The organism is Propionibacterium cyclohexanicum, from assembly GCF_900111365.1.
Taxonomy (GTDB): domain Bacteria; phylum Actinomycetota; class Actinomycetes; order Propionibacteriales; family Propionibacteriaceae; genus Propionibacterium; species Propionibacterium cyclohexanicum.
The window spans coordinates 1-41,262 of record NZ_FOGZ01000026.1 but is presented as its reverse complement, the minus strand read 5'-3'; the positions used below and the strand labels follow the sequence as shown (position 1 = coordinate 41,262).

Sequence of the window (41,262 nt, the reverse complement as noted above, 5' to 3'; positions counted from 1 at the left end):
CCCTGGGCTTCCGCAACCTCACCAACTACATCGCCAGAAGCCTGCTCGAGACAGGCGGATTCAGACCCCAACTACACCCTCGATTGGGATGAGCCTCGAATACCTCCGCAGTCGCTGGGAGCTCGGACTACCCGATCGATATCGCGAACTTGTCTGACGTCTCACCGGATAGACGCTATTCACACGGCCTGCGACAGCGGCGAGAGCAGGGCAGTTCGAAGATCAAGACCATGGAAGCGGGTCAGTCCGCGGAGGCGTCATGGGACAGCTCCGACTGAATCTTGCGGATCGTCACGGCGAGCACTCCCGAGGCCAGGAGCCCGGCGCCCAGCGGCCTAGACGAGTTCTTCCCGAGCAGGGGCAGTCTCGACAGTGCTGCGCGAACGTCGGGCGTCTGCGGAGAGGCCATGGATCGATTCTCTCAGCACGCGCTGATCCTCGTTCACACGACGCGTGGCAGCTCAAATATCTGCGCTGGCGTTCGAGGAAAGCCGGGTCTTACGCAGAGCACGTTGAGTGCCCTACGGCTACGCTCGTGCGTCCTTGGCTTGCGTGTCGAGGATGAATCTGGCGGTCAGCGCTGTGGCGCGGTCTTCGTCATTGAGAAGTGACGTGAGAGTGTCTTTCGTTGCGTCTGGCGGAAGATCGTTCAGTGCGGCAACCAAGCGACGGCGGGTGTCGGGATCTGCGGTCTTCAGCGCCCTTGCCAGGGCAGCCACGACTCGATCGACCTGCCCGTAACGGAGGGCGAGTTCTGTGAGCGCGTCAGCGGCCTCGACGTCGTCCTGACCAGTGCTGATGAGCGCGATCAGTGCGCTGATGGAGCCCTTCTTACTGTGGTGCGCGCGGGCAATGATCGCGCGGTTTCGGATACGAAGATCCTCATGTTTCGTCAATCCCATGATGACCTGCCTCGCGGCGGGGGTGTCGAGTTTCACCAAAGCATCGAACGCGCGACGTCTCCGCTCGCTGTCCTGGGAGTCCAAGGCCTGGGCAAGAGCGGGGATCGCTGTATCCCCGCTTCGAGCGATAGCCCATTGCAGGGCACCGGCAGCGGCTTCAGCGTTCTCGCGCAGCATGGCCTCGACAAGTACGGGGACATCGCGCTGCTCTGGTTCGGCGATCTTCAGCGCCAATTGCTGTCGATGTGAAGGGCTGGGCGATTCCAATCCTCGGATGAGCCCGATAGTGCGCAAGACATCAGCCCACGTTTTCGGGGCGGTGGCCTGTACATCTTCCAGTCGCTGCACCAGCTCCTGCCCACGCGTGATCTGCTCTCGCGTGCGTTCGATGACGTCGTCGACCATCGCGGCGGGATCGAACGTCTGGTCGTCGATCGCCTCCGCGATCTGAGCAAGGCTCAATCCCAAAGAGCGCAAGCCCTCGACGTGGAACAGCCGACGCATATCGCTCTCGGAGTATTCCCGATATCCACCCGATGTTCGCTCCGAGGGAGATACCAAACCGATTCGGTCATAGTGGCGCAGCATCCGCGCACTGATGCCCGAACGCTGCGCCACCTCACCGATCAGCAATTACTACTCCTTCACCATGGGTGCTCCCAGAAGAGCAACAACCCGGTTCGCTTCCGCAATCGCGAGATCGAACCCCTCCGCTGGGTCAGCCATGATCGCCAGCGTCGCCACGGCATGCGCCTTCACCGCCTGGTCCTCGCTGTTGACCGCGTTTTCGATCACCGGCTCAGCAGCGGCTCCGAGGACGGCGAACGCGCGGCTGAGGCTACGTTGCGTCTCACGGTCTCCCCGCCCCAGCTCACCGGCCAGCTCCCGAGCCAACTCAGTCTCGTGACCGGCGGGGACGAGCCCGGCGGCGGTACGCCACGCCGCACGAGCCACCTCGACATTCTCGTCGTGAAGGAGATCTACGGTGATCGCGGCACATGTTGCCGGATCGCCGATCTTCGAGAGCGTGTGTAATGCCTGACTGCGCGCTTGAGCAGATGCGGAACGAAGCCGAGGCACAACCGCCTTCACCGTCAGCGCAGGATCATGCCTGGTCAGCGCCCACGTCAGCATGTCCCGGACAAAGAAGTCCGGCTCCACCTCGCACCGCTCCACAAGCACCTCGATGTATGAATTATCCGGCCGAGTACCGGCCGCCAGGGCAGCCTGCAAACGCGCCGATGTGCTGGTGACCGACAGGGCATCCCTCAGCCGGGTTCGTGGTGTGTTCGTTCCCATCTCAAGACCTCCTGAAGAAACTCCACACCTTGTCACCGTGACAATGTCAAGCAGTCGGAGGGATAGAGAGAATCATTGTCTGGACCCTGACCTTCGCACAGTGATAAGCCGTGGAGCCGAGAAGGAGGAGGGCTCCGCCGCCGACGGTCTCCCGCCTGGTTGTTCGCCTCGGGCAGCAACGATCGCTGCTGATGGGGCTCGCCTGAATCGCTACGAGCAGTGCTGATCTTGGCTCAAGACTAACGGCTGAACGCTCAACAGCCACAGGGCGGCGTCATCGATAATCCTGTCTTGACAAATGTCGTCTTGAGCTGCCACGCCTCTTGCAGGTGACGTTGAAACGGACCGGTCGCGCGGCGACAGAGGCCCTCGTTTGCACGACGCGTGGCAATGATTCACGCGATGCGGTCGGACTCGGTGTTCCAGTCGAGATCGCCGAGGATGTAGCGGTCGAGCGTCGGGCCGGCGGTGCTCGCGACTTGGCTGATTGAGAGTTCCGCGAGCGGAGGCACTTTCAGGACATAGCGGCCGATGACGAGCCCCAACAGTTGCGACCCCGCCAGCGACACCCGCGCCTCGGCCTGGTCGGAATCGAGTTGCGGCGCCAGGCGACCGATGAGCTCCTCGCTCACAAACCGAAGGAAGATCCGCCGGGATTCTTCGTGGGTGCCCAACCCCCGGGCGAGCCCAATGAACGCCGGCCCTACGCGAGGATCCTCCAGCGCGGTGAGCACTGCCAGCAGGTAGCGGGTACCCGGCGAACCCTCTCCTGAGGTTGAGCGCTCCGCGAGGAGATTGGGAAGACCGCGGGAGCGGAAGGTCTCGGCTATCGCAGTGCTGAAGAGGTTCTCCTTGGTGCCGAAATAGTAGTGCACGAGCTTCGCGTCCACACCCGCCACTTCAGCGATCTTGCGGATCGTCGTCGTCTGGTACCCGTGCTCTCCGAACTGGGCGGTCGCCGCTTCAAGAATCTGCTCCTTGCAGGCACCACCGTTCGATCTGGGGCCACGACGCGACACCGCTGGAGCGATCTTCTCCACTGCTGTCACTTCGTCACCCACTTGACCCACGTTCCCGAGAGTACCAGCGAGCCAGCCGATTTCATCGGCGAAAGAAATGCTCTATCCTGATTTCATCGAACAGTGAAATCGGGAGGTGGGGCGATGCGAGCCCTCATCGTGAAGGAGTTCAGAGAGCTGGCGCGTGATCGCCGCACGCTGGCGATGCTGGTCGTGCTGCCGGTGCTGTTGCTGGTGATCTTCGGGTATGCGGCGAACTTCTCCGTGGACCGGGTTTCGGTGATCGTCGTGGGTTCTGAGGCGAAGGCGCTCGCCGATGAGCTCGGCAGCTATGGCGTGGCCGTAGATGATCTTGAGATCGTTCGCATCGACCCGGCTCTTGGCGCATCGGATGCCGAGCGGCTGCTTCGGGATCGGGAGGCGGACGCGGTGATTGTCGCGGACGGCACCGACGATGCGGATGCCCCGCTGCCGGACCAGATGCGCGTGTACGTCGATGGAAGTGAGCTATTCACGGCTCAGGCTGCGAAGGGCGTGTTCGTAAAGCTGGCCGCGGAGGACGCGCAGGATCGGATCGCTCACGCACAGACGTCCCTCAATGAGGCGCTGGCCACCGCAAAGCAGGCGAAAGCCACGCTGGAGACGTTCAGCGAGGAACTGGCGGGGTTCCAGACAGCACTCCAGCAGGCGCTTGCGACCGGCGGGCCGATTCCTGCCGCCCCGACTCCGCCGGCGGGGCTATCGATGCCCGATCTTCCCGAGATCAGTGCGCCCTCGCTCAACCCGGATGAGGTGGTGACGGTGCTGTTCAACCTGGACTTGAAGACCTCGTGGGTGATGGTGCCGGGGCTCATCGGCCTGATCCTGCTGTTCATCGGCGCGCTCATCACCAGTATCGGCCTGGTCCGGGAACGCGAAACCGGCACTTTGGAACAACTCGCTGTGATGCCGCTTCGTCCCTCGGCGATCATCATCGGGAAGGTTGCCCCCTACTTCCTCCTCGCCCTCATCGACATGGCAGCTGTCACCGCGCTCGGAGTGTGGTTGTTCGAGGTCCCCTTTGCCGGGAGCCTGTGGCTGTTCAGCATCGCCGCGGTCGTGTTCCTGCTCGTCGTGCTCGGCATCGGGGTGCTGATTTCCTCCGTGTCGCAGAACACGGGGCAGGCGATCCAGATGGCGATCCTCTTCGTCGTCCCTCAGGTGCTGCTCTCGGGACTGATCTTTCCCCTCGATTCCATGCCTCTTGGGGTGCGCTGGATCGGCTACGTTCTCCCGCTGACCTGGTTCCGGGAGATTGCTCAGGGCGTCATGCTCCGCGGGGCGGGCCTCGGCAGTCTCTGGCTGCCCTTGGCGATCCTGACCGCCATGGCCGTCGTCGCGTTCGGGGCTTCGACCGCACGGATGCGGTACTCCCTGACGCATGGGGGTGCCCGCTGATGCTGCCCACCGGTATCCGCCTTGACAATGCCTCCGTTTTCTTCGGCAAACTCCCCGCGGTGGATGGCTTCACGGGTGCTTTCACCCCCGGCACCATCACCGCTCTCATCGGTGGTGATGGTGCCGGGAAGTCGACCCTGCTGAGGCTCCTCGCCGGTCGTCTCAGCCTTCACAGCGGCACCAGCGAAGGCCTGCCGGTCGACCGTCGCAAGATCGGCTATCAGCCCGCGGACTCGGGTGTGTGGCGAAACCTCTCGGTCGCGGAGAACATCGAGTTCGTCTCCCGCACTTATGGCCTCGATCCCGAACAGGCCCAGAAGCGCTCAGCGGAGCTGTTGGCACTTGCGGGCCTCGATCACGTGACCGGGCGTCTCGCCGGACGCTTGTCGGGCGGGATGCGGCAGAAGCTCGGCGTGGTACTCGCGACCCTGCACCGCCCTGGCTTGGTACTGCTGGATGAGCCCACCACAGGTGTTGATCCCATCAGCCGCGCCGAGCTGTGGAGCCTCATCGCTGGTGCCGCTGCAGACGGCGCGACCGTTGTGTTCGCCACGACCTACCTGGATGAAGCCGAACGCGCCAGCAGGCTCTTCCTCCTCGGCGACGGCAGGCTACTTGCTGCAGGCACCCCGGACGACATCATCGCGCACACGCCCGGCGTCATTTCGCAGGCGCCCGTCGCCCTCGACGCCGCCCGCCGCGAACTTGCCTCGGCACACGCATGGCGGCGAGGTGACACAGTGTTCCGATGGGAAGCGAGGCCCGGCGACGGCCAACCTGAGGGGTTCGAGACCGCGCCCGCAGACGTGGAGAACACGAGCATCGCGCTACTGCTCAACCAGAATGGTGAACAGGTTGCTTCTGCGAGCCTCACCGATCCACGAGTTCTCGGATCCCGCAGGACCGTGGATACACCGCTGGTTGAAGCCATCGATGTCGTACGCCGCTACGGTTCGTTCACTGCGCTGGGCGGGATCTGCCTCAACGTCCAGCCCGGTGAGGTCGTGGGCCTTCTTGGCGGCAATGGTGCGGGAAAGACGACGCTGATGCGCATCCTGCTCGGCCTGGAGACTCCCACAGCGGGCACCTCGACACTGTTCGGCGAGACGCCTTCGCTGGAAACCCGCCGCCGTATCGGCTATGTCGCCCAGGGGCTCGGCCTCTATCCCTCGTTGTCGGCCATCGAGAACCTGGAATTCTCCGCGTCCGTGCACGGTGTCGAAGTGAACGAGCACGTCCGCGAATTCGCCCACCCCTTCGGCCGAAACCCGATCTCGTCGTTGCCACTGGGCACGAAACGCCACCTGGCGTATCTTGCCGCTACGCTGCATCGTCCCGAGCTGCTGGTGCTGGACGAGCCGACCTCCGGCATGGACGCTCTCACTCGGGCCCGCCTGTGGCGCGACTTACGAGCCACAGCAGACGAAGGGGCGGGCATCCTCGTCACCACGCACTACATGCAGGAAGCCGGGCAGTGCGATCGCCTCGTCATCCTCACCGCAGGTGAGGTCACAGCGGAAGGCACGGTCTCAGAGATCACCTCAGCGCACACCTCCCTCACCGTCGCGGCCGAACACTGGCAGGAAGCGTTCACTCTGCTCCGCACGGCGGGCATCCCGGCACTCCTCGACGGGCGTACGCTCCGCATCCCAGGCGCAAACCACGACGAAATCCTCGCACTGCTCGCAGCATTGCGGGGAAAGCTCACCATTACCGAGGGCACCGCGACACTCGAAGAGACGATGATGCTCTCTGCACTGAATCGCGCTCCCTAGTGAATGACGAATCATGCCAGCGCTCTCTCTGAGGAGCGTCCCCTCCATATGAGCAAGGTGTGGGAGGAGGTGCGCACCCATTCTGTCAGGAGCTGTGAGCACCATGCCGAGCATCACCCAGCATGACGACCGTCACCCAGATCTCAGGATTGAGCACACGGGACAGAGGGGATCTCCTCACCGGCGAGGAACCTCGCGATCTCCTGCGCCGTCTCCACGATCGAGGCCCGGGAGCTTGAAGCTGAGACCATGCGGTTCTGAAACTCATGGAGTACGGGTGCGAGGAATACGAGGCTCTAGCCATGAACAGATGCCGTCGCCGAATCACGACTCTGGCGGCCCGCACTTCTCTGCGTTCCTGAATCGCGGACAGTCGCTCATGTCACGGCCCGCTCTCTGCTTCGCTGAGCGACGAGATGGCGCCCGATTCGCGGCCAGACCGGACAATGAGGAGCGACGAGAACACAGCGATGCGCGCAGCGGGCCAAGATCGAGCAGAAGCTCCTCCCCAGTCTCGGGGTGGGGCTGTGGCGGAACGGCCTCTCGTTGGCTGCGCGGCCATCTGTGCCGACACCGACGTCCAGGGGAAGCGCCTTGCGGACCAAACCTTCACCACGGGTATCGATAGCGAGGAAGCAACCCCCTGCTTTGCAGAGCCCTCCGCCGTCACAACAGGCCAGAACACCCATGTCAGGAGTTCGACTAATTCTGAAATTGTGGAGCATAGGGGACTCGAACCCCTGACCCCCTGCTTGCAAAGCAGGTGCTCTACCAACTGAGCTAATGCCCCGCGACGCGGCGCCTGCCCAGTGTAGCGGGTGAGAGGCGGCGCGTCGCTCGACCGTAGCGGCGCCTCGCCCACGCCACCCGCTCGATGAGCTCCAGCCTCGTCTCGCGTACACCTCCTCCCCGGCGCACACGCGTGCCGATTACCCTTGCCCCATGCAGACGCAGCGTCAGGTGATGAGTTATGCGCTCCAGCGCCGGGCGACGCTGGAAGCCATGCGCCGTCCCACTCGCCCCATGATGGAGTCCGACCCGTGTGACGCGGACCCTCTGCTCATCCGCTCTGCGCTGCATCACGGCTGGCCTGCCGGGCAAGAGTGCCCGGTCTGCGCCGGGGAACATCTCACGCTCCTCGCCTACGTCTTCGGGGACCAGCTGGGCCAGTACTCCGGACGCATCCGCCAGCCCTCCGAGCTGGAGGAGATGGAGCAGCAGTTCGGTGAGTTCAAGGTCTACGAGGTCGAGGTCTGCCCCGATTGCGGCTGGAACTTCATGATCCTGAGTTATCTCCTCGGGGATGGCCGCAAGCGCCGCCCGCCCCGTCACGAGCAGACAGTGGAGGACATCTATGGCTAAGCGCTACCGGCCGTCGAAACAGGTCACCGCGAAACGGGCGGCCGGAACCCGTGCGTCGAAGGGTCACCTCGCCGCACGCATTGTCACGATCCTCGCCATCGTGGTGGTCCTGGCGCTGCTCGTGACGGTGGTCGGCGGTTTCATCTACTACCGCAGCGTGAAGCTGCCCGACCCCAACAAGGATTTCACCTCGGAGACGACGACGCTGTACTACCGCGACGGCACGACCAAGCTCGGTGAGCTGTCGGTGCAGAACCGCACCGTGGTCGACTATTCCAAGATCTCGGAGAACATGAAGAACGCGGCGATCGCCGCAGAGGACCGTACCTTCTGGACGAACCGTGGTATCTCGCCGCGCGGCATCGGACGTTCCCTGGTGGCCATTGCACGCGGCGAGGACCTCCAGGGCGGCTCCACGATCACCCAGCAGTACATCAAGATCCGGTACCTCACCAGCGACCAGACCGTCACCCGTAAACTCCACGAGCTGGCCCTCGCGGTGAAGATCAGCACCGAGCTGAGCAAGGAGGAGATCCTTGCCGGATACCTCAACACCGTCTATTTCGGGCGCGGTGCCTACGGCGTCGAACGGGCAGCAGAGGTCTTCTTCAACACCACCGCCGACAAGCTCACCGTGCCCCAGGCCGCCCTGCTCGCCTCGATGATCAACAACCCTTCCGGGCTCGACCCGGCCAATGGCGACGCCGCCAAGCAGGCGCTCGTGGAGCGCTACGACTATGTCCTCGACGGGATGGCGCAGGCCGGGACCATCTCCCAGGCAGACCACGACGCCTCCTACGACAAGCTGCCCGATCTTGTCGCGGGCACCCAGTCCAACACCTACGGCGGCCCCAACGGATTCCTCATCTCGATGGTCGTCAAGGAGCTCAAGGACAACGGCCTCACGGACGCCCAGATCAACGGCGGCGGTCTCAAGGTGATCACCACCTTCGACCCGACCATGCAGGCCGCGGCCATCAAGACGGCCCAGGACTACACGGCCAAGACGATCGAGAGCGCACGGACCAGCCAGGACCCGAAGAGTCTGCATGCTGCCATCGCGTCCGTCGCCGTCGGCACCGGCGAGGTCTATGCGCTCTATGGCGGCCCCGACTACGTCACCTCGCAGCTCAACTGGGGCACGACCGCCCGCCCGGCGGCCTCCACCTTCAAGGCCTGGGCCCTCATCGCCGGACTCGAACAGGGTTATGGCCTGAACACCACGCTCACGGGCAACACCTTCACCCCCAAGGGGGACAACGTCCCGGTGCACAACGATGGTGATGTGAACTACGGGCGCGTCTCGCTGCTCAGGGCCACCTCCTACTCGATGAACACCGCGTTCACCGATCTGGTGACCCGGATGAACAACGGGCCCGCTGCCGTGGTCAAGGCCGCCAACGACGCAGGCGTGCCGACATCGGACGGCTGGGATCTCAACAACCGCATCGCACTCGGCACCGCCCAGGTGAGCCCGCTGTCCAATGCCACCGGCTTCGCCACCATTGCCAACGACGGCCAGCGCAACACCACCCATGTCGTCAAGGAGGTTCGCGACGCAACCGACAAGGTGATCTACCAGGGCAAGACGGACGCCACCGCGGCCATCGACCCCACCATCGCGCGCAATGCCCAGACTGCGCTGGAATCGGTGGTGACGAGTGGCACCGGACGATCGGCGCAGGCCCTCAACCGCGAGGTCATCGCGAAGACAGGAACGAAGGATGTCGGCGAGCAGACGACCGCCGCCTGGTTCGTCGGGGCCACGAAACAGATCTCCACGGCAGTGATGTATGTCGCAGGTGACGGGAACCAGGATCTCAATCCCTACTCGGCGTCCGGCGATTTCGACTCCAGCACCTACCCCGCCGATACCTGGCTGGACTACATGGAAACCGTCATGCAGGGCCTGCCGAAGGAGAGCTTCAGCGGCCTCAACACCGTGAAATCCTCGGCGTCTTCCGATGAGCAGGCCGCCGACGACGAGGCCTCGGCCGCCGCTCCGCGCACGAGCGTTCGCGCGCAGAATCTCCCGACCAGCGTTCCGATCCGGCCCACCGCCTTCACCCCTGCACCTGCTCCCTCGACGCCGGCGGCCCGGCAGACCCCCGCCGATCAACCCGTCCAGACTCCGCAGGCATCCGCCCAGACAGAGCAACCTGCCGATGGTGAGGGCGCTCAGAACCAGCAGGCCAGGACAGCCCCTCTGGCCCCGCAGCGATAGATGTCCGGAATCCAGCCCAGCGATGGAGGCGGCGCGCCAGTGAGCGTCATGGAGCATTTCTCGCAACGCATCGGCGGCCCGGTGGGTCGCCATGCGCGACCCTGGGGAATCTGGTTCGACCCGCTGCCCTGGGTGCTTGGCGTCGCGGCTCTCAACTGGATCATCCTCATGGCCCGCCAGCTGCCCTGCGAACAGCATGTCTACGGCCAGCCAGTCAATCCCTTCCTGCGGCTGTGCTATTCCGATATCCCGCTGATCTTCCAGGGCCGCGGCATCGCCACTGGCGCATCCGTCTACGGACAGGCGCAACTCGAGTACCCCGTGCTCACCGGATATGCGGTGATGATCGGCCGCTTCTTCACCAAGCTCTTGGGTGGTGAGCTCGGACCGGACGCCAGCGGCCAACAACAGCTCGACGCCAGCCACCTGTTCTTCGTGCTCACCGCCATCGGCCTGTTCTGCTGCTTCCTGACCCTGGTCATCAGTCATCTGCTCATGGGACGCGATGTCGCCAGCTCGACAGCCGGCGGCATCAAGGTGCGCAGCTTCGACGCGATGTTCCTTGCGGCGGCGCCGGTCGTGGCGGCCAGTGGGCTCGTGAACTGGGACATGCTTGCGGTGGCCCTCACCTCGGTGGGCGTGCTGCTGTGGGCCCGGCGCCGGCCGGTGGCTTCCGGAGTACTCATCGGACTTGCTTTCTCGGCGAAGTTCTATCCGATCTTCGCGATCGTCGCTCTCCTGCTGGTGTGTCTGCGCGCCGCGCGACTCGCGGCCTTCATGCGTTTCCTCGGTGCAGCCGTGCTGAGCTGGCTCGTCGTGAACCTGCCCGTGATGATCACCGCGCCGGCTGGCTGGGCGCACTTCTGGACGATGAACTTCACGCGCGGCGCCGACCTCGGTTCGCTGTGGTACGTGCTGGGCCTCATGGGCATGGGAATACCGGGCCTCAATGTGATCGTGGTGATCCTTATGATCGCGGGCTTTGCAGGGCTTGCCTGGCTCGTGCTCAACGCGCCCCGTCGGCCACGCCTCGGCCAGGTCGTCTTCCTGGCGCTGATCGTCTTCCTGATCTGCAACAAGGTGTATTCGCCGCAGTACGCCCTGTGGCTGCTGCCCTTCGTCGTGCTTGCCAGGCCCCGCGTATTCGATTGGGCGGTGTGGAGCATCGCCGAGGTGGCCTACTTCCTGGCCGTATGGGGTCTGCTGGAAGGCATCCTTGGCGTGGGCCAGAGCGCCAATGTGGTCTATTGGTTCGCAGTGCTGCTGCGTATCGGTGTGCAGCTGTGGCTGGCCTCGCGGGTGGTGCACGACATCCTCAACCCGTGGGATGACCCGGTGAGAACGCCTTTTGTGGACGACCCGGTGGGTGGGGTGCTCAATCACGCGCCCGACGCGCCGTGGATCGTGCGGGCCCTGGCGGATCCTGAGGAATGAACGACAGCGCCCGGCGCGACCACCTCGTGCTGACCGTCTGGCTCGCCACCCGGCTCGCTCTGGTGGTCACTGCCTTCGCCGTGATGCAGCGCACCGGCGCCTCGCTCGACACGGTGCTGTCGCGCTGGGACGTCCAGCACTACCTCGCCATCGCGCGCAACGGCTACGCCGATCCGCAGAACATGGCCTTCTTCCCCGGTATCCCGCTGCTCCTGCGCGCCGCGGGGGCAGCGGGCCTGTCCATGACTCTGAGCGGCGCGCTCCTCAGCAATCTCGCCGCGCTGCTCGCCGCCCTGGCGCTGGCGCGCCTGGGCGGGTCACTGGCCGGGTGCGCCTGGCTGCTCGCTCCGATGGCCGTCTTCACCTCCGTGCCCTATACCGAGGCCATCTTCTGTGCCCTGGCCTTCTGGTCCTGGCTGCTCGCCCGCCGGGGCCGCTGGCCGCTCTCCGCCGGGCTCGCCGCTGCCGCCTGCTGCGTGCGGGTCTCCGGTCTGTTCCTGGTGGCCGGGCTCGCGGTCCTCGCGCTGAGCGGGGGCGAACCCTCACCGGCCGGCGCGGAGACCGCAGTGCGCGAACCATCCTGGCGGGCCAGAGGGCGCAATCTGTGCTGGGCGCTCCTTGCGGGGCTCGTCGTACTCGGCTTCGTGATCTACCTGCACGCCCTCACCGGAAGCTGGCAGGCCTGGTTCGGCGCCCAGCGGGCCGGCTGGCAGCGGAGCTTTCTGCCTCCCTGGCAGGGATTGCAGAACACTTTGTTCGCCACCCATCCCCAGTCGTGGCCGAACGAGCCGAGCCGCGCCTGGATGTTCCGTTTCGAGATCGCCTCGGTCGCCATCGGCTATCTCACGGCGATCGGCTGCGCGATCCGGCGGGCCTGGGGGCAGGCCGTGTATGTGCTCGTGCAGGTGCTGGCGCTCAGCTGCACCACATGGTTCATCTCGGTGAACCGCGCCGTGTTGCTGTGGTTCCCGCTGTTCGTGGCGATCGGCTCGGTGGCCTCCCGGCGTGGGGGGAGCATGGGCCTGCGCGGTGGACGCGTGGTGGTCATCGCCGCCGGCGTGGCTGCCGGCCTCGCACTGCTGGTGTGGTGGGCGTCCCTGTTCTATGCCGGTCACTGGGCCAGCTGAGCCGGCCGGTCACTGGGCCAGCTGAGCCGCGGCTGCGGGCGGCTGCACGCACCGCCCCTGGGCAGCCATCGGGCTGGCGCCCGGCCCGGTTCGCCGGCCCTACCCTGATTCGACCCCCGATGTATCGGCGACGACAGTGCGATGCTACTTTGGAGATGTCTTGGTTGGGGGAAACCGGTGGAATCCGGTACGGTCGCGCCGCTGTGAAGCTCCTGTGGTCACCACAGGAGACGAGTTCAGACCTCCCACTCAGGATGATCCATCGGTTTGGGACGCGTAATCCCTTGAGGGAAGGTTCTCCAGATGTCGTCATATGCGGCTGTCCCGGCAAAGGCCGGCGCCGTCGACTGGGCCAAGGATTCAGCACTCGGCTGGATCATCTCCGCACTGGTCGTCGCCCTGCTCATCTACTACTTTGTCGGTGTCGATCAGGGTGCTTACTCGCTTTTCGGTAGCGATATGCACATTCACGAATTCGTGCACGACTCGCGCCACTTCCTCGGCTTCCCCTGCCACTGAGCCGCCTGTCCGCTCGCGGTTCGGCCGTCACCGGGTGATGGCCGAACCGGACCCTGGGGTGTGAGAAAGGCCTCATCGGACTCGCACCCGCACTCACTTCGCACAGTGTGCATTCGTTGTGCGCCCGGATGGAAGAACCATAACGGGCCCATCCGTCTCGAACTCCGAGTCCTCCTGCGAGGGCCGGAGTGCGTCCGGGCGCATCCGCAGACAAGGAAACAGAATGATCCAGTATTTGGACAACCGGAGGATTTTCCTCACGGGTGCGATTTCCGGCGCGCTCGCAGGCCTGGTGGCCTTCATCTTCGCCCGGATCTTCGCCGAACCGCAGATTCAGCTCGCCATTGACTATGAGGGCGCCCGCGACGAGGTACAGGAGGCGGTGGACAAGCTCAATGCCGCCGCCGGCATCAAGTTCCCCGAGCCCGGCCCCGATATCGAGATCTTCAGCCGGGGCATCCAGCGCAATATCGGCATCGCCGCCGGCATGGTGCTCATGGGGCTGGCCTTCGGCCTGCTCATCGCGATTGCCTTCCGGCTCATCCTCCAGCTCACCGAAGGCCGCCCACCGCTGTCGGGGCGGCTCACCCTGGTTCTCATCGGGCTGCTCGGCTGGGTGGTCGTCTTCGCCGTCCCGGCCCTCAAGTACCCGCCGAATCCGCCGGCCATCGGCCACTACTTCACGATCCACCAGCGAGGCAATCTCTACCTGCTCACTGTGCTGTCCTCGGTCGTCCTCGCGATCGGAGCTGCCTTCCTGGCGCGCCGGCTGGCGAAGACCATGAACGTGTGGACCGCCGTATTCATTGCCGGAGCCGGCTATCTTGCGGTCATCGGCATCATCTTCGCCTTGCTGCCCAACCTCGGGTCGCTGAGTCAGAACGTTCAGTACTTCGGCAGTTCGGTGACCTACGGAAGCGGCGACGCCGCCGTGACGATCCCCGTGACGACCGAGACGCCGCTGGCCTTGCGCGATCCCAGCGGGAACTACCTGTTCCCTGGTTTCCCGGCCGATGTTCTCTCTCGCTTCCGCCTCTACTCCTTCATCGCACAGGCGATCTTGTGGCTCGGTGCCTCGCTCATCATGGGGACCTGGCTCACCAGGGTCCCCAAGGGCGCCGTGAAGCACCAGAACGCCACCACTGCGGTCGGCGTCTGAGCGCGCTCCAGGGCAGGGCCGCTGGGGCCCGACCGGCCGGCGGCCCTGCCCACGAACGAGGACCGAGATCATGAGTCAGACAGTTCACCACACGCTTTCCGGCCGTTCGATGCGCCACGGCCGTGACCAGAAACCGGCGAAGGAGCCGATCAACCTGCTGAACAACCGGCTGCTGTCCGGCTTCCTGCGCAGCCGCTGGTACCCGGCTGTCTTCCAGGTGCCCATCCTCATCGGCACCGTCTTCGTCATCTACGACTTGATCGTCGGGCCAGCCGACGCCGACGAGAACTTCGGTGCCACCCTCATGTGGGTGCTGTGGTGGTCCGCTCTCCCGATCGCCCTGCTGCTGGTGGGCCGGTTGTGGTGCGCGGTCTGTCCCTTCGGCTTCCTCAGCGATCTCGTCCAGAAGCTCGTGGGCGCCCACCGCCGGGTGCCTGGCGCGCTGCGCCGCAATGCCATCTGGATCACGGTCGCCGTGTTCTTCGTCGTCACCTGGATCGAACACGTCTGGGGCCTGTCCGAATCACCGCGGGGCTCGGCCATACTGCTGCTCGCCGTGGCGGGGGCGGCCGTGGTCTTCGGCGCCCTGTACGAGCGGCGCACCTGGTGTCGCTATGTGTGCTTCGTGGGAGGACTGTCGAGCAACTACGCCCGGGCCGGCATGCTGGAGCTGCGGGGCACCCGGTCGGTGTGCTCCGGATGCGAGGTCGAGGCCTGCTACAAGGGGAGTGCCGCCGCAGCGGGCTGCCACATGTTCGAGTACCCGCGCGCCATGGACACCAGCTCGCAGTGTGACTACTGCGCCGGCTGCCTCAAGAACTGCCCCAACGACTCGATCCGGCTGTCACCGCGCATGCCGACCAGGGAATTGTGGACGGTGCGCCGGCCACGCGTCGAGGTGTCCTTCCTCGCCATCGCCATCGTCGGCATCGTGCTCCTGGAGAACCTCTCGATGTTGCCGCTGTGGGAGCAGATCACGGGCTGGATCGGTGAGCAGTTCGGCACCGAGAGCACGTACTTCACCTTTACCTTCGCCTTCGTGCCCACCGTTCTCGCTCCGATTGCGCTGCTCGCGCTGGCCTCCCGTGCGGCGGCCCAGGTCAACGGTCGTACCACGAGGCAGAACTTCGCCCAATTTGGCTATGCGTTCATCCCCTTCGGCATCGCGGTGCACATCGCCCACAGCCTCTTCCATCTGCTGGCCGAAGGCCGCGCGGTGATCTTCTCGTTCCAGGGCCTGTTCGGCCACGACCTCGCTGGGCGCTCCACCGCCGTCGTCGGTGCGCCCACGATCAAGGTCCTGCAGTACCTGCTCATCCTCGCCGGCACCGCCGGGGCCCTCTACACCGCCCACCGGCTGGCTCGAGGACGCACCGGCGACCGCAATCCCCGGGCCAGCTTCGTGGCGAATGCCGCGCCGATCCTGCTCATGGCCCTCGTCAATGCGGTGCTGTTCTCGATGCCGATGGCGATGGTCATGTAGCCGAGCCCAGACAGTGCAGAGCCGCCGCTGGGCAGGGATGTAGGCAGGGGGAACACGCGGGAATGAGCACCGGCGAACGCGAATGTGCAGCGGAGAAGGTGCCGAGGCGCGCGTGCCGGGGTTGGGGGGCCGGGACTGGGGGATCGGGTGCCGGTCTCGTTCAGTCGATGAGCTCGGAACAGCCCTCGGTGCGCGGATCCACCAGACCGATCGCCTGCATGAGCGCATACATCGTGGTGGGGCCCACGAAGACGAAGCCCTGCGCGCGGAGGTCCGTGGCCAGTGCCGCCGATTCTGCGGTGGCGGTCGGCGCGTCAGCGCCGGGCGGGCGCCGAGGGAGGGGATCCGGACGCCTGGACCAGATGAAGGCGGCGAGCCCACCGCGATCCCGCAGGTCCACGGTGGCCTTGGCATTCGTGATGGCCGCCCCGATCTTGCGCCGGTTGCGCACGATGCCCTGGTCGGCCATCAGCCGGTCCACATCGCGCGAACCGAAGCCGGCCACCGCATCCGGGTCGAAGCCCGCGAACGCCGAACGGAAGGCCGGGCGCTTGCGCAGGATCGTCGACCAGCTCAGCCCGGACTGGAAGGCTTCTAGGCACAGCCGCTCGTACAGGCCCTGTTCGGTGCGTACCGGGCGGCCCCACTCGGTGTCGAAGTACTCACGCAGCAGGGGATCGCATGCCGCCCACGGGGGGCGGACCCGCCCATCTTCGCACAGCACGAGACCCTCTGCGATCTGCTTCGCCGCGCTCGAGGCGTCCGAGGGGCTGCTCATGGCTGGCTGCGCAGATAGCGGCCGAAGTGCGGCACCGTGAAGGCCACCTTGCCGCGTTCCCCGGAGTAGACCAGCCCCTTCTTCATGAGCGCGTCGCGGGCTGGCGACAGGGACTGGGGCTTGCGGCCCAGCGCCTGCGCCACGTCGGTGCTGGACACCTCGCCGTCGTCCTCGCCGATATCGGCCATGGCGCACAGATACTCCCGCTCGGCCGGTGTTGCACGCTCGAAACGGCTGCCGAAGAAGCCCACGGCAAGCTCATTCGCGGCGCCAGGGGTGCCGATGCGGACGTCCTCGGCACTGATCGGGCTTGCCGCCGCCACATCCCAGACGGCTTTCCCATAGGCCTGGATGAAATAGGGATAGCCGCCGGTGGTCCGATACATCGCGTCGAGGGCGTCGGTGCTCCATTCGGCGTCCTCGTCGCGTGCCGGGCTCTGGAGGGCTTGGTCGGCGGCCTCGCGGTCGAGGCGGTCGATGCGCTGGTAGCTGAACAGGCGCTCGGAATAGCTCTTGGACGCCGAGAGCAGTGCTGGCAGGTGGGGCAGCCCGGCGCCAACCACGACGAGGGGCAGGCCCTGCTGGCTGATCTCGTGGCAGGCCGCGCACAGCGCCGAGACATCGGCCGTGGTCAGGTCCTGCATCTCATCGATGAAGACTGCGATACCCACGCCCATGTCGGCTGCCAGCCCGCCCAAGTCGCTGAACAGTTCCACGAGATCGATCTCGATGTCACCCGAGTCGGCACGGCCCTTGGTCGCTGGAGCGAGGATCCCGGGGTTCCAGCGGTCGGCCAGCTTGCTGCCGGGCTTGGCGTCGCGTTCTATGAACGCCCTGATGGTCCCCAGCGCCTGGTCGACGTCGGGATGACCGAGCTCGCGTACCGCCATGTGGAGTGCTGCCCCGAGGGGGCGCCGAAGGTGCTGCTCGGGCCTGGCCTCCAGCTTGCCGGTGCCCCAGTGGGCCCGCACGGCTTGGCCGCGCAGGGCATTGAGCAGCACGGTCTTGCCGACCCCGCGCAGCCCGGTGAGGATCAGCGAGCGCTCCGGACGCCCGTGCGCCACTCGCTCGATCACCACGTCGAAGTGGTGCAGCTGCTCCGAGCGTCCTGCCAGCTCCGGGGGGCGCTGACCGGCGCCGGGGGCATAGGGATTGCGGATCGGGTCCATGACAGCAGAGTATTCGAGAATCTAGTGAGATTCATAGATCCCGGAAGAGTTCCCTCTACTCCTCGCTCCACACCGTGGTGGCTTCCCGGCAGGCCGCGCCCCGGGGCCGCCGAGCAGCTCTCTCGACGCCCCGGGCCACCGGATCGTGCTCAGCGCGCAGATGCTCCTGCCTGCGTCAGGCTGTGGTGCCCGCCGAAGAAGCTGTCCCAGGGGATGTCGAGCTTTCCGTCGCGGACGACGAGATCGTAGAGGAAGCGCACGAGCGGGAAGTCGCTCGCGGCGACAACGCCCCGTTCGGTGAGCTTCTCCAGGGCCGCTCCGATCACCTTGATGGCCGCGACACCCTCCAGGGTGATGCCCCTCATGTGCACCTCGCGCACCTGCGAGAAGGGGATGCCGGCGCCAACGAGCCCCCCCGCCTTCACATTGCGTCCGCCCATGGAGGTGACGAACATGTCGCCAACGCCACCCAGGCCATCGGCGACCTTCGGGTCGCCGCCGAGCAGTTCGATGAACTGATGGATCTCCCGGGAACCCTCCGCGAACAGCGCGGCCGAGTAGTTGTACATGACGTACTTGGCGTCCAGCTGGTTGGTGGCGCTGAGGATTCCGTGGGCAAAGCCCTGGGCAAAGGCGAAGACATTCTTCGTGGCGGCGCCGACCTCGTGCGCGATGAATTCCGTGGAGGTCCATACGTGGTAGTAATCCGTGCGGTACAGATTCGCGAGATATTCGAGGGATTCGGGGTCCTCCCCATTGAATACCACGCAGCTGGGGCGCCTGATGGCCAGCTCGCCGGCAATGCAGGGGCCGACGATCGCTGACCAGGTCACCTGCTGGGAGAGCGGTCCGACGGCTCTTTGCAGCACGTGCGGGAGAATGTGGAGATCGCCATTGGCGTCTGCCTGAAGGCCCTTCGTGATGACCAGTACTTTCTGGCCTGGATGCAGGAATCTGGCCAGTTGCTCGCCTGCCCAGTCGATGCCGAACGAGTTCACCCCGACCATGACCACATCGGCGCCGGCGATCTGGTCGCCCGCCTCACCGAAATAGTAGGGCTTGACTCCGGCGTCGAGCTCGACGCCGAGCACCGGGTGTACGCGCGTCTGCTTGACGGACGCGATGATCTCGTCGTCGAGATGCGTGCCGATGAGTCGGACCTCATGACCATTGTCACGCGCCGGATTGGTGAGCGCCGAGGCCATGACTCCGGCGCCGAGGACTGCGATTATTGCCATTGTTCTCTTCCTTGGGAATGTGTGGCGGACAGTGGCGCGGGTCGGGCGCCGGATTCTTCTTCATGGGTCTTGGGGGGCTCGCTCAGCAGAGCCTTCGCGATGGCGCTGTCGACGATGAGGGTGGTGCACAGTCCGGAGAGCACCACGGCCCTCGTGCACTCGGCCTTCTCGACCCCGGCTGCCACCGCTATCGAGTTGGCGCAGCTGCGCACTGCGGACAGCGGGATGGACAGTGTTCGGTCGTCGAGCTCGGGAGCCGCGGGTGTGCCGGCCGGGGTGATGAAGTGGCTCATCACATCGCCCACCGCACCCGCCCGGCGCATCTCGTCCATCTGCTCCACGGACAGATATCCGGACTGGACCAGCACGGACTCCGGCCTCATGCTGCCGGGCGAGAAGAGCATGACGCGGCAGCTCTCCGCGGCCCTGAAGGTCGCGGCGACCGAACGGTCCGCGCGGAGCAGCTTGGCTGCCCAGGCATCCTCCAGAATCGTCGGCGCTTCGAGACGTCGTACTGTGCCACCGCCTGATTCGGCCATCACATGCAGGGAATTGCCGATGGGATTGCCTCGCACGAAGGAGGGGCCGCCGTTGGTCTGGATGACCTCGAGATCGCGCGCCCAGCCCTGTGGCAGATTGGCGGCCACTTCGGCGGTGGTCCGGCCCCAGCTCACCGCGATCTTGCGGATCGCCGGTCGGATGTTGCACAGCTGCTCGGCAGCCATCGAGCATACGGATTTCATGGTGGCAGCGGGGCTGTGCTGGCTCGGCAGGACCATGACCTCGCGCAAACCGAACTCGCGCCGCAGCTCGACTTCGAGTTCATGGCGCCTGGCCCGCGGATGATCAATGACAATACGAACCAGGCCGGTTTTCCGAGCTTCGTCGAGGAGGCGCCCGACGGTCCATCGGGTCACTCCGAGTTTGTCCGCGATTTCGGATTGGGTGCTGGCCTGGTAATAGTACAACTCGGCGGCGCGGAGCATTTGCTCCTCGTGGTTGTCAGTTGCACGCATCGTTGCCACTCCTGTCCTTCGGGGCCAACATAACGCGGTCCAACGCTGATCGCGGCTGCCCAGCCCAGTATTGCGCAGATGAGCGCAGATGAAACTTGCCTCCTCGCCACGGGTGTCCCAGGTGAGGAGTGAGTCGCTCGCGCACAGCGGTTAAAGGCCATGTGACTAGGTAGTGTGACGCGAGGGAGGGGTGCTGCACAGGTGTTGCTCATATGAGCAACGAATCCAGGTTGACGCTGCTCACCCCCTGTTCCTAGCCTGATGGACAGGTCCGTTGCCTCGATGCAGAGGCAACGCTTCATGGGGATCATCAGAGAGCATCGAAATGGATCAGCGAACCCTGGATTCAGTGAGCTGCCCTCGCGGGCCGGTGTGGTGCACATACCACGCCGGCCCGGATCGCTTCGACTTCGAATCGCAAAGATGGGATATCGATTGTGAAAGACACCAGTGGTGGGTCGGCCACCCAGATCAGGCTTCGGGACTATCTCCGCGATGAGCTGATTCTTCCGCAGCGAGAACTGACAGCGCAGCAGGAATTGTTCCGGTTCGTCAACGAAGTCGCACTCGAGAACGGGTACGTGAACGAACAGTTCCTGCCGAAGCTGATCGCCCGGGAGGAGAAGTATCCCACCGGACTGGAACTCGAGCAGGGCGCGGTGGCCATTCCGCACACGGATGCGGACACGATCGTCAAGGAGTTCGTGGCGGTCATCACCACAAAGGAGCCGATCGAGTTCCACCGAATGGATGATCCGGCCCATCTCGTGCGGCCGAGGCTGTTCTTCGTACTGGGTCTCAACCGGCCCCATGCCCAGGTCAAGATGCTTCAGCAACTGGCCGCGGTCATCCAGAACCATGAGTTGGTCACCCTTCTCGAGCAGGCGCCCACCCCCGAGGCGATCCGCGCCACACTCGAGTGATCACGACCCCACGTCAACAGAGCAGAACCAAGGAGTTTTCATGAACAGGGAATTGAAGGTGCTTGTGGCGTGCGGAGCAGGAATCGCCACCTCGACGGTCGTCATGCAGAAGCTGGAGGATTTGTTCAAGCAGAACAACATCCGTGTTTCGCTCATCCAGATCAAGATTTCTGAGGCGGCCGGCAGGCAGCAGGATGCCGACATGCTCGTGTCCACGAGTCTGCTTCCCACCGCCTACCGGATTCCGGCCGTTGTGGCGATGGGATATCTCACCGGGCTCGGTAAGGACAAGCTCGATGCCAAGATCATCGATACCGCCCGGGAGATCCTCGACAAGGAATAGCTCTCGGCGGCCCGGGCGTGCCACGGCGCGATCCGGGCGCTGACCGTGGGAGGGCCCGGGTGTGTCGCAAGGTCGCGACCACCGATTCCGGGCACATGGCGGGGCGCACCGCTGCGCTTCGCAACGCGCTTGCCAGGAATGCGTCGCCGATGAGGGCACCGGGCCGCCTGAGAGCTCCGGGGCGTGGCGACTTCACGAGCACGGCTTATGGCAAGCACGGCTCATGGCAAGCACAGCTTATGACGAGCACAGCTAATGAAGGGGTTGTGGAATGGAAACTCTCACCCACGCGGTTCAGTACTTCCTGAACCTTGGGCCGAGTGTGATGCTGCCGGTCTTCATCTTCATCATCGCACTCATCTTCCGGGTCCGCCCGGCGAAGGCATTGCGTTCCGGTGTCACGATCGGCATCGGAATGATCGGTATCAATCTGGTGCTGACACTGCTCAGCAACAACATCGGTCCCGCTGCGCAGGCGATGGTCCAGAGATTCGGGTTCCATCTGACCATCATTGACGTCGGCTGGCCAGGCGTGTCCTCTGGAGTGTGGGCCCAGCCGATCAGTGCGGCGGTGATTCCGCTCGCACTGGTGGTCAACGTGATCATGCTGCTTCTCAACTGGACGAAGACCATGAACGTCGACATCTGGAATTACTGGCACTTCGCCGCGGCCGCCGCAACCGGCTATCTGGTCACCGGAAACCTGTGGTTCGGGTTCGCCATGGCAATCATCTACGAGGTGGCCTGCCTGATCATCGCCGACCGGACGGCCCCCACGATGCAGGAGTACTACGGGCTCGAGGACGTCAGCTTCCCGACCGGCTCGGCCAACGCAATGGCCCTGCTGGGCATCCCGATCGGCTGGCTCATCGGGAAGATCCCCGGCATCAACCGGGTCAAGGCGGATCCGGAGACCATCCAGAAGCGCTTCGGCATCTTCGGTGAACCGTGGGTGATGGGTTTCGTCATCGGCGCCGCGCTGGCAGCTCTCGCGGGCTACGACGTCGGCAAGATTGCCCAGGTGGGAATGAACATGGCCGGTGTCATGTTCCTCATGCCGCGCATGGTCAAGCTCCTCATGGAGGGACTGATCCCGATCTCCGAGGGTGCGCAGGAGTTCTTGCAGAGCCGATTCAAGGGCCGCAAGATCTACATCGGCATGGACGCCGCGCTGTCCACCGGCTCGCCAGCCGCACTGTCGTCCGGGCTCCTGCTCGTTCCGATCACCCTGTTCCTGGCGGTGGTCCTGCCGGGAAACCGCGTCCTGCCGTTCGGTGACCTTGCGACCATCCCCTTCTTCGTCGCCCTCATCGTGCCCTCCCGCAAGGGGAATATCTTCACCACCGTGCTCACCGGCACCGTGGTGATGGCCGCGGCGCTGCTCATGGCCACCGATTTCGGGCCCGTTCTCACCCAGATGATGAGCGGGGTCGTCAACCCTCCCGGCGGAGTCACGCAGATGAGCAATCTCGACACTGGTGGCAATGTGCTCAACTGGGGGGTGCTCAAGCTCTCGCAGCTGTGGAATCTGGTCTTCCACTGATCGCAGGGATTCACCCGGGCTCGAGCGCGTGAGGCCCGAGCCGCTGGCCGGCGCCGGCGAAATCGATCCTGGTTTCCCGGCGCCGACGACGCATCCAGACGCATCCAAGACCCCTCGTCCCAGCTGCCATGGGGACTGTGCCGGTCGCGGCCGGGGTCTCAGCCCCTCTCGGCCGCGTCGAACACGCTCGCCACCTCGTCGAGGATCTCCTGCATGGCCCGCCGGGCCCTCTCGTGGTCTCCCTCGAAGACCGCCTGGGCCACCTCGGCGTGCAGCCTCAGCGCCTCGGGCTTGGGCTGGGATGGCATGAGCTGGAGCTCGGTTCGTCCCTGCAGGACGGTGGCCACCAGATCGCCGAGTGCGGCGAACAGCTCGTTGCCTCCCGACCCGAGGATGAGCCGGTGGAACTCGATGTCGAGAGTCATGAAATCGCGCAGCTGGCCGGCTTCGCCGGTGCGCCTCATGTCCGCCGCGATGGGCAGCAGCTGGGCGCGGACTCGCAAGGGCGCACGGCGTGCCGTCATCTCCGCGGCGGCCGGTTCGACAGCCATCCGCAACTGCGTGAGTGAGACCAGCTGTGCCTCGCGTTGGCTGGAGTGCAGCCGCCAGTCGATGAGCTCGGGGTCCAGCACATGCCAGGAATGTGCCGGTTGGGGTATCAGCCCGAGGCGGCGGCGTGAGGTGACCAGGCCCATCGCCTCCAGCCGCCGGGTGGATTCGCGAGCCACCGTGCGCGAGATCGTGAAGCGGGTCTGCAGCTCATCCAGTGTCCGGGCGCTGCCGGTGGCCCAGCGTCCGTCGATGATCTCGATCCCGAGCTCGCGCGCGATGGCTATGTGCATGGGCCTGCCGGCCTGCATCTCGCCCACCCGGGCCCCCTGTCCAGTAGCGTTGATGTCGAGGCCGAGCATATCGGGGCGTGAGTTGCCCGCCGGCGCGGAACACGGACGCGAGCGCACCACCGATTGATTGAGACTCTCTTTTAGACTTATAGTCATCCCATTGAGTTCCAAAGAGGCGGCTCAACCGAAAGGTCGATGATGACGAACACACATCTGGTGGTCATGGGTGTTGCCGGGTCCGGCAAGTCAACCCTTGCCGCCGCGCTCAGTGACAAGTTGGGCTGGATCTTCGCCGAGGGCGACGACTTCCACCCGAAGGCGAACGTCGCCAAGATGAGTGCGGGCCAGCCCCTCGACGACGCCGATCGCTGGCCATGGCTCGATCGGATCGTCGAGTGGACGACCGGCCAGGACGCTCAGGGACACTCCACGGTGGTGACCTGCTCGGCCCTCAAGAGGGCCTATCGCGACCATCTCGCCGCTGCCCCTGGCCGCACCGTCTTCCTCCATCTGGTCGGCTCTCCTGAACTGCTCGAGGAACGCATGGCCACCCGCTCGGGTCACTTCATGCCTACCTCGCTGCTGCCCTCCCAGTTCGCGACGCTCGAACCTCTCGAACTGGGCACCCATGGCGAACATGGCTTCACCATGGAGTCCGCGCTTCCGCTGGAGGAACAGGTCGCCAGGGTCTATCGCGTTGTCGGCCCGCTCGAGTCGACGATCTGAGGCCCGGACATGGATACCCAGCTGGTTCTTGCTGCCCTCGCGGGCATTGCCACGATCGTCCTGCTCATTGTCTGGCTGAAGGTGCACCCTTTCTTGTCCCTCATGGCCGGGTCGGCTGTCATGGCCATCTCGGCGGGCGTGCCCTATCACAATCTGTTCAAGAGCTTCACCACCGGAGTCGGCTCCACGCTGTCCGATGTGGGCCTGCTCATCGTGCTCGGCTCCATCATCGGCACCCTGCTGGTCTCCTCGGGAGGTGCCGACGTCATCGTCGACACGATCCTGGCCGGCACTTCCACCCAGCGTCTGCCATGGGCGATGGCCCTCATTGCGTTCGTCATCGGCATTCCGCTGTTCTTCGAGGTGGGGGTTGTCATGATCATCCCCGTCGTCATGTATGCCGCCCACCGCGCCAAGGTCCCGGTGATGATCGTCGCGATCCCGGCGCTCGCGGGGCTCTCGGTTCTGCACGGCCTCGTTCCGCCGCACCCCGGGCCGCTCATCGCGATCAGCGCTCTCAAGGCCAACCTGGGCATCACCCTCGGCCTGGGGCTGCTCGTCGCCCTCCCCGTGCTAGCCATCTCAGGACCGCTGCTGGCCAAGGTACTGGTGCGCTGGGTTCCGATCCCGCCGCGGACCGATTTCCTCGGCGCACCCGACGCTCAGGCCAAGCAGGGCAAGAAGCCGCGCTTTGTCGCCGCCCTCGTTGTCGTCGTACTGCCCGTCATCCTCATGCTCGCGCGCACCCTCGCCGAGGTGACCGGCCAGGACAAGTCCGCTCTCGGCTCGGCTGTCGTCTTCATCGGCACGCCACTCATCGCCCTGTTCATTACGACAATCGTGGCGATGTTCGTGTTCGGCTACACGCTGTCCAAGACGCGCGACGAGGTCAACAAGATCGTCGGCTCGGCCTTCCCGCCGATCGCCGGCATCCTGCTCATCGTCGGTGCCGGTGGCGGCTTCAAGCAGACGCTCGTCGATTCGGGTATCGCGAACATGATCGCCAAGGGGCTGGCCGATGCCGCGCTGCCCCCCTTGCTGGCCGCCTGGCTGATGGCGGTGCTCATCCGGCTCGCCACTGGTTCGGCCACGGTGGCCACCATCACGGCGGCAGGAGTCATGGGACCGATGGCCGCAGGTCTGTCCCCGGTCCAGACCGCGCTCATGGTGCTGGCGATCGGTGCCGGTTCGCTGTTCTTCAGCCACGTCAACGACGCGGGATTCTGGATGGTCAAGGAGTACTTCGGGATGACAGTGGGGCAGACGATCAAGACCTGGTCGCTCATGGAGACCGTGATCTCGGTCAGTGGGCTGGTCTTCGTCATGGCGCTGAGCGTCGTCGTCTAGCTGCGGTATCTCGTCGGGGTGGGCGCCACGGCCCGCTCAGGTACGCGGTTGCGGGCAGCGCCCGCCCCAGCTCACGGTTGCGGGCAGGGCCCGCTCCGCACAGGCTCGCGGGCACGGCCCCGCATCGGACGGGCCCGCGTGGCAAGCCCGCAGACAGGGAGAAGACATGCAACTCGGACTCATCGGCCTGGGAAAGATGGGCCTCAACATGGCAGAACGCATCCGTGCCGCTGGTCACGAGGTGATCGGCTACGACCGCAACCCCGCCGTCACCGATGTGGCCGACCTGGGCGAACTCGTGTCCCGGCTCGTCGCGCCGCGCACGATCTGGGTGATGTTGCCGGCCGGGGAGCCCACCCGCGCCACGATCGCCTCCCTGGCCCAGCTGCTCGATCCCGGCGATCTGGTCATCGACGGTGGCAATTCGCCGTATCGCGACGCTGCTCCCCACGCCGACGTGCTGGCCGCCCGAGGCATCCACTTCTGCGACTGCGGGGTCTCCGGAGGGGTCTGGGGGCGCACCAATGGCTACGGCCTCATGGTCGGGGGCGACGCTGCCGATGTGCGCCGCGCCCTGCCGATCTTCGACGCGCTGCGCCCCGAGGGCCCCCGGGAGGAGGGCTTCGTGCATGCCGGCGGGACAGGGGCTGGGCACTACGCAAAGATGGTGCACAACGCGGTCGAGTACGGCCTCATGCATGCCTATGGCGAGGGCTGGGAACTGCTCAAGGCCAGCGAGGTGATCGACGATCCAGCCGGCTGCTTCAAGGCCTGGATGCGCGGAACCGTGGTGCGCTCCTGGCTGCTCGACCTGCTCGTCAAGGCACTCGACGACGATCCGGAGCTCAGCGGCGTCGACCAGTACACCCCCGATTCCGGCGAGGGACGCTGGGCGCTGCAAGAGGCCGTCGGCCATGCGGTGCCCACCCCCGTCCTGGCGGCGGCGCTGTTCGCGCGCTTCGCGTCCAGGCAGGAGAACAGCCCCGCCATGCAGCTGGTCTCGGCCCTGCGCGGGCAGTTCGGCGGGCACGAGGTGCGCCACACCGAGTGATCGGGCCGGCCTCGGTGTCCCGCCGGCGGGGCGCCGGGACACCCGGGCCGTGGGCTGCGCGGGTTCGGCCCTGCGCGGGTTCAGCCTTGGGGGGTGCGGCGATGCCCTGCCTCGGCGCGGGGCATCCGTACCGCCATGAGCGAGCTGAGGGCCAGCAGCACGGCACCCACCGAGAATCCCCAGGTGCGTCCGAAGTGGTCGGACAACGCGCCGGCGACCAGCGGGCCGACGATGGCGCCCAGATCGCTGGACATCGAGAAGATCGCCACCGGGGTACCGCCGCGCACACCACCGGTGGCGTCGCCGACGCTGGCGGCCGGGGCGGTGCCCATCGCAGCGGCACCGATGGCATAGACGCACATGAGGCCCATGAGCGGCCAGATCGAATGGCTCAGCGGCACGCCCATGAGGGCGACAGCCATGAGGGCGCCGCTGGCAAGCATCGCCGGGCGGCGGCCGACAGTGTCGACGAAGCGGCCCACGGGTGCCAGGGCGAGGGTCTGCACTACCGCGGCGACGGCGAAAACAATACCGGTCCAGGTCGGGGTGAGGCCGAGCCCGGCGACGATGACCAGCGGGATGAGCGAATTGCGCACCCCCACCGAGTTCCAGCCCTGGGCGAGATTCGCCGTGCAGGCCGCCTGGAAGCGGGCATCCCCCAGGACTTCGCGCAGCGGTCGTGCCGTGGCCGAAGTCCCGGGATCGGCGGCCCGCGTGGTGGTCGTGGACAGCAAGAGCAGTCCCGTTGCCCCCGCTGCTGCGAGAGTGATGGCGTAGAAGTGGAAGGGCGCGACGAGTGCGATCCTGGCAAGCAGCCCGCCGAGCGCTGGGCCTGCCATGCCGCCGATGAGAAAACCGCTCTGGTAGAAGCCGGTGGCCCGGCCTCGCATATCTGCCGGCACGCTGGCGAGCAGCAGGGTCATCGCGGAGACCGTGAACATCGCCGAGCCGATACCGCCCACCGCCCGCCACCCCAACAGCCACCAGTAGTTCGTGGCGAAGGCCATGATCGAACTCGATGCCGCGACGATGAGCACCCCGCTCGCCAAGGTGGCGCGTCCCCCCAGGCGAGCCAGAATCCGTCCGCACAGCGGACTCGTGGCAAGCCGCATGGCCGCAAAGGTCGAGACCACCAGACCCACCATGAAGTCATTGGCGCCGAAGTGGGCGGCGAAGCTGGGCAGCACCGGCACCAGGACGCCGAAGCCCAGAGCCACGAAGAAGGCGATGAGGCCCAACACGAGCACGTCGCGGGGCATGTCGGTGTGGCGTCGCACTCGCTCACGCACGCTCATGGGGCCACCACGACGGCCTGTAGTGTCTTCCGCCCGCAGCCCGTGCCCCTCGCGCGCCGCTCATGGGCCCTTGGGAGTGCGTACCGGCCCGCGCGGTTCGTGCTTCCTGCCACGACATGCACTGTAGGGGCATTCCTCGCTCGTGCCGGGCCGCAAGCCGTAAGGGGTGCAGAACGGGGATGACGGCCACTGGGCGCAGCCGGTGGCAGGATGAGGTCATGAGGTGGCCGTGGACCAGGGACGATCGCGAGCCCGGGGTGCCGGATCGGCCGGACGCCGGGGCGGCACACGGTGTGGACGTCTCTGCCGCCCTGGGCCTGCTCTCCCGTGGAGCGGTGGTCATCGATGTGCGCAGCCATCGCGAGTTCGTCCGGGGGCATCTTCCAGGCGCGCGGCTGGTTGACGCTCGGGCACTGCGCGCCGATCCTGTGGAGGCCATCTGGGGGGATGATCCGCTGGCCGACACGAGCAAGCCGGTCGTCGTCGTGAGCACCACCGGTGCGCGGGCCGAGGGTGCGGTCGCGCTGCTGCGCTCCGCGGGCCACGAGGCGTTCTCCCTTACCGGCGGTCTGGGCGCTTGGCTGAAGGATGGTCAGGTGCTGGTTCCGGGGGAGCCCCGCTGAGGTGCACCGCCTGATCGGCAGACGGTGTCTGTCCCAGGATCTGTCATCGAACTCATGCTCGAATTATTGGTGCCTCGTCGGGCGACGCAGTTGGCGTGGGTGCCGGTGGCCACAGGTGTACTGACCGGAGAGGTTGATCGAGGCAGTCACTCGTCGCGGCCATGAACGGGCCTGGCGTTCACCGGGGGCTCCCCGACCTCCTGGATGGTGTGGCCGCTGCAGGCCGTCATGGTGACGGCGGCGTGCTCGATGCGCGACACGGCGAACCATCGCATCGCATCGCGCAGGAGGCACCATCCGACTAGGTACCACCGGCCGCTCGTGGAAGCGAACAGCACAGGTTCGACGTCACGAGCAGTCGTGATACCCTCCCGCGACGTATAGCGAATGCGGAGCACTCTTTGCTCGGCCATCGCCTCCTCTATCGCTGATCGGATGGAGCGTGAGGAAGAGGGAAGCGAATTGACCCAGATCCGGCGGGCAAGCTCGTCGGCCTGCGCTCGGGTTTTGGGGTCAAGGACGTCCATGATCTTCCGGACCCCGGCCCCTGCCAGATCTGCATAGGGCGCATCTGACGCGGCGGAGACCGCCACCATGAGCGCCACGGCCTGCGCCGGGGACAGGGTGACGGGCGGAAGGGTCGCACCCTTGGCAAGCCCGTATCCCCCGCCCGGGCCAGGGCGGGACCAGATTGGTGCGCCGCTGTTCTCCAACGCGTCGAGGTCACGCTTGACAGTGCGGACCGACACTTCGAACTCTCGCGCCAACCGCTCGGCCGAGACGCCCCGTGCCCCACTGCGACGCAGCGTCTCGGACAGGGCGTGTAGTCGCTCGGCTCGCTTCACCGCTCAAACCTCGATAAATTCATGACATAAATGGTGTCACACTCTTGTCCATCATGGCTGGGAGGCTTGTCCCATGACAACAACAAATAACAGTCGACCTATCGTCCTTATCCCCGGCCACTGGCTGGGAGCATGGGCCTGGGACGACGTCGTTGAGTACCTTGCAACCGATGACACGCACGCAGTCGCGATGACCTTGCCGGGTCTCGACGAGGACGACGCGGAGCGCGCGGCAAAGACGGTCGACGACCAGGCGGCAGCGATCAGAGACGCGATCGCCGAGCAGGGCGATCAGCCCGTGATCCTCGTCGCGCACAGCGGAGCCAACGTCCCCGTCAGTCTCGTCCTCGACCGACACCCCGAGTCGGTCGCCCGGGTGGTGTGGGTCGATTCCGGCCCCGTGGCCAATGGCACTGCGTTCGCATCCGAGTTCCCGGCCGAGCTTGAAGACTTGCCCCTGCCGTCGTTCGATGACCTCGGGCAGCAGGCTAGCCTCGAAGGACTGAGAGCCGAAACACTCGAGCGCTTCCGGACGAAGGCCGTCCCTGAGCCCGCTCCGGTGCTTCGCCAGTCCGTCGAGCTCACGAACGAGGCCCGCCATCGCGTCCCGACGACCCTGGTGTGCTGCTCGATCTCGGGCGAGCAGGTGATGGAGTTGGTCAAGGCGGGTCACCCCATGTTCGCTGAGGTCGCAAACCTCGAACGCGTCGATGTCGTAGACCTCCCTACAGGGCACTGGCCCATGTGGAGCCGGCCGAGCGACCTCGCCGAGATCATTCGCGCAGCGTCGCAAACCAGCTGAACTGCACTCGCAACGTGAAGGGGCCAACCGAATCTGCTGGCCCCCTTTCCGTCTCGGAGAGAACTCATGACACATCCAAACGCTGCTCTCACACCGCGCCACCGCCTGAAGGTGGCCCCGCCTCGTCGTTGACGAAGGCTGGCCGATCAGTGAAGTCGCAGCCCGATTCCAGGTCTCGTGGCCCACGGTAAAGAGATGGGACGACAGATATCAGACAGGGCAACCGATGCGAGACCGATCCTCGCGGCCACACCACTCGCCGAACAAGACCGACACGAAGACCAGTCGCCGCTGCATCGCCCTGCGTCTACGCCTCCGCGAAGGCCCTGTTCAACTGTCCGTCCGTTTGGGCATTGCCCCATCGACGGTTCATCGCATACTTAGCTCGGTCCGTTTGAACCGTCTGTCGCATGTCGACCGGGCCACCGGAGAACCGATCCGTCGATGCGAGCACGACCATCCCGGCTCAATGATTCATGTGGATGTGAAGAAGCTTGGCAACATCCCAGACGGAGGGGGTTGGCGCTACGTCGGCCGGCAGCAAGGAGAGAGAAATCGAAGCTCCACTCCGGACAAACCCCGGAACAAGTACGCCAATCCACTCATGGGAAAGGCCTACGTCCACACAATCATCGACGACTATTCCCGCGTTGCATACGCCGAGATTCATGACGACGAGACCGCGATCACCGCAACGGCGGTTCTGTCTCGAGCAGTGGATTGGTTCGGCCAGCGGGGAGTCATTGTTGAGCGGGTGTTGTCAGACAACGGGGGTGCCTACCGGTCGCACCTATGGCGAGACACCTGCGCTGAGCGCGGCATTACGCACAAACGAACCCGTCCGTATCGGCCACAGACCAACGGGAAGGAGTATCGAACGCTTCCACCGGGCCATGGCCGATGGCTGGGCCTATGCTCGCTGCTAGGCGTCCGAAGCTGAGCGTCGCGGTGAACTCGCTGGCTGGCTGCACTACTACAACCACCACCGACCCCACACCGCCTGCGGAGGCCAGCCGCCCTTCTCACGATTGATCAACGTCCCCGGTCAGTACACCTAATCAGCGTCAAGTTCGCCGCATTTCGTTCACCAAACTGTCACTCATTTTGTTCGTTTTGTTCACACTTCCACTCCCCCACACGGAGAGGCGAGTCGCCCTGCGTCGCTTTGGCGGGGACGTCCTGGGTTGTCACGGCCAGTGCACCCCTGCCCAGTTCAGGTGTGCGAGATAACGGAGTTCGCCGCGGAACTGGGTGGCCAGGGGACCCAGACCCCACAGGATCGCTGCGAACACGAGCAGAGTCCACCCGCCCAGGTCGGCTCTTTCGGGGCTGCCGGCCCGGATCGTCAGCTCGACGGACAGGATGTAGGCGGTGGTGATCATGGCCGCCACCCCGGATCCGAGCCCGAGGGCCATCACAGACCGCTGCTCGCCGCGTACCGTCGTGGGCCGAGACAGTGACCCATAGGTTGCGAACACTGCGAACACCACGCTCGACAGAATCGCTTCCACGAGGAACACGACCCGCGACTGGGACGCGTCTGGTGCCGCCAGGCCATTCCAGTGCGACGCGATGACGGGTGGCATGCGGCCCCACATCCACGCTGCGTAGCAGGCGACCACGACCACCGGGACCCACGCCAACACAATCGCGGCGGCCCGCCGCGGCCACGAGTCCGGCGTCCCGGCAGCATCTGGCCCCGCGGCCTTCCAGCGGCCGGCAGTGACGGCGGGTTCCTCCTGGACAGGGCCCTCCGCGAGTGCTGCGTGCCGGGCGTACAGGGTCGAGACGGCCCCGGCGGCGAGGAGCAGGACCACCGCGACGACCAGCGACACCGCGGGTGGGACCAGGAACGCGCACACGAGGATCGCGGTCCCCACGCCGACCAGGATCCGCCCGGCCACCAATTGGGAGCGGGCCCACACCTGGGGGCTGTGGGAGGACCACCCCACGCGCAAACCGAACCACGCGTTGGGCGGCGCCACCGGCGTCGCGTTGCCCAGCACGGCCGTCGCCGCCCCGAGCAGGGCGACGGACAGGACCCGCCCATTGGCCTCCTGCCCGGCCCACTTCACGAGCCCAGCACCCCCAAGGACGGTCCACACGGACACGACGGCCCATGCGGCCACGACGACAGGCTGCTGCGGAACAGCGAGCGCTCCGTCTTCCCACTGGCGGCCTTCGCGCCCAAGCCCCGGGCGGTCGCCGCCAGCACCGCCGAGACGACCAGGCCGGTGATAGGAAACACGTACAGGTTGCCCGGGGCCCCCGTCGCCGCCACCGCCCACAAGGCCACGACCACCGGCGCCAGCGTCACTACGGCGTAGCAGACCCACCACCACGCGCGCACGCCATCTGTTTCCTGGGGCTCACTCATGCCCGTCGCCCCCTCGGCCCGCGAAACCTGCGAACCACACCGCGGCATCCTCCAGCACGGTGAGGTTCAGGTGGTAGAACACGAATCGGCCTTGTTTGTCCTCGCGCACGAGCCCGGCTTCCTTGAGCTTCACCAAGTGGTAGCTCAACGCCGACGGCGACAGCCCCGTCGCCCGAGACAGCTCCCCGGCCGAGGCACCTCCGGATCTCAACAACTCCAGGACGCGGCGCCGCGCCGGGTCCGCCACTGCCCGCAACACCTCCTGCAGATCCGCCACACCTCACCTCCACCACCAACCTTTCAACAATTCTTGAAAAGAGACTAGCCTGGCCACCGGCGAGGGCTGGGGCTACCTGTGCATCGTCCGAGACGGGCACACTCGCCGGGTCTTGGGCCGTATCGTCGCCGACCACCTCCGCGCAGGTCGAGGTGTTCTCCATCGACGAGGCATTCGTGCGTGTGCGGGCCACCGATGCGGCCGGCCTTGCCACCCTGGGCCACACGATCCGCACCAGGGTGCGGCATGACACGGGGGTTCCCGTGTCCGTCGGCGTCGCCCCGACCCGGACACTCGCGAAACTCGCCTCCCGTTGCTGGAGCCGGGGGAGCCCCGCTGAGGCCGGTTGATGGCCCTCGTTCTCGGGTAGCTGTCGGATGGGCCGGAAAACGACGACGAAAGGAAGATCGCACATCATGGCTGATCAGACCAAGAGGGTTGCCATCATCGCGAGCTCGTACGGTGTCGAGGCCGACGAACTCCTCACTCCGAAGGGATATCTCGAGTCCGCCGGCTACGAGGTGGTCGTCGCGACCCCCGACAGCCAGACCATCCAGACCCTCGTTTCGGACAAAGACCCTGGGCCCACCGTGAGGGCCGACGCGGCGCTCGCCGAGTTGTCGCCGTCTGACTTCGACCTCCTGGTCATCCCGGGGGGCACCATCAACGCGGACACCCTTCGGCTCCAGGAGGACGCCCGGCGCATCGCCGAGGGCTTCGCGGCATCCGGCAAGCCGATTGCCGCGATCTGTCACGGACCCTGGCTCGTCGTCGAGACCGGCCTTGCCCGGGGGAAGACTCTCACTTCCTATCCCTCGCTGCGCACCGACATCACCAATGCCGGCGGGAACTGGGTCGATCGGTCCGTCGAGGTGGACGACGCCCAGGGGTTCACTCTCATCACCTCACGCACGCCGGGCGACCTGACTGATTTCGACGCGGCGATCGGCGAGGTGCTGGGTTGAGCGGACTGCGTCGCGGTTCGTCCGGGTCCGGGTTTTCTCCTCCCGGCCGGCGTGGCCTAGAATGACTTCTTGGCCTGCGCCCATGCGCCGGGCCATGCATTGAACCCTCCTGCTGTGGGAACGACCCACGGCCGCCGAGACCGAAGGAGGTGGAGTTCGCAATGCGCAAGTACGAGATCATGGCGATCATCAGCCCGGATGTCGATGAACGCCAGCTGCAGCCCCTCGTCGACAAGTACACCGATACGATCGTCCGCGAGGGCGGCACTGTCGACAATGTGGACATCTGGGGGCGCCGTCATCTGGCCTACCCCATCAACAAGAAGACTGAAGGCCTCTACGTGATCATCAACACCACGAGCGAGCCCGCCACGGTCGCCGAGGTCGATCGCCTCATGACCATCGACGAGCAGTTCATGCGTACGAAGGTCATGCGCCGCGACGCCTGAGCGCCGATGCGCCACCGGCCGGATCCGTGCGGTGATCGCCGTGTCCTTGGCGAGAAACCGTCCACAGAACCGGCCGCAAGCAACCAGAAGGGTCGGTGGCACGGCAGTCTGGACCTGTTGACCACTACGCGAGCGGCGGGCTGCCACGCGTGCCGATCGCAATCGCGATCGATGCTGGCGGCCTGGGCCGGTCACGTGGCGGTGGGCACGCATCAGCATGTCCGGGCCCCATCCCGGTGACCGCGGACCACATTCGGAGACGACTGAGGACTCACAATGGCAGGCGAAACCCAAATCACGCTGATCGGCAATCTCACCGCCGATCCGGAGCTGCGATTCACCCCCTCGGGGGCGGCAGTGGCCAACTTCACGGTGGCCTCCACACCTCGCACCTTTGACCGGCAGGCCAATGAGTGGCGCGACGGGGAGGCCATGTTCCTCAACTGCGCCGTGTGGCGTCAGGCGGCGGAGAACGTCGCGGAGTCCCTGACGAAGGGCATGCGCGTCATCGTCTCCGGCCGGCTGCGCTCCCGCAGCTATGACGACCGCGAGGGCAACCGGCGCACCGTCTTCGAGATCGAGGTCGACGAGATCGGCCCTTCGCTGCGCTATGCCACCGCCAAGGTCACCAAGACCTCAACGGGCGGCGGCAACTGGCAGAACAACGGTGGCCCGCAGGGCGGCTCGGCTCCGCAAGCTCCCCGCCAGTCCGGCGGTGGCAATGCCGGCTGGTCGTCGGCTCCGCAGGGCGGCGCTCCGCAGGGCGGCAACCGAGCACCGGTGGCCGATCCGTGGGCGAGCGCCCAGAGCGACGAACCACCCTTCTGATCACCAGCGAGCGGACGGGCCCGATCCGCCCGCTCGTCCCATCCATGTCAAGGCACATTCCGGTAATGACACACCGGGCTCACCGGGCTGCTCACACCACAGCAAGCCCAAGAACCGAAGGAGCACCACGATGGCCGGTCCACAGCGCAAGCCTGTGAACAAGAAGAAGATCGTTCCGATCAAGAAGACGCATGTCGCCAATGTCGACTACAAGGACACGGCGCTGCTGCGCAAGTTCATCTCGGAGCGCGGCAAGATCCGTGCCCGCCGAGTCACGGGGCTGTCCGTCCAGGACCAGAGCAAGGTCGCCATTGCGATCAAGAACGCTCGCGAGATGGCCCTCCTGCCCTACGCGACGACCGCTCGCTGAGAAGGGAACACCGATATGAAGCTCATTCTCACTGCTCCGGTCGAGCATCTTGGCGTGGCCGGCGATGTCGTCGAAGTCAAGGACGGCTACGGCCGCAATTACCTGCTGCCCCAGGGTTTCGCGATTGCCTACAATCGCGGGTCCGCCAAGCAGATCGAGGGCATCCAGCGTGCGCGTCAGGCGCGCACCATCCGCGACAACGAGCACGCGCTGCAGGTGCGCGAGCAGCTTGAGGGGCTGACCCCCGAGGTACGCGCCCACGCCTCGCAGACAGGCAAGCTGTTCGGTGCGGTGACCGCCAACGACATCGCGGTGGCCGTCAAGAAGTCCGGCGGCCCCTCGATCGACAAGCGATCCATCACCATCCTCAAGCCGATCAAGAACCTCGGACGACACGGCGTCCAGGTGAAGCTCACCGATGCGGTGAAGGTGCATGTGAACGTGCAGGTCGTCGCCGAAGGCGAGTGATTGGTCCTCGCTGAAGGCGGGCGATTGACACGCCTGGTTGGCGTGAGTTGGCTGCAGAGGGGGTCGGGCCCAGTGGGTCCGGCCCCCTCTGCAGGTCCGCAGACCTTCATGCGGCGATGATGGCATTCTGAAGACAGACTGAGAGTCTGACAGCTATTCTTGTCTTCAGACTTTGTCAGTACTTTTCCTCATCGCGCATCCGTAGGAGGCACTGTGCCACGCTATCTGTCCAATGAGGCGGACAATCTGGCCCAAGAACTGCTGGAGTTCCCGGCCGGCGAGCGCACCGATTACGCCTCCGTGCTCACGTGGAGCACTCAGGCGGGACTCATCACCGTCATGGAGGCCTGTGAGTTGTCCCGGCAGGCCCAGGCAGATCCTTACACCGCCGCCGATGAGGTCGACAGGCTCGACGACCTCATCGAGACAGCCAGGATCGTCAATGCCGAGCGGGACACCGCCGCCGCGGATCGGCTTGCCAAGGCCTATCACCAGGCGATGGCTCATGCCACGCTCGTTCCCCAGGGCGAGCACTGGGTGCGTCAGGACAATTCACTCGACCTTGCCATGATCCGCCGCCGCGCCGTGCGGGCCATCATGATGCGTTTCATGGGCGCCTACCAGCCCGCTCCGGCCAGCTGACAGCTCCCAGCCGTGCGGCCGACCCGGCGCCGCGTTCGGCTGCGATTCAGCACGGCTTCTTCGGGTTCAAGGCGGCTTCTTCGGGTTCAGCGCAGCATCTTCTCGAGGGTGTTGAGATTGCGGGCAGTGGTCCGAGCCCGGTCCGTGAAACGAGCTTGGTGCCTCGCGAAGGGCGTTGTCAACGTCGAGTTCTTCGGGCATCTCCAGTAGACAACGCGTCCTCGCGCGCTGAACTCCTCCACCGGCCCATCGCCGGGCACCGCATGGCGGACGAGCCGTGTGGCCACGTCGTCGTCCTCGCAGACGATCACATAACGGTGCTCCTGGGGATCGGCCACGAAGGGGCAGTGGGCGACCACATCGGCCAGCTCATCGAAATCCATGACGACCAGCCGCACCGGGCGGCCGTAGCGGGCGGCGAGCGCGGCCGACGCGGCGTCAGCCAGGGATTCCCCATCGCCGGGCCAGTCGAGCGCCACATTGCCGCTCGCGAGCCAGGTCGTGACCCCTCCTGTGCCGATCCCGGTGAGCAGCGACCGCAGCTCGGACATGACGATGGTGAGGCCACCCACATTGACTCCGCGCAGCAACAGTGCCCATCGGCTCATGCCATCGCCTCCATGGGTGATATGTGATGTCGTGTTCGGTCATCTGTGCTCGAGCATGCCCACTGCGGGGCACAATGGGCCCATTCCTCATACCCAGAAGGACCAATGCCAGAACTCAGCTCCCGTGTCAAGACCTTCACCGATTCGGTGATCAGGCGGATGACCAGGATCAACGATCAACAGCCCGACTCGATCAACCTCTCACAGGGTTTCCCCGATTTCGATCCGCCCTCGGTCGTCCTGGATCGTCTCGTCCACGTCGCGCACGAGGGTCCCCATCAGTACTCCACCACCTGGGGTGCGGCCAATGTCCGGGCCGCACTCGCGGACAAGTACACCCCGACCTTCGGCCACGAGATCGATCCGGACACCCAGATCTGCGTCACCTGTGGTGGCACCGAGGCGATGATGGCCTCGGTCATGACGGTCTGCGACCCGGGCGACAAGGTCATCGTGTTCAGCCCCTTCTACGAGAACTATGGGGCAGACGCGATCCTGTCGGGTGCCCAGCCGATCTTTGTCCCGCTGAACCCGCCGGACTTCGGCTTCGATCTCGATCGACTCGAGGAGGCCTTCAGGCAGCACCCCAAGGCCATCATCGTGTGCAATCCCTCCAACCCGACCGGAAAGGTGTTCAGCCGCCCTGAGCTGGCTGCCATCGGAGAGTTGGCAACGCGCTATGACGCCTTCGTGATCACCGACGAGGTCTACGAGCACATCGTCTACGCCCCGAGCACTCACATCCCGATGGCCAGCCTGCCAGGCATGGCCGAGCGCACGATCACCTGCAACTCCTTGTCCAAGACCTACTCGATGACCGGCTGGCGGCTCGGATTCATCATCGGACCGGCGCGGATCGTCGAGGCAGCGCGCAAGGTGCATGACTTCCTCACCGTCGGCGCGGCAGCACCCCTGCAGGAAGCGGCCGTCGCCGGCCTGCGCCTGGGGCCGCAGTACTACGAGGAACTGCAGGCCCTCTACACCCACAAGAGGAACCTGCTGTGCGGCGGGCTGGCAGATCTCGGATACACGATCAGCTGGCCGCAGGGCACCTACTTCGTCATGGCCGACATCTCGGACTTCCTTGCCCTGCCGCAGTGCTCCGGCATGAGCGATCTGCAGTTCTGCGAGTGGATGATCCGCGAGTACGGCGTGGCTGCCGTGCCGGGCTCCAGCTTCTTCCACGAGCAGGAGAACCGGTACATCCGGTTCCACTTCGCGCGCGGAGACGACATTCTCGAGGCCGCTCTGGAGCGGCTCGGGCGGATGGCCCAGCTGCTTGCGAGCACCGCCTGAGCAGCCGCCCGGTGCCCAGCGACTCTCGGCGAGGGTTGGGCAGGGACAGGCTCTGGGCTCACAGCCGCGGACGCACGGCTCGCACCGTGATCTGGGTGAGCACCTCGAACAGCACATCGATGAGCAGCGCCAGCACCACGATGAGCACCGCTGAGGCGAGCATCTGGGCATAGTCCTGGGTCTTCAGGCCCCGGAAGAGATAGACCCCCAGGCCGCCGGCGCCCACATAGGCGGCCAGCGTTGCGGTGGCGATGACCTGGAGCACGGCAGCCCGGATACCGCCGAGGAGCTGGGGCAGGCCCAAGGGGATCTCCACCCGGGTGAGCACCTGGCTCGGGGACATGCCCATCGCCCGGGCTGCATCAAGCGTTGCCGGTTCGATGGAGTCGAAACCGGAGTAGGCCCCGGCAATGACCGAGGGCGTGGCAAGCACCGCGAGCGCGACGAGGGGGGCGGTCAATCCGATGCCTGCCACCAGGGCGACGAGCGTCAGGAGGCCGATCGCCGGGAGCGCCCGGGCTGCGCCCGACAACCCGACCACGAGCATCCGGCCCCTCCCGGTGTGTCCGACGAGATAGCCGAGCGGCACACCGATGAGGACCGATGCCGCACTGGCCCAACCGGTGATCGCCAGGTGCTGGCCGATGAGCGCCCACAGCCCATCCGGCCCCGATTGGTGGGTGGGGTCGGCGATCCACTCCAGGGTCTCCATGAGCCAGTTCACCGAGACCTCCTGGCACTCGCGCGGGTCCACGGGAGCAGCGCCCGGCCGGCGAGGACGAGCAGCAGGTCGACTGCCAGGGCGATGACGACGGTGGCGAGGATCCCGGCAATCACCTCAGCGAGAATGCCGCGCTGGAAACCGTCGACGAAGAGCATGCCCAGCGAGTTGATGCCCAACACCCCTGACACGCTCACAAGGGCAATCGTGCTTACCGAGACCACTCGCAGGCCGGCCAGCAGGCCAGGCCCGGCCAGCGGCAGCTCGACGGTGAAAAAGCGCGAGGGGCCGGACTGCCCCACCGCGAGGGCGGCATGCACGCAGCTGGCGGGCACCGCGTCGAGCGCATCCGTGCCGGCGCGGATCATGAGCGCGAAGCCGTAGAGGCTGAGCGCCACGACCACATTGATCTGGTCGCGCACTGTCGTGCCGAGCACCAGTGGCAGCACGATGAGCAGGGGCAGCGAGGGGATTGCGTAGATGAGGCTGCCCAGCGTCACGAGCGTGAACCGGCTCCAGCTGAACCGGTGGGCGAGCCACGCCACCGGTACCGAGATGAGGAAGGAGACCACGATGGCGGGCAGCGAGAGTTCGAGATGGGCGAGCGTGGCCTGCCAGACCGTGTCCCAGTTGTTGGCCAGCCACCTCATGCCGGGCCCTCGTCCAGGCGGCCCACCGGGCGGGAGTTGGCGTCGACCACGAGCGGGACGCCGTCGACGACGGTGGTGTGCAGCGAACCCGATCCGTTGTCCAGCCCGATGAAGCGGGCCACATACTCGTCGGCGGGGTGGGTGAGGAAGTCCGAGGGGCGCCCGGCCTGGACGATCTGGGCCCCCTCGGCAAGCAGAACGATCTGGTCGCCCAGCGCGAATGCCTCGCTCATATCGTGGGTGACGAAGAGCACCGTGCGGGGCTGGTCACGCTGCAGGCGCAGCAGATCGCGCTGGAGGTCGGCGCGGACGATGGGGTCGACGGCGCCGAAGGGCTCGTCCATGAGCATGACTGCCGGGTCGGCCGCCAGCGCCCGCGCCACGCCCACCCGCTGCTGCTGCCCACCGGACAGCTGCGCCGGATAGCGCCGTTCCAGGCCACGGTCCAGACCCACCCGGTCCATGAGGGCCAGGGCGCTTTGGCGAGCCTGCCGGGCGGGCACGCCGAGCAGCCGGGGAACCATGCAGATGTTGTCGACGACGCAGCGGTGAGGCAGGAGGCCGGCGTTCTGCATGACATAGCCGATCTGTCGACGCAGCCGCACCGCATGCGCGGCGGCGACATCGTGGCCGTCCAGCGCTACCGCGCCGGAGCTCGGCGTGACGAGGCGATTCACCATGCGCAGCAGGGTGGTCTTCCCGCATCCGCTGAGCCCGACGAGCACAGTGATCTGCCCGGCGGGTGCGCCAAGGCTCAGCTCGTGGACGGCTCGGGTGCCGTCGGGGAAGGTCTTCGTCACCCGTTCGAAGGAGATCGCGGGCGGCTGCTCGCGGGACAGTTCCGGGGTGGCATCGGACATGGCCCCAGCGTAGGGGCACACCACGAGCGTCGATGCCAGCACGGCGAACGGGGCCCGAGAAGGGCAGATGCTCGGGCGGATGGTTCCGACAGATGGATCGCGGTTTTGCGCCTCAAGTGAGGTAAGGCTAACCTGAGGTCGTTTTCTGCCAGGGGCGAACCGGCCCCAGCGTCGAGAGGAGCACCTCGCGGTGCATGACATACCAGCCTTCATGAACCACTCGCTGAGCCGCCGGGGCATTCTCTCCGGCACGGCCGCGCTGGCGGCCCTGCTCACGGTGAGCGCCTGCGGCACCGGTGGCTCACAGGATTCGGCCTCGGCCAGCGCATCGGCTACCGCCGGCGGAGCCACCGATGCGTTCCCGGTGACCATTGACGGCTCTTCACAGATGAGGGTGTAGGTGGGGTCTGAAGCCGCCGGTCTCGAGCAGGCTGCGGGCGATGTAGTTGGTGAGGTTGCGGAAGCCGAGG

At 65.9% G+C, this 41,262-nt stretch carries 44 protein-coding genes, 1 tRNA gene and 1 pseudogene; 27 read left to right on the top strand and 19 right to left on the bottom strand.

Annotation, left to right across the window (positions count from 1 at the left end; translation table 11 throughout):
- Positions 1-241: 241 nt before the first annotated feature.
- The 4 genes from BMX93_RS12990 to BMX93_RS10965 form a co-directional block, all read right to left on the bottom strand.
- On the bottom strand, positions 242-409 hold the full coding sequence (locus BMX93_RS12990) for a hypothetical protein (protein ID WP_177170208.1): 168 nt from the start codon (positions 407-409) through the stop codon (positions 242-244).
- A gap of 118 nt (positions 410-527) precedes the next feature.
- A complete protein-coding gene (locus tag BMX93_RS10975) occupies positions 528-1,535 on the bottom strand; it encodes a MerR family transcriptional regulator (RefSeq protein ID WP_091970978.1) in 1,008 nt (335 codons plus the stop codon).
- Positions 1,536-1,538: 3 nt separating this feature from the next.
- The gene (locus BMX93_RS10970) at positions 1,539-2,201 is read right to left on the bottom strand and encodes a HEAT repeat domain-containing protein (RefSeq protein ID WP_091970976.1); all 663 of its coding nucleotides are present in this window, start codon (positions 2,199-2,201) and stop codon (positions 1,539-1,541) included.
- A gap of 395 nt (positions 2,202-2,596) precedes the next feature.
- A complete protein-coding gene (locus BMX93_RS10965) occupies positions 2,597-3,262 on the bottom strand; it encodes a TetR/AcrR family transcriptional regulator (RefSeq protein ID WP_177170207.1) in 666 nt (221 codons plus the stop codon).
- Between the two features lie 102 nt (positions 3,263-3,364).
- Between BMX93_RS10965 and BMX93_RS10960 the strand changes: the two genes are divergently transcribed.
- Entirely contained in the window at positions 3,365-4,657 is a 1,293-nt protein-coding gene (locus BMX93_RS10960; protein WP_091970972.1) for an ABC transporter permease, read from the top strand.
- A gap of 59 nt (positions 4,658-4,716) precedes the next feature.
- The gene (locus BMX93_RS10955) at positions 4,717-6,432 is read left to right on the top strand and encodes an ATP-binding cassette domain-containing protein (RefSeq protein WP_177170206.1); all 1,716 of its coding nucleotides are present in this window, start codon (positions 4,717-4,719) and stop codon (positions 6,430-6,432) included.
- A 717-nt stretch (positions 6,433-7,149) separates the two neighbouring features.
- On the opposite strand, the gene BMX93_RS10950 is transcribed toward BMX93_RS10955, so the two are convergent.
- Positions 7,150-7,222, bottom strand: a tRNA-Ala gene (locus BMX93_RS10950).
- A gap of 152 nt (positions 7,223-7,374) precedes the next feature.
- Between BMX93_RS10950 and BMX93_RS10945 the strand changes: the two genes are divergently transcribed.
- The 7 genes from BMX93_RS10945 (at position 7,375) to BMX93_RS10915 (ending at position 15,740) form a co-directional block, all read left to right on the top strand.
- On the top strand, positions 7,375-7,794 hold the full coding sequence (locus tag BMX93_RS10945; RefSeq protein WP_091970967.1) for a DUF5318 family protein: 420 nt from the start codon (positions 7,375-7,377) through the stop codon (positions 7,792-7,794).
- Entirely contained in the window at positions 7,787-10,018 is a 2,232-nt protein-coding gene (locus tag BMX93_RS10940) for a transglycosylase domain-containing protein (RefSeq protein ID WP_091970965.1), read from the top strand. The genes BMX93_RS10945 and BMX93_RS10940 overlap by 8 nt, the downstream gene beginning before the upstream one ends.
- 48 nt (positions 10,019-10,066) lie before the next feature.
- Entirely contained in the window at positions 10,067-11,452 is a 1,386-nt protein-coding gene (locus tag BMX93_RS10935; protein ID WP_245725834.1) for a glycosyltransferase family 87 protein, read from the top strand.
- Positions 11,449-12,579 (top strand): mannosyltransferase family protein, encoded by a 1,131-nt coding sequence (locus BMX93_RS10930; protein ID WP_091970962.1) that lies wholly within the window; start codon positions 11,449-11,451, stop codon positions 12,577-12,579. The genes BMX93_RS10935 and BMX93_RS10930 overlap by 4 nt, the downstream gene beginning before the upstream one ends.
- Before the next feature lie 303 nt (positions 12,580-12,882).
- Positions 12,883-13,098 carry a CbtB domain-containing protein gene (locus BMX93_RS10925; RefSeq protein WP_091970960.1) on the top strand — a complete coding sequence of 72 codons (216 nt, stop codon included), beginning with the start codon at positions 12,883-12,885 and terminating at the stop codon, positions 13,096-13,098.
- A 223-nt stretch (positions 13,099-13,321) separates the two neighbouring features.
- Positions 13,322-14,257, top strand: a complete 936-nt coding sequence (locus tag BMX93_RS10920) for a CbtA family protein (protein WP_091970947.1) — start codon at positions 13,322-13,324, stop codon at positions 14,255-14,257.
- A gap of 70 nt (positions 14,258-14,327) precedes the next feature.
- Positions 14,328-15,740, top strand: coding sequence for a 4Fe-4S binding protein (locus BMX93_RS10915; RefSeq protein WP_218139327.1), 1,413 nt, complete (start codon positions 14,328-14,330; stop codon positions 15,738-15,740).
- Positions 15,741-15,900: 160 nt separating this feature from the next.
- Here BMX93_RS10915 and BMX93_RS10910 read toward each other — a convergent pair whose 3' ends face one another.
- The 4 genes from BMX93_RS10910 to BMX93_RS10895 form a co-directional block, all read right to left on the bottom strand.
- Positions 15,901-16,518, bottom strand: coding sequence for a DNA-3-methyladenine glycosylase I (locus BMX93_RS10910; protein WP_091970943.1), 618 nt, complete (start codon positions 16,516-16,518; stop codon positions 15,901-15,903).
- Positions 16,515-17,687: an AAA family ATPase gene (locus BMX93_RS10905; RefSeq protein WP_091970941.1), complete on the bottom strand. Its 1,173-nt coding sequence runs from the start codon at positions 17,685-17,687 to the stop codon at positions 16,515-16,517. The genes BMX93_RS10910 and BMX93_RS10905 overlap by 4 nt, the downstream gene beginning before the upstream one ends.
- Positions 17,688-17,836: 149 nt before the next feature.
- Positions 17,837-18,925 carry an NAD(P)H-dependent glycerol-3-phosphate dehydrogenase gene (locus tag BMX93_RS10900; RefSeq protein WP_091970939.1) on the bottom strand — a complete coding sequence of 363 codons (1,089 nt, stop codon included), beginning with the start codon at positions 18,923-18,925 and terminating at the stop codon, positions 17,837-17,839.
- Positions 18,916-19,941 carry a sugar-binding transcriptional regulator gene (locus BMX93_RS10895; RefSeq protein ID WP_091970937.1) on the bottom strand — a complete coding sequence of 342 codons (1,026 nt, stop codon included), beginning with the start codon at positions 19,939-19,941 and terminating at the stop codon, positions 18,916-18,918. Before BMX93_RS10895 ends, BMX93_RS10900 begins: the two co-directional genes overlap by 10 nt.
- 437 nt (positions 19,942-20,378) lie before the next feature.
- Here BMX93_RS10895 and BMX93_RS10890 point away from each other — a divergent pair, with 437 nt between their 5' ends.
- The 3 genes from BMX93_RS10890 (at position 20,379) to BMX93_RS10880 (ending at position 22,750) form a co-directional block, all read left to right on the top strand.
- Positions 20,379-20,864 (top strand): PTS sugar transporter subunit IIA, encoded by a 486-nt coding sequence (locus BMX93_RS10890; RefSeq protein WP_218139326.1) that lies wholly within the window; start codon positions 20,379-20,381, stop codon positions 20,862-20,864.
- Positions 20,865-20,904: 40 nt separating this feature from the next.
- Entirely contained in the window at positions 20,905-21,207 is a 303-nt protein-coding gene (locus tag BMX93_RS10885; protein WP_091970936.1) for a PTS sugar transporter subunit IIB, read from the top strand.
- Between the two features lie 271 nt (positions 21,208-21,478).
- Entirely contained in the window at positions 21,479-22,750 is a 1,272-nt protein-coding gene (locus BMX93_RS10880) for a PTS galactitol transporter subunit IIC (RefSeq protein ID WP_091970935.1), read from the top strand.
- Between the two features lie 158 nt (positions 22,751-22,908).
- Here BMX93_RS10880 and BMX93_RS10875 read toward each other — a convergent pair whose 3' ends face one another.
- Positions 22,909-23,610 carry a FadR/GntR family transcriptional regulator gene (locus BMX93_RS10875; protein ID WP_091970986.1) on the bottom strand — a complete coding sequence of 234 codons (702 nt, stop codon included), beginning with the start codon at positions 23,608-23,610 and terminating at the stop codon, positions 22,909-22,911.
- Positions 23,611-23,790: 180 nt separating this feature from the next.
- Here BMX93_RS10875 and BMX93_RS10870 point away from each other — a divergent pair, with 180 nt between their 5' ends.
- Genes BMX93_RS10870 through gnd form a run of 3 tightly spaced genes read left to right on the top strand, consistent with a single transcriptional unit; the run spans position 23,791 to position 26,716 of the window.
- Positions 23,791-24,318: a gluconokinase gene (locus BMX93_RS10870; RefSeq protein WP_218139324.1), complete on the top strand. Its 528-nt coding sequence runs from the start codon at positions 23,791-23,793 to the stop codon at positions 24,316-24,318.
- A gap of 9 nt (positions 24,319-24,327) precedes the next feature.
- Positions 24,328-25,665 carry a GntP family permease gene (locus BMX93_RS10865; protein WP_091970930.1) on the top strand — a complete coding sequence of 446 codons (1,338 nt, stop codon included), beginning with the start codon at positions 24,328-24,330 and terminating at the stop codon, positions 25,663-25,665.
- Between the two features lie 7 nt (positions 25,666-25,672).
- Positions 25,673-26,716 (top strand): phosphogluconate dehydrogenase (NAD(+)-dependent, decarboxylating), encoded by a 1,044-nt coding sequence (gene gnd / locus BMX93_RS10860; RefSeq protein WP_281245669.1) that lies wholly within the window; start codon positions 25,673-25,675, stop codon positions 26,714-26,716.
- A gap of 80 nt (positions 26,717-26,796) precedes the next feature.
- On the opposite strand, the gene BMX93_RS10855 is transcribed toward gnd, so the two are convergent.
- Positions 26,797-28,011: an MFS transporter gene (locus tag BMX93_RS10855; protein WP_091970921.1), complete on the bottom strand. Its 1,215-nt coding sequence runs from the start codon at positions 28,009-28,011 to the stop codon at positions 26,797-26,799.
- 218 nt (positions 28,012-28,229) lie between these two features.
- Between BMX93_RS10855 and BMX93_RS10850 the strand changes: the two genes are divergently transcribed.
- Positions 28,230-28,634, top strand: a complete 405-nt coding sequence (locus BMX93_RS10850; RefSeq protein WP_091970920.1) for a rhodanese-like domain-containing protein — start codon at positions 28,230-28,232, stop codon at positions 28,632-28,634.
- Between the two features lie 146 nt (positions 28,635-28,780).
- Here BMX93_RS10850 and BMX93_RS10845 read toward each other — a convergent pair whose 3' ends face one another.
- On the bottom strand, positions 28,781-29,479 hold the full coding sequence (locus tag BMX93_RS10845; RefSeq protein ID WP_091970919.1) for a helix-turn-helix transcriptional regulator: 699 nt from the start codon (positions 29,477-29,479) through the stop codon (positions 28,781-28,783).
- 73 nt (positions 29,480-29,552) lie between these two features.
- On the opposite strand from BMX93_RS10845, the gene BMX93_RS10840 reads away from it, so the two are divergent.
- Positions 29,553-30,281, top strand: coding sequence for an alpha/beta fold hydrolase (locus tag BMX93_RS10840; protein WP_091970918.1), 729 nt, complete (start codon positions 29,553-29,555; stop codon positions 30,279-30,281).
- A 66-nt stretch (positions 30,282-30,347) separates the two neighbouring features.
- Positions 30,348-31,339 (top strand): annotated as a pseudogene (locus BMX93_RS10835) (IS481 family transposase).
- Between the two features lie 129 nt (positions 31,340-31,468).
- Here the strand turns inward: BMX93_RS10835 and BMX93_RS10830 are convergent.
- The 3 genes from BMX93_RS10830 to BMX93_RS10825 are packed head-to-tail and all read right to left on the bottom strand — an operon-like array spanning position 31,469 to position 32,935.
- The gene (locus BMX93_RS10830) at positions 31,469-32,410 is read right to left on the bottom strand and encodes an SdpI family protein (protein ID WP_177170204.1); all 942 of its coding nucleotides are present in this window, start codon (positions 32,408-32,410) and stop codon (positions 31,469-31,471) included.
- The gene (locus BMX93_RS12985; RefSeq protein ID WP_177170203.1) at positions 32,353-32,658 is read right to left on the bottom strand and encodes a hypothetical protein; all 306 of its coding nucleotides are present in this window, start codon (positions 32,656-32,658) and stop codon (positions 32,353-32,355) included. Before BMX93_RS12985 ends, BMX93_RS10830 begins: the two co-directional genes overlap by 58 nt.
- Positions 32,651-32,935 (bottom strand): metalloregulator ArsR/SmtB family transcription factor, encoded by a 285-nt coding sequence (locus tag BMX93_RS10825; RefSeq protein ID WP_218139323.1) that lies wholly within the window; start codon positions 32,933-32,935, stop codon positions 32,651-32,653. The genes BMX93_RS12985 and BMX93_RS10825 overlap by 8 nt, the downstream gene beginning before the upstream one ends.
- On the opposite strand from BMX93_RS10825, the gene BMX93_RS13565 reads away from it, so the two are divergent.
- From BMX93_RS13565 to BMX93_RS10790, 7 genes are all read left to right on the top strand, one after another.
- Positions 32,863-33,285, top strand: a complete 423-nt coding sequence (locus BMX93_RS13565) for a Y-family DNA polymerase (protein WP_091970915.1) — start codon at positions 32,863-32,865, stop codon at positions 33,283-33,285. The two genes, BMX93_RS10825 and BMX93_RS13565, sit on opposite strands and share 73 nt — an antisense overlap.
- Before the next feature lie 66 nt (positions 33,286-33,351).
- Entirely contained in the window at positions 33,352-33,900 is a 549-nt protein-coding gene (locus BMX93_RS10815; protein ID WP_091970914.1) for a type 1 glutamine amidotransferase domain-containing protein, read from the top strand.
- A gap of 161 nt (positions 33,901-34,061) precedes the next feature.
- A complete protein-coding gene (gene rpsF / locus BMX93_RS10810; RefSeq protein ID WP_091970982.1) occupies positions 34,062-34,349 on the top strand; it encodes a 30S ribosomal protein S6 in 288 nt (95 codons plus the stop codon).
- Between the two features lie 276 nt (positions 34,350-34,625).
- The gene (locus BMX93_RS10805) at positions 34,626-35,177 is read left to right on the top strand and encodes a single-stranded DNA-binding protein (RefSeq protein ID WP_091970913.1); all 552 of its coding nucleotides are present in this window, start codon (positions 34,626-34,628) and stop codon (positions 35,175-35,177) included.
- A gap of 130 nt (positions 35,178-35,307) precedes the next feature.
- A complete protein-coding gene (gene rpsR / locus BMX93_RS10800; protein ID WP_091970912.1) occupies positions 35,308-35,547 on the top strand; it encodes a 30S ribosomal protein S18 in 240 nt (79 codons plus the stop codon).
- A gap of 15 nt (positions 35,548-35,562) precedes the next feature.
- Positions 35,563-36,015: a 50S ribosomal protein L9 gene (gene rplI / locus BMX93_RS10795; RefSeq protein ID WP_091970911.1), complete on the top strand. Its 453-nt coding sequence runs from the start codon at positions 35,563-35,565 to the stop codon at positions 36,013-36,015.
- Between the two features lie 213 nt (positions 36,016-36,228).
- On the top strand, positions 36,229-36,657 hold the full coding sequence (locus tag BMX93_RS10790; RefSeq protein ID WP_091970910.1) for a hypothetical protein: 429 nt from the start codon (positions 36,229-36,231) through the stop codon (positions 36,655-36,657).
- Positions 36,658-36,743: 86 nt separating this feature from the next.
- On the opposite strand, the gene BMX93_RS10785 is transcribed toward BMX93_RS10790, so the two are convergent.
- The gene (locus BMX93_RS10785; RefSeq protein WP_091970909.1) at positions 36,744-37,265 is read right to left on the bottom strand and encodes a DUF1697 domain-containing protein; all 522 of its coding nucleotides are present in this window, start codon (positions 37,263-37,265) and stop codon (positions 36,744-36,746) included.
- Positions 37,266-37,370: 105 nt separating this feature from the next.
- Between BMX93_RS10785 and BMX93_RS10780 the strand changes: the two genes are divergently transcribed.
- A complete protein-coding gene (locus BMX93_RS10780; protein WP_091970907.1) occupies positions 37,371-38,561 on the top strand; it encodes a pyridoxal phosphate-dependent aminotransferase in 1,191 nt (396 codons plus the stop codon).
- Positions 38,562-38,619: 58 nt separating this feature from the next.
- Here the strand turns inward: BMX93_RS10780 and BMX93_RS10775 are convergent, their stop codons facing one another.
- The 3 genes from BMX93_RS10775 to BMX93_RS10765 are packed head-to-tail and all read right to left on the bottom strand — an operon-like array spanning position 38,620 to position 40,792.
- On the bottom strand, positions 38,620-39,285 hold the full coding sequence (locus BMX93_RS10775) for an ABC transporter permease (protein ID WP_091970906.1): 666 nt from the start codon (positions 39,283-39,285) through the stop codon (positions 38,620-38,622).
- Positions 39,282-39,932, bottom strand: coding sequence for an ABC transporter permease (locus BMX93_RS10770; RefSeq protein ID WP_091970905.1), 651 nt, complete (start codon positions 39,930-39,932; stop codon positions 39,282-39,284). Before BMX93_RS10770 ends, BMX93_RS10775 begins: the two co-directional genes overlap by 4 nt.
- Entirely contained in the window at positions 39,929-40,792 is an 864-nt protein-coding gene (locus tag BMX93_RS10765; protein ID WP_091970980.1) for an ABC transporter ATP-binding protein, read from the bottom strand. Before BMX93_RS10765 ends, BMX93_RS10770 begins: the two co-directional genes overlap by 4 nt.
- Positions 40,793-40,982: 190 nt before the next feature.
- Here BMX93_RS10765 and BMX93_RS10760 point away from each other — a divergent pair, with 190 nt between their 5' ends.
- On the top strand, positions 40,983-41,192 hold the full coding sequence (locus BMX93_RS10760) for a hypothetical protein (RefSeq protein ID WP_143052898.1): 210 nt from the start codon (positions 40,983-40,985) through the stop codon (positions 41,190-41,192).
- Positions 41,193-41,262: the final 70 nt, after the last annotated feature.

What these genes read in the sequence shown, in the direction of transcription:
- BMX93_RS12990 (WP_177170208.1), bottom strand. Translation starts at nt 409, where the DNA reads ATGGCCTCTCCGCAGACGCCCGACGTTCGCGCAGCACTGTCGAGACTG.
- BMX93_RS10970 (WP_091970976.1), bottom strand. Translation starts at nt 2,201, where the DNA reads ATGGGAACGAACACACCACGAACCCGGCTGAGGGATGCCCTGTCGGTC.
- BMX93_RS10960 (WP_091970972.1), top strand. Translation starts at nt 3,365, where the DNA reads ATGCGAGCCCTCATCGTGAAGGAGTTCAGAGAGCTGGCGCGTGATCGC.
- BMX93_RS10945 (WP_091970967.1), top strand. Translation starts at nt 7,375, where the DNA reads ATGCAGACGCAGCGTCAGGTGATGAGTTATGCGCTCCAGCGCCGGGCG.
- BMX93_RS10940 (WP_091970965.1), top strand. Translation starts at nt 7,787, where the DNA reads ATGGCTAAGCGCTACCGGCCGTCGAAACAGGTCACCGCGAAACGGGCG.
- BMX93_RS10935 (WP_245725834.1), top strand. Translation starts at nt 10,067, where the DNA reads ATGGAGCATTTCTCGCAACGCATCGGCGGCCCGGTGGGTCGCCATGCG.
- BMX93_RS10930 (WP_091970962.1), top strand. Translation starts at nt 11,449, where the DNA reads ATGAACGACAGCGCCCGGCGCGACCACCTCGTGCTGACCGTCTGGCTC.
- BMX93_RS10925 (WP_091970960.1), top strand. Translation starts at nt 12,883, where the DNA reads ATGTCGTCATATGCGGCTGTCCCGGCAAAGGCCGGCGCCGTCGACTGG.
- BMX93_RS10920 (WP_091970947.1), top strand. Translation starts at nt 13,322, where the DNA reads ATGATCCAGTATTTGGACAACCGGAGGATTTTCCTCACGGGTGCGATT.
- BMX93_RS10915 (WP_218139327.1), top strand. Translation starts at nt 14,328, where the DNA reads ATGAGTCAGACAGTTCACCACACGCTTTCCGGCCGTTCGATGCGCCAC.
- BMX93_RS10910 (WP_091970943.1), bottom strand. Translation starts at nt 16,518, where the DNA reads ATGAGCAGCCCCTCGGACGCCTCGAGCGCGGCGAAGCAGATCGCAGAG.
- BMX93_RS10905 (WP_091970941.1), bottom strand. Translation starts at nt 17,687, where the DNA reads ATGGACCCGATCCGCAATCCCTATGCCCCCGGCGCCGGTCAGCGCCCC.
- BMX93_RS10900 (WP_091970939.1), bottom strand. Translation starts at nt 18,925, where the DNA reads ATGGCAATAATCGCAGTCCTCGGCGCCGGAGTCATGGCCTCGGCGCTC.
- BMX93_RS10895 (WP_091970937.1), bottom strand. Translation starts at nt 19,941, where the DNA reads ATGCGTGCAACTGACAACCACGAGGAGCAAATGCTCCGCGCCGCCGAG.
- BMX93_RS10885 (WP_091970936.1), top strand. Translation starts at nt 20,905, where the DNA reads ATGAACAGGGAATTGAAGGTGCTTGTGGCGTGCGGAGCAGGAATCGCC.
- BMX93_RS10880 (WP_091970935.1), top strand. Translation starts at nt 21,479, where the DNA reads ATGGAAACTCTCACCCACGCGGTTCAGTACTTCCTGAACCTTGGGCCG.
- BMX93_RS10875 (WP_091970986.1), bottom strand. Translation starts at nt 23,610, where the DNA reads ATGCAGGCCGGCAGGCCCATGCACATAGCCATCGCGCGCGAGCTCGGG.
- BMX93_RS10870 (WP_218139324.1), top strand. Translation starts at nt 23,791, where the DNA reads ATGACGAACACACATCTGGTGGTCATGGGTGTTGCCGGGTCCGGCAAG.
- BMX93_RS10865 (WP_091970930.1), top strand. Translation starts at nt 24,328, where the DNA reads ATGGATACCCAGCTGGTTCTTGCTGCCCTCGCGGGCATTGCCACGATC.
- BMX93_RS10855 (WP_091970921.1), bottom strand. Translation starts at nt 28,011, where the DNA reads ATGAGCGTGCGTGAGCGAGTGCGACGCCACACCGACATGCCCCGCGAC.
- BMX93_RS10850 (WP_091970920.1), top strand. Translation starts at nt 28,230, where the DNA reads ATGAGGTGGCCGTGGACCAGGGACGATCGCGAGCCCGGGGTGCCGGAT.
- BMX93_RS10840 (WP_091970918.1), top strand. Translation starts at nt 29,553, where the DNA reads ATGACAACAACAAATAACAGTCGACCTATCGTCCTTATCCCCGGCCAC.
- BMX93_RS12985 (WP_177170203.1), bottom strand. Translation starts at nt 32,658, where the DNA reads ATGAGTGAGCCCCAGGAAACAGATGGCGTGCGCGCGTGGTGGTGGGTC.
- BMX93_RS10815 (WP_091970914.1), top strand. Translation starts at nt 33,352, where the DNA reads ATGGCTGATCAGACCAAGAGGGTTGCCATCATCGCGAGCTCGTACGGT.
- rpsF (WP_091970982.1), top strand. Translation starts at nt 34,062, where the DNA reads ATGCGCAAGTACGAGATCATGGCGATCATCAGCCCGGATGTCGATGAA.
- BMX93_RS10805 (WP_091970913.1), top strand. Translation starts at nt 34,626, where the DNA reads ATGGCAGGCGAAACCCAAATCACGCTGATCGGCAATCTCACCGCCGAT.
- rpsR (WP_091970912.1), top strand. Translation starts at nt 35,308, where the DNA reads ATGGCCGGTCCACAGCGCAAGCCTGTGAACAAGAAGAAGATCGTTCCG.
- rplI (WP_091970911.1), top strand. Translation starts at nt 35,563, where the DNA reads ATGAAGCTCATTCTCACTGCTCCGGTCGAGCATCTTGGCGTGGCCGGC.
- BMX93_RS10785 (WP_091970909.1), bottom strand. Translation starts at nt 37,265, where the DNA reads ATGAGCCGATGGGCACTGTTGCTGCGCGGAGTCAATGTGGGTGGCCTC.
- BMX93_RS10780 (WP_091970907.1), top strand. Translation starts at nt 37,371, where the DNA reads ATGCCAGAACTCAGCTCCCGTGTCAAGACCTTCACCGATTCGGTGATC.
- BMX93_RS10770 (WP_091970905.1), bottom strand. Translation starts at nt 39,932, where the DNA reads ATGAGGTGGCTGGCCAACAACTGGGACACGGTCTGGCAGGCCACGCTC.
- BMX93_RS10765 (WP_091970980.1), bottom strand. Translation starts at nt 40,792, where the DNA reads ATGTCCGATGCCACCCCGGAACTGTCCCGCGAGCAGCCGCCCGCGATC.